This window comes from Candidatus Thiodiazotropha sp. AKAK3, assembly GCF_058244645.1.
In genome coordinates this window covers 1-57,671 of record NZ_JBSYOQ010000053.1, presented here as the reverse complement: position 1 = coordinate 57,671, position 57,671 = coordinate 1, and the positions used below count along the sequence as shown (strand labels likewise).

The 57,671-nt window shown below is 46.0% G+C and carries 56 protein-coding genes (1 of these 56 running past the window's edge); 22 read left to right on the top strand and 34 right to left on the bottom strand.

All coding sequences use genetic code 11. The annotated features are described in order from the left end of the window. From nifN to nifH, 13 genes are all read right to left on the bottom strand, one after another. Positions 1–262: the beginning of a nitrogenase iron-molybdenum cofactor biosynthesis protein NifN gene (gene nifN / locus AC4IE7_RS12630; protein ID WP_490777205.1), read on the bottom strand. It extends 1,160 nt beyond the left edge of the window; only the first 262 of its 1,422 coding nucleotides appear in the window; it begins with the start codon at positions 260–262; its stop codon lies off the left edge, out of view. Next, positions 259–1,671 (bottom strand): nitrogenase iron-molybdenum cofactor biosynthesis protein NifE, encoded by a 1,413-nt coding sequence (nifE, locus tag AC4IE7_RS12625; RefSeq protein ID WP_490777204.1) that lies wholly within the window; start codon positions 1,669–1,671, stop codon positions 259–261. The genes nifN and nifE overlap by 4 nt, the downstream gene beginning before the upstream one ends. Before the next feature lie 229 nt (positions 1,672–1,900). Then, positions 1,901–3,658, bottom strand: coding sequence for a hypothetical protein (locus tag AC4IE7_RS12620; RefSeq protein ID WP_490777203.1), 1,758 nt, complete (start codon positions 3,656–3,658; stop codon positions 1,901–1,903). A gap of 310 nt (positions 3,659–3,968) precedes the next feature. Then, a complete protein-coding gene (locus AC4IE7_RS12615) occupies positions 3,969–4,916 on the bottom strand; it encodes a hypothetical protein (RefSeq protein ID WP_490777202.1) in 948 nt (315 codons plus the stop codon). Then, on the bottom strand, positions 4,916–5,911 hold the full coding sequence (locus AC4IE7_RS12610) for a glycosyl transferase family protein (protein WP_490777201.1): 996 nt from the start codon (positions 5,909–5,911) through the stop codon (positions 4,916–4,918). Before AC4IE7_RS12610 ends, AC4IE7_RS12615 begins: the two co-directional genes overlap by 1 nt. A gap of 5 nt (positions 5,912–5,916) precedes the next feature. Continuing rightward, positions 5,917–6,657, bottom strand: coding sequence for a 4Fe4S-binding leucine-rich repeat protein (locus AC4IE7_RS12605; RefSeq protein ID WP_490777200.1), 741 nt, complete (start codon positions 6,655–6,657; stop codon positions 5,917–5,919). Between the two features lie 11 nt (positions 6,658–6,668). Next, on the bottom strand, positions 6,669–6,935 hold the full coding sequence (locus AC4IE7_RS12600; protein WP_490777199.1) for a DUF6129 family protein: 267 nt from the start codon (positions 6,933–6,935) through the stop codon (positions 6,669–6,671). Next, complete coding sequence (locus AC4IE7_RS12595) at positions 6,932–7,636, bottom strand: dinitrogenase iron-molybdenum cofactor biosynthesis protein (RefSeq protein ID WP_490777198.1); 705 nt, start codon at positions 7,634–7,636, stop codon at positions 6,932–6,934. The genes AC4IE7_RS12600 and AC4IE7_RS12595 overlap by 4 nt, the downstream gene beginning before the upstream one ends. Positions 7,637–7,852: 216 nt before the next feature. Continuing rightward, the gene (locus AC4IE7_RS12590; RefSeq protein WP_069005825.1) at positions 7,853–8,047 is read right to left on the bottom strand and encodes a 4Fe-4S binding protein; all 195 of its coding nucleotides are present in this window, start codon (positions 8,045–8,047) and stop codon (positions 7,853–7,855) included. Positions 8,048–8,066: 19 nt separating this feature from the next. Next, complete coding sequence (nifT, locus tag AC4IE7_RS12585; RefSeq protein WP_490777197.1) at positions 8,067–8,282, bottom strand: putative nitrogen fixation protein NifT; 216 nt, start codon at positions 8,280–8,282, stop codon at positions 8,067–8,069. Positions 8,283–8,409: 127 nt separating this feature from the next. Continuing rightward, complete coding sequence (gene nifK, locus AC4IE7_RS12580) at positions 8,410–9,981, bottom strand: nitrogenase molybdenum-iron protein subunit beta (protein ID WP_490777196.1); 1,572 nt, start codon at positions 9,979–9,981, stop codon at positions 8,410–8,412. A gap of 111 nt (positions 9,982–10,092) precedes the next feature. Then, on the bottom strand, positions 10,093–11,574 hold the full coding sequence (nifD, locus tag AC4IE7_RS12575; protein ID WP_490777195.1) for a nitrogenase molybdenum-iron protein alpha chain: 1,482 nt from the start codon (positions 11,572–11,574) through the stop codon (positions 10,093–10,095). Between the two features lie 102 nt (positions 11,575–11,676). Continuing rightward, positions 11,677–12,552: a nitrogenase iron protein gene (gene nifH, locus AC4IE7_RS12570; protein ID WP_490777194.1), complete on the bottom strand. Its 876-nt coding sequence runs from the start codon at positions 12,550–12,552 to the stop codon at positions 11,677–11,679. 188 nt (positions 12,553–12,740) lie between these two features. On the opposite strand from nifH, the gene AC4IE7_RS12565 reads away from it, so the two are divergent. Continuing rightward, a complete protein-coding gene (locus AC4IE7_RS12565) occupies positions 12,741–13,583 on the top strand; it encodes an NAD(+)--dinitrogen-reductase ADP-D-ribosyltransferase (protein ID WP_490777193.1) in 843 nt (280 codons plus the stop codon). A 123-nt stretch (positions 13,584–13,706) separates the two neighbouring features. Here AC4IE7_RS12565 and AC4IE7_RS12560 read toward each other — a convergent pair whose 3' ends face one another. Both AC4IE7_RS12560 and AC4IE7_RS12555 read right to left on the bottom strand, forming a co-directional pair. Then, entirely contained in the window at positions 13,707–14,069 is a 363-nt protein-coding gene (locus AC4IE7_RS12560) for a hypothetical protein (protein ID WP_490777192.1), read from the bottom strand. 38 nt (positions 14,070–14,107) lie between these two features. Further along, positions 14,108–14,356, bottom strand: coding sequence for a DUF3144 domain-containing protein (locus tag AC4IE7_RS12555; protein ID WP_490777191.1), 249 nt, complete (start codon positions 14,354–14,356; stop codon positions 14,108–14,110). A 433-nt stretch (positions 14,357–14,789) separates the two neighbouring features. Here AC4IE7_RS12555 and AC4IE7_RS12550 point away from each other — a divergent pair, with 433 nt between their 5' ends. The 3 genes from AC4IE7_RS12550 to AC4IE7_RS12540 are packed head-to-tail and all read left to right on the top strand — an operon-like array spanning position 14,790 to position 16,365. Next, positions 14,790–15,689 (top strand): SIR2 family protein, encoded by a 900-nt coding sequence (locus AC4IE7_RS12550; protein ID WP_490777190.1) that lies wholly within the window; start codon positions 14,790–14,792, stop codon positions 15,687–15,689. Positions 15,690–15,725: 36 nt separating this feature from the next. Next, positions 15,726–15,983, top strand: a complete 258-nt coding sequence (locus AC4IE7_RS12545) for a hypothetical protein (RefSeq protein ID WP_490777189.1) — start codon at positions 15,726–15,728, stop codon at positions 15,981–15,983. After that, on the top strand, positions 15,967–16,365 hold the full coding sequence (locus AC4IE7_RS12540; RefSeq protein ID WP_490777188.1) for a bacteriohemerythrin: 399 nt from the start codon (positions 15,967–15,969) through the stop codon (positions 16,363–16,365). The genes AC4IE7_RS12545 and AC4IE7_RS12540 overlap by 17 nt, the downstream gene beginning before the upstream one ends. 24 nt (positions 16,366–16,389) lie before the next feature. Here AC4IE7_RS12540 and aqpZ read toward each other — a convergent pair whose 3' ends face one another. Further along, complete coding sequence (gene aqpZ, locus AC4IE7_RS12535; protein ID WP_490777187.1) at positions 16,390–17,082, bottom strand: aquaporin Z; 693 nt, start codon at positions 17,080–17,082, stop codon at positions 16,390–16,392. A gap of 102 nt (positions 17,083–17,184) precedes the next feature. Then, entirely contained in the window at positions 17,185–17,850 is a 666-nt protein-coding gene (locus AC4IE7_RS12530) for a hypothetical protein (RefSeq protein WP_490777186.1), read from the bottom strand. A 212-nt stretch (positions 17,851–18,062) separates the two neighbouring features. Here AC4IE7_RS12530 and AC4IE7_RS12525 point away from each other — a divergent pair, with 212 nt between their 5' ends. Then, positions 18,063–19,613 carry a YiiX/YebB-like N1pC/P60 family cysteine hydrolase gene (locus AC4IE7_RS12525; protein WP_490777185.1) on the top strand — a complete coding sequence of 517 codons (1,551 nt, stop codon included), beginning with the start codon at positions 18,063–18,065 and terminating at the stop codon, positions 19,611–19,613. 524 nt (positions 19,614–20,137) lie between these two features. On the opposite strand, the gene draG is transcribed toward AC4IE7_RS12525, so the two are convergent. From draG to nifL, 11 genes are all read right to left on the bottom strand, one after another. After that, positions 20,138–21,064, bottom strand: coding sequence for an ADP-ribosyl-[dinitrogen reductase] hydrolase (gene draG, locus AC4IE7_RS12520; protein ID WP_490777184.1), 927 nt, complete (start codon positions 21,062–21,064; stop codon positions 20,138–20,140). 68 nt (positions 21,065–21,132) lie between these two features. After that, positions 21,133–21,714, bottom strand: a complete 582-nt coding sequence (locus tag AC4IE7_RS12515) for a nitrogen fixation protein NifQ (protein WP_490777183.1) — start codon at positions 21,712–21,714, stop codon at positions 21,133–21,135. Next, positions 21,714–22,070: a 2Fe-2S iron-sulfur cluster-binding protein gene (locus AC4IE7_RS12510; protein ID WP_490777182.1), complete on the bottom strand. Its 357-nt coding sequence runs from the start codon at positions 22,068–22,070 to the stop codon at positions 21,714–21,716. Before AC4IE7_RS12510 ends, AC4IE7_RS12515 begins: the two co-directional genes overlap by 1 nt. Before the next feature lie 26 nt (positions 22,071–22,096). Further along, a complete protein-coding gene (locus tag AC4IE7_RS12505) occupies positions 22,097–22,381 on the bottom strand; it encodes a 2Fe-2S iron-sulfur cluster-binding protein (RefSeq protein WP_490777181.1) in 285 nt (94 codons plus the stop codon). Positions 22,382–22,420: 39 nt separating this feature from the next. Further along, the gene (locus tag AC4IE7_RS12500; RefSeq protein WP_490777180.1) at positions 22,421–23,707 is read right to left on the bottom strand and encodes an FprA family A-type flavoprotein; all 1,287 of its coding nucleotides are present in this window, start codon (positions 23,705–23,707) and stop codon (positions 22,421–22,423) included. Then, positions 23,704–24,129 (bottom strand): ArsC/Spx/MgsR family protein, encoded by a 426-nt coding sequence (locus tag AC4IE7_RS12495; RefSeq protein ID WP_490777179.1) that lies wholly within the window; start codon positions 24,127–24,129, stop codon positions 23,704–23,706. The genes AC4IE7_RS12500 and AC4IE7_RS12495 overlap by 4 nt, the downstream gene beginning before the upstream one ends. After that, positions 24,122–24,322, bottom strand: coding sequence for a hypothetical protein (locus AC4IE7_RS12490; protein WP_490777178.1), 201 nt, complete (start codon positions 24,320–24,322; stop codon positions 24,122–24,124). The genes AC4IE7_RS12495 and AC4IE7_RS12490 overlap by 8 nt, the downstream gene beginning before the upstream one ends. A gap of 11 nt (positions 24,323–24,333) precedes the next feature. Beyond that, on the bottom strand, positions 24,334–24,612 hold the full coding sequence (locus AC4IE7_RS12485) for a 4Fe-4S dicluster domain-containing protein (protein ID WP_490777177.1): 279 nt from the start codon (positions 24,610–24,612) through the stop codon (positions 24,334–24,336). Positions 24,613–24,622: 10 nt separating this feature from the next. Then, a complete protein-coding gene (gene nifB, locus AC4IE7_RS12480; RefSeq protein ID WP_490777411.1) occupies positions 24,623–26,131 on the bottom strand; it encodes a nitrogenase cofactor biosynthesis protein NifB in 1,509 nt (502 codons plus the stop codon). A gap of 191 nt (positions 26,132–26,322) precedes the next feature. Beyond that, on the bottom strand, positions 26,323–27,888 hold the full coding sequence (nifA, locus tag AC4IE7_RS12475; protein ID WP_490777176.1) for a nif-specific transcriptional activator NifA: 1,566 nt from the start codon (positions 27,886–27,888) through the stop codon (positions 26,323–26,325). Then, positions 27,888–29,522, bottom strand: a complete 1,635-nt coding sequence (gene nifL / locus AC4IE7_RS12470; RefSeq protein ID WP_490777175.1) for a nitrogen fixation negative regulator NifL — start codon at positions 29,520–29,522, stop codon at positions 27,888–27,890. Before nifL ends, nifA begins: the two co-directional genes overlap by 1 nt. 338 nt (positions 29,523–29,860) lie before the next feature. Here nifL and rsxA point away from each other — a divergent pair, with 338 nt between their 5' ends. The 7 genes from rsxA (at position 29,861) to AC4IE7_RS12435 (ending at position 35,344) form a co-directional block, all read left to right on the top strand. After that, entirely contained in the window at positions 29,861–30,439 is a 579-nt protein-coding gene (rsxA, locus tag AC4IE7_RS12465; RefSeq protein ID WP_490777174.1) for an electron transport complex subunit RsxA, read from the top strand. Positions 30,440–30,570: 131 nt separating this feature from the next. After that, positions 30,571–31,101: an electron transport complex subunit RsxB gene (rsxB, locus tag AC4IE7_RS12460; protein WP_490777410.1), complete on the top strand. Its 531-nt coding sequence runs from the start codon at positions 30,571–30,573 to the stop codon at positions 31,099–31,101. A 2-nt stretch (positions 31,102–31,103) separates the two neighbouring features. Continuing rightward, positions 31,104–32,609 carry an electron transport complex subunit RsxC gene (gene rsxC, locus AC4IE7_RS12455; protein WP_490777173.1) on the top strand — a complete coding sequence of 502 codons (1,506 nt, stop codon included), beginning with the start codon at positions 31,104–31,106 and terminating at the stop codon, positions 32,607–32,609. Next, the gene (locus AC4IE7_RS12450) at positions 32,606–33,694 is read left to right on the top strand and encodes an RnfABCDGE type electron transport complex subunit D (RefSeq protein WP_490777172.1); all 1,089 of its coding nucleotides are present in this window, start codon (positions 32,606–32,608) and stop codon (positions 33,692–33,694) included. Before rsxC ends, AC4IE7_RS12450 begins: the two co-directional genes overlap by 4 nt. Continuing rightward, positions 33,691–34,362 carry an electron transport complex subunit RsxG gene (gene rsxG / locus AC4IE7_RS12445; RefSeq protein ID WP_490777171.1) on the top strand — a complete coding sequence of 224 codons (672 nt, stop codon included), beginning with the start codon at positions 33,691–33,693 and terminating at the stop codon, positions 34,360–34,362. The genes AC4IE7_RS12450 and rsxG overlap by 4 nt, the downstream gene beginning before the upstream one ends. Then, the gene (locus AC4IE7_RS12440; RefSeq protein ID WP_490777170.1) at positions 34,355–35,059 is read left to right on the top strand and encodes an electron transport complex subunit E; all 705 of its coding nucleotides are present in this window, start codon (positions 34,355–34,357) and stop codon (positions 35,057–35,059) included. The genes rsxG and AC4IE7_RS12440 overlap by 8 nt, the downstream gene beginning before the upstream one ends. 24 nt (positions 35,060–35,083) lie before the next feature. Continuing rightward, positions 35,084–35,344, top strand: coding sequence for an RnfH family protein (locus AC4IE7_RS12435; protein WP_490777169.1), 261 nt, complete (start codon positions 35,084–35,086; stop codon positions 35,342–35,344). Between the two features lie 282 nt (positions 35,345–35,626). On the opposite strand, the gene AC4IE7_RS12430 is transcribed toward AC4IE7_RS12435, so the two are convergent. The 3 genes from AC4IE7_RS12430 to AC4IE7_RS12420 all read right to left on the bottom strand — a co-directional run bounded on the left by AC4IE7_RS12430 (position 35,627) and on the right by AC4IE7_RS12420 (position 38,757). Continuing rightward, the gene (locus tag AC4IE7_RS12430; protein ID WP_490777168.1) at positions 35,627–36,838 is read right to left on the bottom strand and encodes an OprD family outer membrane porin; all 1,212 of its coding nucleotides are present in this window, start codon (positions 36,836–36,838) and stop codon (positions 35,627–35,629) included. Positions 36,839–37,109: 271 nt separating this feature from the next. Next, a complete protein-coding gene (gene ilvE, locus AC4IE7_RS12425; RefSeq protein WP_490777167.1) occupies positions 37,110–37,973 on the bottom strand; it encodes a branched-chain-amino-acid transaminase in 864 nt (287 codons plus the stop codon). Further along, the gene (locus tag AC4IE7_RS12420; protein ID WP_490777166.1) at positions 37,966–38,757 is read right to left on the bottom strand and encodes a PhzF family phenazine biosynthesis protein; all 792 of its coding nucleotides are present in this window, start codon (positions 38,755–38,757) and stop codon (positions 37,966–37,968) included. Before AC4IE7_RS12420 ends, ilvE begins: the two co-directional genes overlap by 8 nt. Positions 38,758–39,043: 286 nt before the next feature. Here AC4IE7_RS12420 and AC4IE7_RS12415 point away from each other — a divergent pair, with 286 nt between their 5' ends. The 7 genes from AC4IE7_RS12415 to AC4IE7_RS12385 all read left to right on the top strand — a co-directional run bounded on the left by AC4IE7_RS12415 (position 39,044) and on the right by AC4IE7_RS12385 (position 47,003). After that, entirely contained in the window at positions 39,044–40,450 is a 1,407-nt protein-coding gene (locus AC4IE7_RS12415) for an aminotransferase-like domain-containing protein (RefSeq protein ID WP_490777165.1), read from the top strand. Positions 40,451–40,551: 101 nt separating this feature from the next. Further along, complete coding sequence (gene hemP, locus AC4IE7_RS12410) at positions 40,552–40,725, top strand: hemin uptake protein HemP (protein ID WP_490777164.1); 174 nt, start codon at positions 40,552–40,554, stop codon at positions 40,723–40,725. Positions 40,726–40,979: 254 nt separating this feature from the next. Beyond that, positions 40,980–42,236 carry an imelysin family protein gene (locus AC4IE7_RS12405; RefSeq protein ID WP_490777163.1) on the top strand — a complete coding sequence of 419 codons (1,257 nt, stop codon included), beginning with the start codon at positions 40,980–40,982 and terminating at the stop codon, positions 42,234–42,236. Between the two features lie 82 nt (positions 42,237–42,318). Beyond that, positions 42,319–43,461, top strand: coding sequence for a cytochrome-c peroxidase (locus AC4IE7_RS12400; RefSeq protein ID WP_490777162.1), 1,143 nt, complete (start codon positions 42,319–42,321; stop codon positions 43,459–43,461). 53 nt (positions 43,462–43,514) lie between these two features. Beyond that, on the top strand, positions 43,515–44,855 hold the full coding sequence (locus AC4IE7_RS12395; protein WP_490777161.1) for a di-heme oxidoreductase family protein: 1,341 nt from the start codon (positions 43,515–43,517) through the stop codon (positions 44,853–44,855). 2 nt (positions 44,856–44,857) lie between these two features. Then, complete coding sequence (locus AC4IE7_RS12390) at positions 44,858–45,901, top strand: imelysin family protein (protein WP_490777160.1); 1,044 nt, start codon at positions 44,858–44,860, stop codon at positions 45,899–45,901. A 136-nt stretch (positions 45,902–46,037) separates the two neighbouring features. Continuing rightward, complete coding sequence (locus tag AC4IE7_RS12385; protein ID WP_490777159.1) at positions 46,038–47,003, top strand: DUF1513 domain-containing protein; 966 nt, start codon at positions 46,038–46,040, stop codon at positions 47,001–47,003. A gap of 26 nt (positions 47,004–47,029) precedes the next feature. On the opposite strand, the gene AC4IE7_RS12380 is transcribed toward AC4IE7_RS12385, so the two are convergent. Both AC4IE7_RS12380 and AC4IE7_RS12375 read right to left on the bottom strand, forming a co-directional pair. Next, complete coding sequence (locus AC4IE7_RS12380; protein ID WP_490777158.1) at positions 47,030–47,686, bottom strand: cell wall hydrolase; 657 nt, start codon at positions 47,684–47,686, stop codon at positions 47,030–47,032. Positions 47,687–47,903: 217 nt separating this feature from the next. After that, on the bottom strand, positions 47,904–49,061 hold the full coding sequence (locus tag AC4IE7_RS12375) for an alkaline phosphatase family protein (RefSeq protein ID WP_490777157.1): 1,158 nt from the start codon (positions 49,059–49,061) through the stop codon (positions 47,904–47,906). A 368-nt stretch (positions 49,062–49,429) separates the two neighbouring features. On the opposite strand from AC4IE7_RS12375, the gene AC4IE7_RS12370 reads away from it, so the two are divergent. After that, entirely contained in the window at positions 49,430–50,899 is a 1,470-nt protein-coding gene (locus AC4IE7_RS12370) for a serine/threonine-protein kinase (RefSeq protein WP_490777156.1), read from the top strand. Between the two features lie 30 nt (positions 50,900–50,929). On the opposite strand, the gene AC4IE7_RS12365 is transcribed toward AC4IE7_RS12370, so the two are convergent. Beyond that, positions 50,930–51,679: an alpha/beta fold hydrolase gene (locus AC4IE7_RS12365; protein WP_490777155.1), complete on the bottom strand. Its 750-nt coding sequence runs from the start codon at positions 51,677–51,679 to the stop codon at positions 50,930–50,932. Positions 51,680–51,863: 184 nt separating this feature from the next. Here AC4IE7_RS12365 and AC4IE7_RS12360 point away from each other — a divergent pair, with 184 nt between their 5' ends. Together AC4IE7_RS12360 and AC4IE7_RS12355 are read left to right on the top strand one after the other, a co-directional pair. After that, entirely contained in the window at positions 51,864–54,650 is a 2,787-nt protein-coding gene (locus tag AC4IE7_RS12360) for a caspase family protein (RefSeq protein WP_490777154.1), read from the top strand. A gap of 488 nt (positions 54,651–55,138) precedes the next feature. Next, positions 55,139–57,671 (top strand): autotransporter family protein (locus AC4IE7_RS12355; RefSeq protein ID WP_490777153.1); only part of this gene is annotated, 2,533 nt, incomplete at its 3' end.

The window sequence follows — 57,671 nt, the reverse complement described above, 5'->3', positions numbered from 1 at the left end:
CTATTGTTTTAAGTCCTTCTACAACACTATCTTCTGATCCCATAATGGTTGTGACCTGATCCATTGCCGTAGTCTGAAGCGGGATAGGTTCACGAAAGTGGCGCACAAAAAAGACCTTGCCAAACGCAGTGCAACCCTGAGAACCATGCAGCATGGGTATAGAGCGGCGAAAACCTAGAAAGGCGAGAGCTGCACCCAGGGTCTGGCTAGCTTTCAAAGGACTCACTGAGAGTGCTTTATTACGTTTGATAATCTCGGTCATGACTTGGCCTCCTGACTTTGTGAGGAGGAAGATGATGACAACCAGGGAGCAGGCGTACGCACCTGCGCCCAGATCGGACTTTCAATAGTCAGCACCAGTTGACGCGCCAGCTCAACCATCCCCTGGTAGCCGGCATATCCAAATTCACGTTCCTGGTTGATATCGAGAAAGGGAATGCGTGCTTTTAATGCAGTGTACATATTTCGTCCACCTGCGATCAGCACGTCGACGTTCTTATCATGCACGATATTGATCAATGCACGGGGATTGCCTTCTTCCAACATAACAGCATCCTCGCCCATCAACTCTCTGATACGGGCTTTATCCTCTTCTGTGGACTTCTTGGTACCTGTGGCAACGACGTCCATGCCGAGATCCTGTAGTGCCGCTATTACAGACCAGGACTTGACACCGCCGGTATAGAGCAAGACTCTACGACCACGCAGCTTTTTTCGCCATGGCTCAAGTTGCGCATCGATTTTAGCCTCTTCTCGAGCGATCAATGCTTCTGTTCTCTGGCTGAGATCTTCATCATCAATCAATCGAGCAAAATCCCTTAGTGCTTGAGAGACATCACGCACACCATAGAAACTGCCTTCAAACCAAGGGGTATCAAAGGCATCCTGCAACTTACGAGCTACATTAATCATTGCCTTTGAGCAGACCATCATGTTGGCAGAAGAGCGGTGCATGGTCTGCACCTCACGATAGCGGGCGTCTCCTGATAAGGTGCACAGCACACGCAGCCCGAGTTCATCGAGCAGAGGCAGGACATGCCAGAGTTCTCCAGCGATATTGTATTCACCAATCAATGCAACATCGTGAACCTTGATTCCTTCTCGAATTGCATCTTCCGGCAGTGGATCAGGTTCTCGGGTACCACAAACATACTTGACCATGGATTCGCCAGCGATGCGGTTACCAAGGTTTTTGGTACCGTAGAATCCTGCCGCATCGACCGGCACCACTGGTGTTCCCCAACGGGTCTCAGCAGCTTTGCAAACTGCCTCTATATCATCACCCACCAACGCGGGAACGCAAGTATTGTAGACAAAAACTGCTGATGGTGAATAACTCTCTACAGCTTGTTTGATGGCATGAAAGAGGCGTTTTTCACCACGCCCCATAATCACATCCTGTTCCGTCAGGTCAGTTGTCATACCAATTCGAAAAAGACGTGAACCGCTCGATCTCGTGCCTCGGTTGTCCCATGAACTACCAGCGCAGGCAATTGACCCATGAACAATATGAGCGACGTCAGCTATGGGTAGCAGAGCAATTTGTGCACCGTCAAACGCACATCCACCTGCTGTTGCACCAGGTTTCGGCTTGGCACAACCAGATTTGGACTTCTTGTTGTGGGCGCATGCCGGTTCATCAAGAAGAGCGGCTATCTCTTTCTGTTTCATGTTATGGTCATGACTCCAAAAGGTTTGATAGATAGCCTTATGCAATCGATATGCCACAACGCATCTTATTGTTTATTAATACTTATTTTGAATGCTCTTTTGTAACAAACCCGACAATTTGTACTGTTTGTAGGGACTCTCATACAGTAAGTTGCCTGTAGAGCCTCAGTTTGTCTGACAAATTCTCTTCGAACCGCACCAAAAGAGTGCTTTAAGGCCTGGAAAGCTACTAAATAGGCGTCAACATCGCACAGGTACCAGGATGCAGATGATAGTGATGCTTGGCTGGAGGGGTTGTTTTGATACCTTCGATATCAGTTATTATATGGAAGCCATCTACCAGAACCTTCCACTTACCATTGGGGAGCAGAAAGTTTACCCCGCTGTGACTTCCATTCATTAAGATCAGTAGCCTATGCTGGTCTCTATTTAAATTTATGAATTTGCGAGGCTCCCTTAGAAGATAACCTATTGCATTTACATTATCGTTATGTGGGAAGCCTGTTGGATAGATCCAATCAATATCCCAGCCACTCTTTTTATGGTCATTTGCCTTTAAATGGCCTGTATATCCAAAGTGATTGAACTTCTTTCGCAACGCAACCAACCCGGAGACAGCTTTAACAAGATCACTGTTTTGTTGAGCACTATCCCAATTGAGTCGATTAAGATCGGGGCGATTGTAGCTGTTATCATACCCTTGCTTCGAATAGAGCATTTCACTGCCCTCGCCCAACATCGGTATCCCCTGTGAAGTCAATACTAGAAAGATACCAAGGAAAACTCTATGTTTATCACCCTTGACTATGTCAGCCAGAGTCTTTCCATCGTGACAGGAGAGATAGTTGATACTCTGCTGTGGTCTTAAGGACCAACCACCATCATCAATGTGACTCCCTACTATCCCTCTCATCAAGAGATCTCGATTATGGAAGTCACCTGTGCCATTAATAAATGTTCTACCAGATTCACGAAAATCATCATTCCAAATCGACCAACGGGTTCTAGAAAAAAGAGTGCTCATTTCCTGCTTACCCCATTGCGAGCCAGAAAGCGCCCAGGGCTCAGCAATGAGATAAATTCTATTTGGAAGGCGTCTGTCAATTTCAATCATGGTTTGTATATCATGCAGTGCGCCAAGATCGAACCGGAAGCCATCAAACCGAAAATGTTTCACCAAGTAAAGCAGTGAATCCAGTATCATTTTCCTGATATGTGGGTTCTCTGTTTTAACTGTGGCGCCACACCCAGAACCTTGACAGAAGCTACTATTATCCAGCTTTCTATATACAACATCCTCTCCCCAGGCTTTTACCCAGAGTTCTGCACCATGATTAAAGACAACATCCAGGATCACCGGTATTCTTCGTTCATGTAATCGATCCACCAATTGCATGACTTCATGATTGACACTCTCTTTGACTGATGCAAAATCATACCTGAATGCATGATAGCTGATTGAATAGTAGCCCCAGTCCTGCCCTAGCTGCTCATCATTGAGATGCAGGGGTAGAAATTCAACCGCAACATTAAGTTTCTGAAGATAGTCAACTACATAATCTGATTTAGCACCTGGGTAGGTTCCTCTGTGTTTCTTATTAGAGAGGAGAGTGCTTTTATTTCGTGTCAGGGCTGGTAGATGAGTTTCGTATATAACGATATCTTTAAAAGGGGGTGTACGAAATTTAATATGCCCATTTCGTGGCTTAATTTGTGATAAATATCCCTTGTATTCACCATCGACTTTTTCTATTCGTCTTGCAGATGGGTCAATTACTTTTTTTGTTTTACCATTCTCCACAACCTTAAAATGGTAGGAGATATTTTCCAGGTCAGTGTATGGAAAATAGTGTTTTATCGTCCAGTATCCGTGACCATCACACCTCATCGGTAAAGTAAGGTTTTGACTCTCTATTACCAGAGATACGCCTTCGGATTTTGGACTATAAAAAACAATTCTATATCTAGTTCGGAATAACTTAATCATAGGAATCTTATGTTTGACGCCTGACGAATACGCCATTGTTAGATATGGATTTTCTACCTCGATGGCTCCGAAGCATATCAGAATATTCAGGACAATATGCCGCACAAACCAATCCAGCATATTTATTGAGTGCAGACAAGAGTGTTGATCATTTAAAATTGACTACCCTATGCCAGAGCAGCACAAAGCAAGCCATTGATAATTAAACAATCTTGACTGATTTAAGGAGTGTAATATTCCTTAGCCTGTAATCTTCCCTGGTATCCACCCTCTTTTAAGGGCACCTCGATCACTATTCGAGAGGCAATTTCTATACGCCGTAGGGGTTTGCTTCCCATTCGCGCAATACTTGTAAATCTCTGGGAGGCAGATAGTCAAAGGCCCCCATCTGATCCTTTAAAACAGCTTCGGCTAATGTATAGTTGTCTGATTTACTACTCAACATATTAAAAAACCAGGCAAATGGATATCCGACCTGACGATCATAACCATGAATGGCATTAGCCAATTCTGATCCATGCGGGGAATCGGTCAATCTGGCAATTGTCTGATTACCCTGAAAGGTAGTGTAGGGTTTAGCACTGAGTTGAAATTCACCATCGCTGTCCTGATACTCTCTTAGGGCCAAGATCCAATGCTTACAAAACACATTCTGTGCCCCAGCGCTGCTTACCTGCCAATCTTTAAAGAACCGTTTTAGGTTTTTAATAGAACGATTTTCCTTCGCTTTCTCTGACACTAAACCTTCAATAGGCGTAATGCGCCGGAATTGCAGATAAGCGCTACTGATCGGCTCTGGCTCGAGACGAGGATAATCCAGTGGGTCGAGAAACTCCTCCAGGCTTTCAGGAAACCAGTCTCTCTCAACTAACGGTCTATCCAATACCTCTTGCAGCTCTTCGATTTCCAACTGCACAAACTGTTCAGGAGCATCCCCGTGGGTCGCAGTAAAATAGTGTGTTTTTCCTGCCAAACGGGTAGCAAAGTAGCCGGCATCAATATAGTCGGTGATGAGATTATCGATATCACCTGCAGAGGTTGTCTCTGCCCATTGAGCAATATTCTGTGCTATCGGCTGATAGTCCGAGTCTACAACACCACCCAATCGATACCAGTTACCCCGTGTAATCACATGAGAAAAGTTAAGATCCGGCATCAACTTGTTGATCTCACTATACAGTCCCTCAATACCTTCACTGATATCGTAAGAGAGAACAAGCATGGCAAGCTCTTCAGGTTTAGCAAACGGGGCACTCATTAAACAGCCTCCTGAGCTACAAAACTATGATGCCTATCACGCCACCAGGAGTCTGCCAACTCATGAGCTTTAGTCTCGGTATCGACAAGCCTGAGTGATCTGATGACTAACGCCAGCGTACCAGTTACTGCCAACTTCCCGTAAATATCTTCAGCTTCTCCATCCCATACCGATCTAAAGTGGTTCAGATTGAGACGCTCTTGTTTGACCTGCAGGCCTGGTTTGACACGATAGGGCCATGTCTCCAGCCAATCCTTGCCATCTGTCACTCCATTGAGTTCGACAGCACGGTCGGGAATGCGCTCAAATTCACCGCCCTCCCCTTTGCAAATCAAGCAATTCGGCTGCTCTAGTAATAGTGCTGCCTGTTGGTGAATTGCCGCGAAATTGGGATGGAACACTCCCATCAGACTAAGAGGGGCAGATAGAGGATTTAACATTCTTACTACAGTATGCAGAGGCGGACGCAGACCAAAAAGATCACGTGTTGCTATCAATTGTGTCGCTAGTGGCGATAACTTGCTGATTGGCAGGTACGAAAACCCCTGGTCAGCGAGTTGTTTTTGAGCCTCTGGCATAGAGTTGGCAGCCGTCATATCCAGGGCATCCAGTGCTTCTGGAACATATACTCGATCATCGCTACGACTCATCCCATGCATGAACACTGGATAGCCGCGTCTTGCCACAATCAATGCCGCAAGCAGAAACCAGGGTAGTTGTCTTTTTTTACCCGCATAGGCAGCCCAGTCTACGGCTGGTGCAGGTGATTGATTTGCTATGGGTAAACTATCTTTTAGCGCTTGTGTAAATCCAGCAACCTCTTCTGCCGTCTCTTCCTTGACACGCATCAGCATCATAAATGCACCGATTTGCTCTGGTTCAACATCATAGCAAGCAATCATATTCATCGCCTCGTATGCCTCTTCGCGAGACAGAGGACGCATGCCATTCTTTCCCTTCCCTAGTATCTGAATATATTTTGCAAACGGATGCATTTGACTTAATCCTGTTGTTCCGAAAGGCGCTCTTCCGCGACATGCCTTACATCATCATCTTCATCGTCTAGCATTTGAGGTAACAGTTTGACCGGTACCCGTTGACAGGCTACTAAACGAACTCGCCAATCGCTATCACTCAGTAATGGTTCAAGCCCATCTTTGTCATGACGTTCTGCGACGACCAAACGCACCTCAGGTGCTGAGTCATTCATCATCAATCCAATACTTTCCACAGGTAGGCGTGAAGCAACTGTTTTTCGTACATCCCGATCGGGGTCTAGAATCATTCTAAACAACCTGCCAGGCAGAATTCGCTTGGCTACCATGTGTCTGACCATATAGTCTTCATCCTTGACCATATTTTCCAACAGTTCAATCGGCAGTCTATCTGCAACAGTAATCCTGACCTCTCTGTCAGGATCGTTGATTAAAGGTTGGAGTTGATCAACTGGTATTCGATATGCCAGAACCCTACGAACCACTTCATCGGGATCATCAAGCATCTGCAGCAAACGTTGCTGTGATAAGTAACGAGCAGCAATTGCACGTCTTTCCCAAAATTCATCACCAGCATAAACTTCTGCCAGATCCGGGTTGAATTGGAAGAATCGCGCGATCTGCCTTCCGCTCATTGCGCGTACGCAGACATCGCCGGGGTTACACCTTCCCGACTTTAGTCTGTCCTCCCGGTGAGGACAGGTGCTGCAATCAGCAGTAGGTGTTCCTACATTTTCCTTTGCCATCAATTCTTCTGTCACGCTTCTTCTATCTCAGCAACCACAATACCTGTAGCCGCATCCAAATCTTGAGTAAAACTTAGGCAATGATTGCGACTATCGATCAAATAGAGATTGAATAAATCTGACTCGTGTAGAGGTGATGCAGCAATAACATCATCATCCATACAGTAGGTAAAGTGTATCTCAGGAAACTGTTGACGTAGCTCAATAACAGCTGACTCATCAACTGACCGCTGTGTCAATAAGTTTCCAATATTCTCTACTTGCGCTTGAGTGATCATGCCTCAAGTTCCTGCTCAAAGCGAATACGTTGCTCTGGATCCTGCCCCATCACCTTTGCCAACCAAGGTGATGCATCATCACCGATAACAGTTTGCAGTGATTGTATTTCATCACTGATAGGTCCTGCTTGGGGCTTTTTGATCGGATGCAGACCAGCCCGTACAACTTTGGCTGCTGCTGGCCCACCAATAGAGCCGACAAAGAGTAACTGACAATCGTCGATCAAACTTACACGATACGCATTTTTATCTTCAACATCTGCATTTTGGTCGACTGTTCTGATATCGACTAATCGACTTGAATCTGATGAGATCTGATAGATAAGAAATCGACGACATGATCCAAAATGGCCATCCAGCATTTCAGACTTATTGGAAGCGAAAGCAACCCGAATACTGTTCGGCATATCCCCTTCCTGGTACGCCTCTATCTCGGGCAGAGGCTCGCTGACGATACTATTTTCGCCTTTAAGAGATGCTAGTGCTGATTTGATTGCTGCAGTATCACAATCTGCAAATTCACCATCTGCAGCAGACTTAAGATCTTTCACCTTAAGTGACGATAGTTTTTTAGCGGTCGGAGGAAGACCGACGGCATCAGCGAGAACTCGAAGTAAACGAGCTGGATCAGTATCCGGCAACTCTCTTGCAGCCAAACCGATACGTAATGCAATCTCCTCAGAGATGGGTGAAGCGCTCATATATCACTCCTAAGTTTCTCGTAGATGTTAAATTTGAACATCCACTTGTTTGATTGCTGTCCATCGTCCCTGAAGGACTAAACTAAACTGTAAATGACGCTAATCACCACAAACACCAGCAATATTAATGCATATCAGATCCAATACATCCAATAGTTGTATCTGCGATGATTGGCGTACATTTAGCGTCAATTTGTCTCTGAAAACTATTTCTGCTTACACTGGGATGATGCAGTCATCTTCCATGCAGACATCAAGACATTGAGGAACATCGTGGTCACCATCACACTCAGTACAGGTTTCCTCCTCAATTTTATATACCCCTTTGAATGGCACAATCGACTGAGTCGGACAAACCGGCTCACAATCACCACATGCGGTACAAATATCTCTTACTATTTGAAAAGCCATGACAATCTCCTAATTACTACTATTCGGCACGTTTAAAACGTAAAGTTGTAGGAAAAGATGGAGGTGGGCTGATTGGATCGATGTAATACTTTGTACCATCGGTCAACTCGACCTCTCCGCCCCACTCGGTTTCAGTATCTTTCTCTACTTTCGCAATCTCATCTTCCTGATCTTTTTTCGCGATGTAGAATAAAAGCGCACCATTATCTTTCACACGTATCATTACATTGGGCACGGTGGTTACCTCACTTCATTTATCAAATAGAGTATTTGAATATCAGTTCAGAGTTGAGCGGCGGGTTATCACCCGCCGCCGTTCAACTCAGAAGGTAACACTCAAAACTCGTGCTACCCAAGGGGAATTAACGTACCAGGTCGTAGTTGTAGTCAGTGGTACCCATACCGCGAGTCTCTTCGTCAAGACGCTCAAGTACAGAGTTAACCAACATCTTCAACATATACATAGCACCTTCATAGCCCAGGGTTGTGTCACGATGCATGTGATGGCGATCAAAGATCGGAAAGCCAATGCGAATCAGAGGTACTTCATGCTCTTTACCCTTGTGCAAAGTATCACGTTGGATGAACTTGCCGTAAGAGTTACCGATCATGAAGTCAGGCTTGTTGGTGAACATCAGTGAACGGAAGTGCCACAGATCCTTACCAATGTGAACTTCGCTGTTCTGCCCATAGGGAGAGTCAGCCAAGATTTTTTCCATCGCCTTTTTCCAACGCTTATTGGCATGATTACAGAGAACCTGAGTTGGCTCAGCACCCAATTCGAGTAAGAACTTGGTCATACCCATGACGAAGTCAGCATCACCGTAGAGTCCGAACTTCTTACCGTGTAGCCATGCATGACTATCGGTCATCATGTCAACCAGAACCCCACGCTCACGAGTCAAAGACTCAGAAATCGGTTTGCCAGTGAGCTCAGAGATTTTCATCAAGAAAGCGTCAGTAGCTTCCAATCCCATCGGAATCGCAACATCTGAGGCAGGGTGCTTCCAGGTGTTTTTGGTAAATTTACGACTCTTAACTGACTGCCAAGGCTGCAGGTAGAGTGTATCTATAGCATTCGGTGCATCCTTGACCTCATCGATTGTAGTACCGCCATCATACAGACGGAATTCACCGTCTGCAGGTGTGTCAAGCACGTCTGTAGGATCACACAGCAGGCTATAATCAACATCCATCTCTTCCATCATGCGTTTCATGACACGATAGTTTCCGAGATAGGTCTCGAAGCCAGGTACAATATTGATTTTACCATTGCTACCAACTTCTTTGTCTTCCATGTAGTTCAGCGTGAAGTAACGCTGAATACCTTCAAACATGTTGTCCCAACCCGTTGTATGGGAGCCAACAAAACTTGGAGTATGTGCAAATGGTGTTGGAAACTCTTCCTCAATATGCCCCTCTTTCTTGGCATTACCAATGAAAGCATTCAGGTCATCACCGATAACCTCAGCCATACAAGTGGTAGAGACAGCAATCATCTCTGGCTTGTAGAGTGCTTTAGCATTTTCCAGGCCAGCGAACATATTTTTCTGTCCACCAAATACTGCCGCGTCTTCAGTCATTGAGTCAGAAACACAAGCTACTGGCTCTTTGAAATGACGATTAAAGTAAGTACGGAAATAGGCTACACAACCCTGTGAACCATGCACATAAGGCAGAGTCTTTTCGAAACCCAGAGCGCAAAGTACTGCGCCAAGAGGTTGGCAGGCTTTGGCCGGGTTAACAGTCAGGGCAGAACGGCTGAAGTTCAGCTCTTTATACTCTTCAGTGGTTGTCCACTGGAAAACCTCCTGAATTTTTTCATCAGGGTGTTTCTCTTCGAAATTTTCCTGTTTGTTTTTCAGTGTCTCAATGTATTCGTCAGTACGAAACAAGGGATAACTGGGTTTGATGTCATCGACAACTTGGCTCATGATATTTCTCCTACCGCGCCACTAATCTGTGGACAAGCGGTTGGTTAAGTTTGAATCTGGTTGTTCATTTCCGGTGATCGATTTAATCAACCGACCACCGAAAGTCTTCCGTTAAGCACCAGCCGCAGCGGCTTCGGCCTCATCTTCACCCTTCAACCAGGGTGCCTGGATTTTATTCCAGCATGGATTATTCAAAGTCATGTCCATGTCACGTGCGAAAATGGCGAAACCATCATAGCCGTGGTAAGGACCTGAATAATCCCATGAGTGCATCTGACGGAAAGGGATACCCATCTTCTGGAATATATATTTTTCCTTGATGCCAGAACCAATCAGGTCAGGTTTGACCTTCTTGACAAATTCTTCAAACTCGTAACCGGTAACATCATCATAAATCAGGGTAGCATTGCCCATCTCTTTGATTGTGCGGTCGTAGTCGTCGTTATGAGCAAACTCATAACCTGTACCGACAACTTCCATACCCAGGTCCTCATAAGCACCGATAATGTGACGAGGACGCAGACCACCAACGTAGAGCATGACTCTCTTACCTTCGAGACGTGGGCGATACTTAGCGATTACCGCTTCATATTCAGCCTTGTACTTCTCAATGACTTTCTCAGTATTGGCCTGGATAGTCTCATCGAAGAAACCAGCAATCTTACGCAGGGACTCCTCGATCTTAGTAGGACCGAAGAAGTTGTATTCCATCCAAGGAATACCATATTTCTCTTCCATGTGGCGAGAGATATAGTTCATGGAACGATAGCAGTGAAGCAGATTCAGCTTAGCCTTTGGAGTATTCTCCATCTCAGCCAGGGTGCCGTCTCCAGACCACTGTGCGATAACACGCAGACCCATCTCTTCCAACAGAGTACGCGAAGACCAGGCATCACCACCGATGTTGTAGTCACCAATAATGGTTACATCGTAGTCTGTACCTTCAAAGCTGTTATCTCCGTCACGATTATGAAGCACCCAATCACGAACGGCATCGTTAGCAATGTGATGACCTAAAGATTGGGAAACACCACGAAAACCTTCACAACGAACAGGAACAACTGGCTTCTCGATCTCAGCCGTGGTTTTCTTAGCTACGGCTTCGATGTCATCACCAATCAGACCGATTGGACACTCAGACTGAACAGTAATGCCTTTGTTCAGTGGGAACAGCTGTTCAATCTCAGTCATGATCGTGGACAACTTCTTGTCGCCGCCGAAGACGATATCCTTTTCCTGGAAATCAGAGGTGAAGTTCATGGTACCGAAAGTATTGATACCAGTTGTACCTACATAGTAGTTACGACGTCCAGCACGTGAGTACTGTCCACAACCAACAGGTCCATGAGAAATATGGATCATGTCCTTGATTGGTCCCCAAACCACACCTTTAGAACCAGCGTAGGCACAACCACGAATGGTCATCACACCTGGTAGTGATTTACGGTTAGAGGTTATGCACTTTTTAGACTGCTCTACATCTTGGTCATTGACCGCAAGATGCTTCGCACGGTCCTTTTTGGCGTTTTCTGGATAGACTTCAAGCACCTCTTGAATGAGGGCCTCTGTCTCTTCGCGTGTCAAATCTGACATAAAATTCTCCTTCACCTGCCACCACTAATCTGTGAATACACAGGCTATGAAAAAATGATCGATTGATACCGACCCCAAAGGGTCGGCGCAAAACCCTATGGCTTATGATTCTGCAGAAGCAGTCTGGCCGACGATACTCTCGTCCTCTTCGTCCATCAGACCAAAGTCCATCAACAGATCTTCCAGGGCATCCATGGTGATTGGGGTTGGGATAACCATAAACTTGTTGTCGATGATCTTCTGAGCAAGATCGCGGTACTCCTGGGCCTGCTTGGCGGCAGGATCGTACTCGATAACGGTCATACGACGAATCTCAGCACGCTGCACCACGTTGTCACGAGGAACGAAGTGAATCATCTGAGTACCGAGCTGACGAGCCAGTTCCATGATCAGTTCGTCTTCACGAGCTGTGTTACGGCTGTTACAGATCAGGCCTGCCAGACGTACGCCACCAGAGTTAGCGTATTTCACGATACCTTTAGAGATGTTGTTGGCAGCGTACATAGCCATCATCTCACCAGAGCATACGATGTAGATTTCCTGAGCCTTGTTCTCACGAATAGGCATAGCGAAACCACCACATACCACGTCGCCGAGTACGTCGTAGAATACGAAATCGAGGTCTTCTTCGTAGGCGCCTTCCTCTTCGAGGAAGTTGATAGCGGTGATTACACCACGACCAGCACAACCAACACCTGGCTCAGGGCCACCAGACTCAACACACTTGATGTCGCCATAACCGGTTTTCAGTACATCTTCCAGCTCCAGGTCCTCAACTGTACCTGCTTCCGCTGCCATCTCCATGATGGTGTTCTGCGCTTTAGAGTGCAGAATCAGGCGGGTGGAATCCGCTTTGGGATCGCAACCGACGATCATGACTTTCTTACCTAGCTCAGCTAAACCTGCGACCAGATTCTGGGTCGTGGTAGACTTGCCGATGCCGCCTTTACCGTAGATTGCACATTGACGCAGTGCCATGTTGGATCTCCTTACTATTGTTGAATCAGTAGTGACTAATGTCGTTTGTGGTCACGTGGACGACTAGAGATTTGCAATCGGCGTGCCAAAAAATCTAAATATGCATAACATATTGATTTTTATATTATTATTAGTATTATACCGCTCTACAATTGAGGTCAGGTTCACGACAAACACCCAGCAAATGTATGGATGAAAACAAACAATCGGTGTCACAGCGTACATCTCTACCCGCTTTTGCACGTCTACCAATCAATAGATGCAGCCTTCCCGCTGTAATCCTTGGTAGCCTTACCTTCCAGGAGCATCCTGTGAAGATCATGCTTGATGGAGTTACCGAACTTCATGCTGATCTTTTTAATCATCTTGATCATGTTCACGCCGATCAGCGTGCAATCCACTTCATGGAGTACATGCGTTGCTGTTTTCTGCTCGACAATTTGGATGAAGCTGGTTTTGATGCGCAACGCGCTCGCCACAAACGAGAGAAAGCCGATTACCTGCGCATCCTGCGTGGCTGGATGTTTGATCCTGATGGTAAGGAGGCTGCTGTTTTGAAAAGTTGGGTAGAGTCCCGTTTCGGGTTGCTGCCAATAAACCACCGGGGGCCACTTGGGGATTACTCCTCAGAACACTATCATCGATATCTTAGTGATCGTGCTCAAGGCCTATATAACACCAATGGTCTGGAAGCTCAGCTTGATCTGCTCTATACCTATTGCCAATATGAAATCGAACAGATTCATTCGACCACATCTCACCTGAAACTCTATAGAGGTATCAATCACATCAAGGAGCATGAAATCCTGCATCAGATAAGCAAACAGGAATGCATACTATTACTGAACAATCTCAACTCATTTACTAATGATCGAGAGCGTGCCGATGAATTTGGTGATTACATACTGCAAGCACAAATTCCCTTTGTGAAATTGCTTTACTTTCCCGGTTTACTTCCCGATAGCTTGAGAGGTGAAAATGAATATCTGGTTATTGGTGGCGTATCTAGAGTAAAAATCAGTATTTTATAGTGCATTTCGAAAATGAACCGCTAAAAGCAATGGATTCATAGACTGTACAGCTCGCACACAATGGTTCTTTATATATAGAACTGTATCTGTTTACTCTCTATCAATAAACCGATGCTCTTAGCTTCAGACACCGTAAAGAGAGTCACGCAAGTAGCTTTTGAAGTGTTTCATAACCGGCTTGGGTATTGTCTTCTCTGCAAAAAGCCTTAATTCATGGATCTGTTCCTGTGAGATCAATGAATCAGCATGCAATGCTGAATCGATCTCCTGGTGTATGGATGGATCAAACAACAATCCCTTCCGTTCCTTAATTACAGTATAAATAGCTACCACAGCCATTTGTTCTTCGGGACCCATTTTACATTTATTGTCGAGTATCTTAAGCATGACTGCCGTGACACAATCGATTTGCAATGGGTCAAGTGGTGCGGTTTCCGCCCATAAGGCAGCGGGATGCGGGGCTTCGATGGCTGTCTGAAGTTTCATATCTTCTACCCGGTCAAACAATGCGAATTAACAATCGGTTACTCACCAGGTGTGGAAAAATCGTGCATACACTCCATCAACATCTTCCTGTATTGATCGCAATAGTAATCTACTGCTGCTTGCTGATTTTCCGAGGCACCGTCAGACTCAAAAAAGAAGTTAGTATTATACCATGCTGCGGCATACATAAATGCAGCGCTGAGGAACGGCATCGCCCACTCCTCGCTTAAATCGTTAGCAAGGTGGATGAATTCATCTGCAACTTCGCGAAAATCTGATTCCTGCATTGAAATGACACTCTCATTTGATTAATTACATTTCAATCAACTACACATTTCGTGCCAAGTCTATTTTTTCATGGAATCAGCGATCTAAATGGGTTTAATCACGATTTCTCAGACATAGCCTCTGATTGATGTTCTGAAATTTGTAGCAAAACCTACAACTGCTATCGAAAGTGATTTTCTGATTGTAATGGAAACAGCTTATAAGAGATTCTTATAAATAGTTTTCGAATCTACTTTCAGATTTTTCAAATCTAAAATATCAAATACATTTATCTTTACTATTAATGACTTAATGATTTGTCTTAAGTAATTACTTATCATCTGTTTTCATATAGATTCCTCACGCATTTTCAACAATATGTACTTTTCAATAATGTTTGGCCTGCGTCTTGCAGAATGTCTATGGATACTTAATATTATTTGGGGGAACAGCATGGTCGAGAAGAAAATCACGGAACTAAAAGCTGGCATATCATCAGGCCAGATAGTGCCCTACCTTGGTGCGGGTGCGCTCAATGGATCGGTCAATGTTGAAACAGGGGATGCCATTCCTGCAGACAGCGACAGCCTCATATTGGCAATGAATAACGGTCGCCCCATGTCTCCAAGACTCATGTACGAGTTTGCACGAGCTGCCATGGACGTTGAATTAAAGCGGGGCCGCTCTGCTGTCAACCGTTTTCTGGATGAGACCTACGGAAAGCAATCATGGACTCAATCACCTTTGCATGCCTGGCTGGAATCAGTGAAACCTCACTATGTAGTTGATATCAATCGCGACACTCAGCTGCAGCAGACCTACAGCAATATGCCACACACATTGATTCGCGGAATTTCCAGGGTTGGTGGAACTGACTACCGATTTCGTATCCATCATTATGATGGTGAGAAATACTCTGAGAAAGAGATTGATCAATCTGAAGCGGATCCCTCTCTGCCAATTCTATTCAAGCCCATGGGTAGCCCACTTCCAGATGCAACCTATATCGCCTCAGATGCTGACTATGTCGACTACATTACTGAATTGATGGGTGGATTCGCCTTACCAAACTATCTGAAAACATATCGAAAAGGTAAACAGTATCTCTTTCTTGGCTTGAGAATGACCCGGGATACTGAGCGCATGGTCCTCTCTGATATAATTTATGCTGCTGATCAACCTGCAGGTTGGGCTTTAATCCCAGAGCCGAATGATAAAGAGCGACGCTTCTGTAACAAAATGAATATTGAAATAGTAGAAGCCGATATCGACACCTTTATAGGTGAAGAGTTTGCTGTTCAACTAAATCAAGACAAGAATGATTCAGCCCTTGAAAGTAAAGTGGTCTGTTGATTCAACCTTTACTACTGAGGAGTATTGAGTAGAAAGATGTCCCGTTTCACACCCTGCCAAGGAAAAAACGCCTGCCGTGACAATGGCACAATCTGCCTTACATGTGGCCGAGAATTGACAGAAATTGTAAAACTGCGCGAACTGATGAAAGAGATTACATCACTTGCAGTCGAGTATGACTATGAGAATGTAGATGATTTCACTCAATACGTTGCACGTAAAATTACAAAAATGATCGACTATCAAAGAGCAAATCCAGACACATCGATAGAGATCAATGCAGATGCTAATTGATGGCTTCGATCAGCGTTTTAAACTCGATTTACCACAGATGGACGATACTCACTCAGAGTTCGTTGATCTGGTAAATCGACTGGCGGATGCAAACAGGGAGGAGTTCGCATCTCTTTTTAAAAACCTGGCTGAACATACCCAATCTCATTTTGATAGTGAACAGCAGATGATGGAGGAGTCCCATTTTCCTGCTATTGCAGAACACATTTCTGATCACCAGCGGATACTGGGTGAGCTGGCACGTTTTGGCAAGCGTGTTGCAGCCGGCTCAACCACTATGGCCCGTGCTTATGTCAGTGAACAATTACCCAATTGGTTTGAGTTGCACATTCAAACAATGGATAGTGCGCTCGCTGCTCATCTCAAAAATAACCAGGTTTAGTCTTATTCAGCTGCTCTTTAGTTGTTACTCATTCTCAGCTGCCCCAATAAACCGGTAGATCATTGCACCAATCACGCCACCAATTATTGGTGCAACCCAAAACAGCCAAAGTTGTGCAACGGCCCAATCCCCTACAAATAGAGCAACACCAGTACTACGAGCGGGATTGACTGAGGTATTTGTGACCGGAATGCTGATCAAATGAATGAGAGTCAGACATAAGCCGATTGCTATTGGTGCGAAGCCCTGTGGTGCCCGTTTATCTGTAGCTCCGAGGATAACCACAAGAAACATCATGGTCATAACAACTTCAGTTATGAGAGCAGCCTGTAAGCCATAACCTCCAGGAGAGTGTTCAGCGTAACCATTTGAGGCAAAACCGTCAGCTAATTCAAAACCGGCCTTGCCACTGGCAATGAGATACAACACGCCACCCGCAACAATCCCCCCTAAGACCTGGGCAATGATATAAGGTAGAAGCTCTTTAGCCGGAAAACGTCTACCGGCCCATAGACCAATGGAAACTGCTGGATTGAGGTGGCATCCGGAGATATGACCAATGGCATATGCCATTGTCAGGACAGTTAAACCAAAGGCTAACGAGACGCCCAACAGACCAATACCCAATTCCGGAAACGCAGCTGCTAATACTGCACTGCCACATCCCCCTAGAACCAACCAAAATGTACCAAAGAATTCAGCACCATATTTATTCATAATATTTCCATATTTCAGATTGATGTTGCCATCAACCGAGAATAGATGAATTGTGCACAAGCGTTAAGTGGTCTACTGTAGAAACTTACAATCTTTCACAAATTACGGAACCTCTAAATCACTCTGCTTGCGCTCCCGTGCTGCAGTAAAGAAAATCATTGCCATAGCATAACTGGAGACCAATCCAGCTGGTAGTGCTAATAAAAACAGCACGACGGAAGCTAACAAGCCCCCCATAATTATGTTACTCCAGGAGAAGAGCTTCAAATAATTGTAGTTAGACTTCAGCTTCAATAAACGCAGTCCAAACAGAATAGATACGATACCCATTGGGATCAGTAACACAAAAAAGCTGATGGAGATCAGATTAAACTCTTCCGCATCTGCAGGCATAAATATATTTAACACTGCCATAATGAGAGAGAGTGCTACTAAAATAGTGATATATCGATCTGCAGTGTGAGTTTCCAATCTAATATTGAGTAACTGCTTAAACATAATCAGCAGATAGATGTAAATCGCGCTATCAACAATATTAAAGAGATTACCAAAGGTGGTATAGAACTCATTCTCAGGCTCAACGCCACTCATGAATGAAATAGCAATCGCTGGAATTGTTGCAATCAGATAGAAAATCGTAAGCCAGGCAAGGAATAGGAGCTTTCCAGTGGTTAAACTGCCCCTGACAAAGGATTGAGGAACTATCTCTTCCTTTAAGAGCTCTGATTCAGGTGTTTTATAGACAGAATCACTATTTGATATAGTCATTAGGAATCACTTTCCGTAATTTCAGCTGTTATTTCTGGTTTAGTAACATGCTGATGCATAATAGCATCTGCATTAGTTTTTATATTTTCCGTTAGTTCGTGCATTAATAGGGAATTAGTATAGCAATACCAGGATTTTGTGGTTATTTTTCCTTTAAATTCAATACTTAATGATATTCACATTTCGGAACGAGATTTTCTCTTAATATTAATATGATCAGATTTCCTATCGTTTTCGCCAAATGGCGAAGTTTCACAACCCGTTTGGTATTGTGCCTTTGCCTGGTCCTTGCACATAGTATTAGCAACCTTGCTGTAGCCAATCCTTTTACCCAGCCAATCTGTGACACTGAGGATAAGGTACGCTATTCAGCTGAATCCATAAAACAAAAAATAACCGCATTCCAGGTACTCACTGAAGAAGCGCTCAGTTTACGCTCCGAATCGATCATCTTCCTATCTCAAGTCAAGGAGAAGCAGCGGTTAAAACAGCCACTTCTTGGGGCAGATATGCGTCTGCTGAGTGCTGGTGCTGCAGAACTGATCAATCAACGCAAACTGCTGTGGTATGTTGCAACCCTGCATGAATGCTGGCTAGATGAACCCATTCCAGACGATCCCCTACTAGCCAGAAACCAGGCAATTGGCATCACCATGTCCCTGTCGGCAGCATTAATTCTCTATGACAACTATCTCACAGCTGTTGCGCTTTATCAGGACGACCTTTTTTTGCGGAATCATATCAACGAAGGCGACTCCGCATATCTTGTGCCCAAGGGTGAGCTTAGAAAGGTTGCTACTTCATTTACCTCGGCAGTTAATCGAGCACGTGTCAGGCGTGGCTTGATATGGTACGAGAAACATGCTGCATATTTATCAGAATCTGACCATGATAGTGAACGCTATCTGGCCACCCTGATTGAACAGAGTCCATCCTACACAATGGTAAGAAAAATCAGGCCATTAAATTATGCTGGAAACCTGATTGAGCTCATTGGAACCACATCAGTAGATACCTTGTATACCATACAGAATGAAGGGATCAGTTTGTCGAGTATGATCTTCGGAAATGTAATCGGCTTAGTAGAGTCCCGTCGTGGCAAACTTGATAAACGACCTGAGATTCATAATCGACTAACCAAAGAGCTGCGGGCTGGGGATGTTCTTCTGGAAAAGACCCCTTTTCGCCTAACCGACTCATTCATACCAGGCCACTGGGGGCATGCTGCCGTCTGGATCGGCACCGAATCTGAACTGCGTGATTTGGAAATCTGGAATCATCCAGTGGTAAAACCTTATCATCAGCAGATACGTGATGAGCGTGGGGTAGTCGAAGCACTGCGCTCAGGTGTGGAGATGAACACGCTTCAACACTTTATGAATGTAGATGATCTGGCTGTACTGCGCCAGAGCAATCTTAATCAAAAGCAGCGTCGCAGAGTGATCCTTCAGGCTCTGCGTCAAGTGGGAAAAGCATATGATTTCAGCTTTGATACCCAGAGCACTAATAAGATAGTCTGCTCGGAGCTGGTATATCATGCTTATGGTGAGGTAGATTGGCCAACAGAACGTAAGTTAGGCCGAGTCGTGGTCAGCCCTGATAATATTGCACAAAAAGCAGTTGATGGTGACCTGTTCAGTGTTGTTGTTCTCTATCACGATGGCAATGAAATAATGAACCATCCTCAAAAGCAACTGAACAATTTGATCAAACCTAAAGTGGTAGCCCTTGCCTATAGCGGTTTAAATGATATTTCACCTTAAAGATTTTAAACCTATGACGAGGTACACTAGCAATAGTTGTTGCTTGATGAGATTGCATTAGCTTGCCGCTGTGTAAAATGCAGAGTTGTTGTTGGACTAATTAAGGTGAAAGGCAGTTTAAATCTGCCTACAACCAGATCAAATGCCTACCCGCTCCCAATTTATTGGGAAGCATGCAAACTTTAAAACGATCTATGGTGGTAGTGTTGAATCTGCTAAAGATATCTCTTGGTATAGAGTTGTATAGTTGATCAACAGTATGGCTGCTATCTAAACAGCCAGCATTAGAACTGATTTGATGCCCATTATTCTTTATTAAGAGGTCGTTCACTTACTTCTACTCCACAATAGTGACCTATTCAGTATGAATAATTACTACTATTGCCATAGCTACTGAAATCTCAACACAGCAACCAGTGTGCCAAGATGGGGTTACTGCTTGAATACCCTACTTATTTTTTATGGAGTACTATCTAATAGAACGGACTGTGTAAGAAATATCGACAGTTTTTTACGGGATTAATCTATATTATGCCTGTCACGCCAGGATGATCAGCTGCTAATTTCAATAACTCATTTGTCTGCTTTTCACAATATTTTTTTATCTTTTTATCTATGCTTTTAAGCCATCTTTCCGGTATCTGACTCGGACCATAGAAAGCACCAGCAATCATGCCAACAATGGCACCCGTTGTATCAGCATCACCACCACGATTGACTACGTCGACTAGTATTGCCTCAAAGTCATCACTCTCAAACAGGGCCTGAAAAACAACCTGCAATGTATCGACGATATATCCGCTGGGATTTTCAACTCTCTTCTTATCGAAACGAAATTCACGGTGTTGTTCGACCAAACGGTCAGCTATCTGCCTTAGTGTAGCTTTGTCTTCGCCCTTCATGGCTGCGACACACATTTCCAGGACAGCTTCAGTTCCGGCATCAGAGAGGGGGTTATTGTGGGTGGTATGAGCTTGAGTACGGGATGCAACAACCAAGGTGTCAATGGGACTATTACAGTAAAGAATAGCGATGGGTAGGCAGCGCATGCAGGCACCATTTCCTGCATCATATTCATTCTCTTCTACCCAGGGGTTGCCTGTATTGCGGAATTGAATTACCCCACGCCTTACCGTATTACCAATATCTATTGGTTTTCCTCGCATCCATTCGCTGAAAGCCTGGGCAACAGCTTTGGCACTGACACCACCACTTTTCACCAGGGCTTCTCCCAAGGCCAGGCTCATCTCTGTATCATCCGTAACCTGTCCCGGCTTCAGGTGTAGCCATCCGCCACCTTTAATGGTGTCATGAACACCATATTGGGTCTTTATTTCATTGGGGGTAAGGAATTCTGTCGTGGCACCCAAAGCATCACCAATAGCCAACCCCAGATATGCTGAGAGCGCCCGTTGAGCAAGGTTCCTGTCTATATTATTTTGCTCTTGCATCTATTGGTGCTATCTCTGTGCCAGCCTTAGCAGGAGTGCCAAATAACAGAGGCTGAAATAGTGGTTCGTTAATCTTCTGGAGCAAAGCAGTTGATATAGTCTGCACATGCTTCGCAGCTGGGAGCACGACAAGTATATATGCCTTCTGTTTCACATAAACGTTTATAGAGAAATTTTTTCCACTTCATATTCTTTGTGTTCAAATCTGCCAAAGGGGTAAAGTGGTCACTCATTAGTTTAGACAGATCGGCTCTGCTCCAAAGTCCTAAATCCTGCCATAGATGATCGCTGCCCAAACAGCCAAACACCAATATTTCAGCCAGCCACCGTTCAGATTGGCTCTGATGGGTGCTATTGCCGAGGATCAGTTTGCGCAAATCATCCATCTCCTCGTCATTATCACACATTGGTGGATGGTCGTAACCTAGCAGGGAATGTGGTTGTATTCTTGGGAAATGGGTTTGTATAAGACGTCTGAATTCCAACTCCCCCAGACCTAACCATTGAGGCAAAGCACTCTGACCGTACGACCAGGATGATAGAATGCGCGCCAGGATATCCTCAACAGAGCTCTCCTGGCGCGCAGCCGCTCCGATCAGTTTAGCGTAACATTGCGCTACACCATCACTATCCGGAACTGGATGAGACATCACAGCGCCTCATATTCGACAACGACATCCTCGTCCCTGGGAATAAATTGGCAGGCCAACCGCCACTCACTCGGCAAGTCATCAACAATCATCTTTTCCATATCATCCTTGCTGAGTTTACCCAATTCTCTAAGAACCTTTTTCTCTTTTTCTTCGAGGTGGTAACCCATAGGTTGTTTGTCACCGATATACTGGACACGGATAACACAACTCCCACAATCACCGTCTCCGCAATCGAATTTGATTGGGATCTTATTGGTTTTGGCAATCTTTAACACAGTTTCTGTAAAACTGCCCGCAACCGCATAGACGGTTTTGTCTTTGTATTCAGGATTGCTAAATGTAATCAGAGGCATATCTTGAACTCCTAAGAAGTATTTGATCAGGCAGGCTTAACAGAGCAATCACCCAGAATCTGCGCCTGACATGCAAGGCGGTCATGACGTCCAGCCATGTTCTCCTTAAGCACTTTCTCCTCTAAAACTGAAGGCTCAGTCAGGTTATTCCAGCCATCTTCAACATGCATCATGCAAGTTCCACAATCCCCTTCACGGCAGCCATAGATAATACCGGCACCAATTTTCTCAGAGACTTCAATAACTCTTGTACCAGCTGGCACATTGACTGTCTGTTCAATGTCTTCAAATGTGATTTTCGCTTTTGCCATTTCAATTCACCTGTTGCTTAAAGTTAAATATTTGTCGGATTAAGCCAAATCGGCTAAATCAATCACGCCTTTGTTCTGTTTTTTTCCTACCATTTCCTCTGCAATGGCTTTGCCAAATGCTCGGCATTCCACTAACTCTTCTTCGGTGGGAATCAATTTTATTCTTAAACCCTGCTGGGGGATGCGCATTTTCAAACCGCGCATTCTGTCCTCGATCATTGGAACCGCTTCACCACTCCAACCAAAAGAGCCAAATGCACCACCCAGTTTGCCCTTGAGATTGACCACTACCAGTGATGAGAGAAGATCCCAAACAGGCTTAACCGCATCACCATTGATGGTGGGAGAGCCAAATAACAGTGCATCTGCCTCTTCTATCAAATCTACAAAGGGGCCTATCTCCCCTCCTTCAAGGTCATACAGAGAGACTCTGACCCCTTTAATGGATGCCGCACCTTCATTGATCTCTTCTGCCATCCTGGCTGTGTTTCCATAGGAACTCATGTAGAAGATAACCAGGGACTGTCGATCTACACCGATCTCCCTTGAGAGACTGGAAGTTGAAAGTTCACGGTAATGTGTAACATAACGTCGCGGACGCTCTCTTAGAATCGGGCCATGAGTAGGCGCAATCTGCTTAATCTTAAGGGGCTCAATCAATTTCAGCGCATCCATTACATGATTCTTGAATGGTCTCATGATGTGCGCATAGTAATAATCAAAAGAGAAACGAAAATCACCAACCAGGTCATTGAACAATCGTTTATCACAGTAGTGGCAGCCGAACACATCGCCCGAAAACAATATGCCCTCCTCTTCGAGGTAAGTACATTGCGTGTCTGGCCAATGCAAAAAAGGTGTGTGAAGAAATCGTAGTGTCCGATCACCAAGAGAGATGCGATCGTCTGTTGTTACCGTGGTGTACTCGAAAGCGTCATCACTTGTAGGTTTAAGTAATGCTTTAAGCATCGAGGTGGCTCTTTGTGAAATATAGAGTTTTGCCTGAGGAGCGCGACGCATCAACTCAGGTAGAGCTCCAGTATGATCGGGTTCAAGATGGTTAAGGATAATCGCTTTGATCTCCTTATAATCAACCTCAGACTCAAGTCGGGCAAAGAACTCATCACTAAAGTTCTCTTTGACTGTATCAATGATAGCGACACCATCATCACCCTTTACAAGATAGGAGTTGTAGCTGGTTCCGTTAGCCGTACTGAGGATGATATCGAATGTTCTCAAGGAGGGATCGAGTGCGCCAATCCAATACACATCATCTGCGAATTCGACAGCTTCTCTATGGCGGGATACATCGACTTCGTTACTCACGGTGGTGCCTCACAGACTTGTTGTTCCGTCGTCTCCATGGGGCAGCTTTGTAGATCTTTTTTTCCCTCAATAGTGACTCCAAGCTTATCGAGTACAGTACCCGGAGTGAAGCCGGATTGTCTCAGAGATTGGCAAATCATCAGGGGTCGCTTAATCAATATTGGGTTACCAATCATCAACTCAAGAGCTGCAATTTCATCAAGCTGATCTATCTTAATCTCACCACTTTTAACTTGAGGCGCACTGTCATTAAACCAGCTGGATACAGGTTTGTTTTCAAAAAAAGGGCGCAGACTTTCGTGTGTCCAGGGTTCACTGAGAATATCCCGGACTTCTAAAGTAATCCCCAATTTACGCAGGATAGCTTTCTGTTGTTGATTACCCACACAGCCTGGTTTTTCATAAAAAACCAGTTCAGTCATCTTTTCTTGTCTCTTGCATGCTCATAATCAACGCAGATTGACGCTGCCAGAGACGTTCTGGAAGGCAAAAGCCTTTGGGCTGCAGAGAATCAGCTGGACGGATGAAATGTGTGCGCACAAATCTCATCACATGACTATACGACTTGGCTGAATCGGTGATTACTGGCTGTAAAGCTGTTTGTTTGTCAAACATGTTTAATCTCCTCAGCGTGACTGTATCTCGGCCATGACTTCTGTCATCCGCTCTGGTGGAATACCGGTAAGTGACCCAGGCGGATTGGCTGGTTGAGAAAAGGGATCAAGAATTGCACCTTCAATTGGACAGATACTGACGCACTGCGGATCAGAAAAATCTCCTTCACACTCGGTACACTTCTTAGCATCAATCTTAAAGTGAGGTCTCGCCTCAAATATCGCTTTGCTTGGGCAGAGCGGTTCACAGGCCCAGCAGTTAACGCAGCTTTCTATAATTTCGAATGACATAGCTTGCTCCTTAGGCTCCGACCTGTAGTTTTCCGACCTGACTGGGTTTATCAAGCTGGCCGTTTTCAACCATCTCTGCATAGACCTTGGCTACAGCATCTTCTATCGGTTCCATGGCATGTTCACCATTGGGTTGGATACCGGATTCTTCCAGCATCTCCCATGGCTCATAACCAATTTTTGAACAGAGCACTGCTTCGCACCCTTCCAGAACACGTATTATCTTCTGCAAGGTAGTTTCAGCATCACCACAGGTATCTCCACCTGAGCAATAGAGATCTACTTTTCTGTGTCCGATGAAACGAACATCAGTGGTTGAGGCTTCGTAGACAAGAAACTCTTTGGCATGACCAAAATGCTGATTAATGACACCACCACCACTGCTAGCTACAGCCATCAGTACCGGACGGGTCTCTTTTTTGCGTTTCGTTAAGGCAGTCAATGGAATAAAAGTCTCATTGGAACTTTGCTTCTGAGCTTCACGCTTGGCTTCGACCTCAGCCTGATAATCGACACGTTTTTTCATTGCTTCTTCATAATCAACATCCATCAGTTCAACCTTATCCATGGTGAACTCATCGCCTCGATCTTCTCCCAGCATGCCTACAGCATCAGCTCGGCATTGGCGACAGTGGCGCATCATATTCATGTCGCCGGCACACTTGTCCTGTAGTACCTGAAGTTCGTCGTGGGTAGGGCCACGCTGGCCCATAACACCATAAAACGTACCGTGCTCAGCTTCTGCAATCAGCGGCATAACGTTATGCAGAAAAGCGCCCTTCTCCTTGACTACCTTACTCACCTCTTCCAGGTGTTCATCATTGACACCAGGAATCATCACTGAGTTGACCTTAACCAGAATGCCACGATCAGTAAGCATCTGTAGTCCTTTCTGTTGCTGCTCGATAAGGATTTTTGCGCCTTTGCGACCTTTGATGCGGCGATTGTTCCAGAAGATCCAGGGATAGATCTTCGCCCCGACATCAGGATCTACGCAGTTGATGGTAATGGTTACATGGTCAATATTGTGTTTGCACAGCTCTTCGACTTGATCAGGAAGAGTCAGTCCATTGGTAGAGACACAGAGCTTGATATCGGGAGCCTTTTCGGTCAATTGACGAAAGGTATCAAATGTACGCTCAGGATTGGCCAAAGGGTCACCAGGACCGGCAATACCCAAAACTGTCATTTGTGGGATATTGGCCGCGACAGCCATAACCTTTTTTACAGCCTGATCCGAAGTCAACAGCTCAGATACAACACCGGGTCGTGATTCATTGGCACAATCATATTTTCGGTTACAGTAGTGACACTGAATATTACAGGCTGGAGCAACTGCCACATGCATACGGGCGAAATGGTGATGCGCCTCTTCAGAATAACAGGGGTGGTTGTGTACCTTCTCCCTGATATTATCAGGTAGATGCGACAGTTGATCGTTACTCCCGCCGCAACCGGATGCACTGCACCCACTTTCAGCTGAGGTATCTGCTGTTTGACCAATCACTTTCAATTCCATCATCCGGCCTCCCAATAGCGACGCAATGAGGTGGTTTTTTACGTTTGGTAGGGATAATGCAATCTGCGTGCCTAGTTTTTAATTCCGGCTATCTTATTGTTATTATTATAATTTTTTTGTTGTTTTAAGGATTCTGTCGCATTGCATACAGGGCATTCAATGGTCCCTGTATGACAAGCGACAGAACCAGCTTACATCTGACGCACTTTAATATTCAGGGTCTGAATTCGATAGCCAATCTGCCTTGGGGTCATACCGAGCAGTCTCGCAGCCTTGGCCTGAACCCAACCCGCTTGCTCCAATGCGGCAATAACCCGTTCACGCTCATCAAGATCCGGGTCATCTATGTCAATCTTGTTGTTATCGGGAACTGGTGTGTAACCCTGCTCTGATAGCGGTTTCAAGCCACTGAGGTTGACTGCTTTTTCGTCAATCTGTCCTTCTCCGCTCATGACAGCTGCCCGTTCCAGACAGTTTTCCAGTTCACGAACATTTCCCGGCCAGTCATGGTGCATCAGCAACCGCACGGCACCATCATTGATAGACAATTCGCGCCCCTGATTCTTGGAGATCTTAGTAACCAGAAATCGGGCCAGATCGTTAATATCTTCTTTACGATCACGTAGCGCCGGCATTTGTATAGGCATAACATTCAGTCGATAGTAGAGATCCTCTCTGAAGCTGCCCTCTTGTACTTCAGATTCCAAGTCTTTGTTTGTAGCCGCAACGACTCGAACATCAACAACATGAGTTTTAGCACCACCAACCCGCTCAAATTCACCTTCCTGTAGTACACGAAGCAGTTTTGCCTGAAACGCAGGGCTGATTTCTCCGATTTCATCAAGAAATATGGTACCGCCATGAGCCTGTTCGAAGCGCCCTTTTCGTTGATTGACTGCGCCAGTAAATGCCCCTTTCTCGTGCCCAAACAGTTCTGACTCCAATAGGGTATCGGGTAGTGCAGCACAATTGAGTTTGATAAATGGCCCGTTGCTTCTGGGTGAGTTGTAGTGAATGGCATTGGCAATCAGCTCTTTTCCGGTTCCGGATTCACCACGAACCAATACAGTGGTATTCCATTTAGCAACCTGGCGAACCTGCTCAAAAATCACTCGCATACTTGGTGTATGACCGACCATATTTGAAAAACCATGTTCGCCACGAACTTTACGCCGCAGCGAGTCCCGCTCATTTTTAAGGGCCAACTGTTCGTCTTCCACTTTTTTGGCAAGTCGAACACTCTGACCAATCAGATTCCCGACCATCTTCAAAAAGCGTTCATGTATTTTCAGCAGGCCGATGCTGCCTAGTGGTTGTGCAGCCAGTACACCTGCTGTTCGCTCCCCTATGAGGATAGGAACACCAACAAATGGCAATTCGGGATCGTAGACACCTAATCGATCAAGAAAACGATCTTCATCTGATATTCGCCGTACAACCAGCGGTTCACCACTAGCCATGATCGCACCTACAACACCTTCACCAGGCTTGTAGCGAACCGTGTTGAAAGGTGCAGGGTTTTCATGCAAAGCAGTAACAAACAGCTCGCCACTGGTATCATCCAGTAGACAGATCATTCCATGCCTCAGTTTTGCGGTATCACTGAGCCGACTGAGAACTTCAGTCAATGTCTCTCTGAAATCGAGAGATCGACTTAACACCTGACTAACCTGATACAGGCTCTCCAGCTCTGATTCCAGTACAGCACTGTTATTTGCTGCAACTGAAGTATCGATCTGTGTATCTGTCGAAGTCATTAAGACTTTTCCTCCATACCACTAACTGGAAGTCTGACAAAGACGCGACATCCGCCGTAAAAGTCAGGATCGATTTCCATACTGCCTCCATGCCCGATAACGATCTCCTGAGACATTGTCAGTCCCATGCCTGCATGTTCTTTTGGCTGTTCCCATCCACAAAAGAAAGGTTCAAACACTTTCAAACGTTGTGTCTTGGGTACACCTAATCCGTTATCCATAATTTCTATTACCAGTTCCTGATTTTCAACACTTGTCTGGATACGTATTTCGCGGTAATCCTGCTTCGCTTCTATAACGGCTTTAATCGCGTTATCAATGAGATATTTGAATAGACCACGCAGTGAATTGATACGACCCGACACCGCAGGTAATACATTCGCAGGCCTCCAGTCCACAACAATGCTCGCAGACAGAAGACTTTCAGTGGATAGTTTCAACACCTCATGCAGTAGCTCATTGATGTTTACCAAGCTCTCATCTTCCATCACAGGACTGGGTAAAGCTTCGTGTAGACTGTCCATCGCCTCATCGCCACTTTTCAAAGCTTGCTGCAATACTATGCGCATCCCCATATCCTCCTGGCTTGCAGCAGGCATGGCCAATGCAGCCTTGATGACATTCAATGGGGCTTGAATCTTGAATATGGCGCCGGAGATCGCTTCGCGCATGGTTTGTACCATCTGCTGCTCCGCCATATTGGCACGGATCATATTCAGTCGTGCTTCTTGAATACGATTGCGACTGCTAGTAACTTCATTGGCAATCAACAGCAGACAGCACCGAGTCTCCTCCTGTTGTTTGAAATAGTGTTGGGCTGCTTCGTCCAACTCAGGCAGATGTACACCTGAACAGGCGAACCATCTTGGACTAACCCCTCCAGGCGGATCCAGTCTTACATCCACATTTGTAAAGCCATTGCCGACTTGGCAGACCTTACCCAGATCAAAGCCTATCTGTTGCTCTAGAGCTTCTAAAAAAACTGTTGTGGGTTCTACACCTCTAAAATCCCCCATCAAGGCTTTGTAAGCATGATTATCCAGTAACACTTTCCCATCCGCAGCCACTACAGCCACCACCATAGGTGCTGCATTCAGTGCTGCTTCGGTAAGATTTTTTTGGAACTTTAAACGCTGCTCCAGCTGGTGCACCTCAGTAACATCACGGTGCATACCAAGAAAAAACGCAGTTTTACCTTTACTGTTGTTCACCGGAGAGATGATCAGTTCAGCGAGATACTCCTCACTGGATTTACGGTGGTTGACAAGAGTACCGTGCCAAACCTCGTTTTTCTGAATAGTCTCCCAAAGCTCTCTGTAGATCGATTCTGGAGTCGATTTACTTGAGAGTACCGACTCATTCTTACCTATCACCTCTTCCCTGGAATAGCCGGTTAGCATCTCAAACGCGCTATTAACATAGAGGATTCGTGCTGTAGGATCGGTGATTGATATCGCGATGGGTGCTTGTTCAACTGATTCGAAAAAGAGCTTTGGTGGTAAAAACTGATTACTGTCCAGATTCCCGAATGCCTCGAGGATTTCATCCGGCGTTCCTTCAGGAGGAGAGGCAAGAAAGTCATTAATCCTGTCGACAACATCGCTGTTAGTAGATTTTATTTTTCGTTGGATCATAACTGCGATCATCCTAATGCGAATGTAGAAAAACTGAACATAGCTAAGGTTATAGCAAAACCCATACCATCGCTGATTACAGAGGTGAGAACCATTAGATAGCCCCCGTTGTCGCTAACTCTACAAAGTAACCGCCGCAATCTGTTGCGAAACCTACAAAGCAATGGATGATCCTTTTCGGTGCATTTCCGCACTAAAACAGTGCTTATTCAAATTAACCCATGAATACAGCGCTCTAAGCCACTGATCATGACATACATGATCTAATTATCTGATTATTTAGATGATTGGCATATTTTTTGTTGGGTAATAATCATCACAGTAAAGCGATGCTATTCATGGACTATATACTGATCATTCTTTCTACGGCTTTGGTCAACAACGTTGTGTTGGTCAAGTTTCTCGGTTTGTGTCCCTTAATGGGAGTATCCAACAAGCTCGATTCTGCCCTGGGTATGGGGTTGGCCACAACTTTTGTGCTTACCCTTGCAGCCTTTGCAAGCTGGTTGTTGGAACACTTTGTACTACAACCCCTGGATCTGGGATTTCTGCGAATACTGACCTTCATCCTGGTTATCGCTGTGGTGGTTCAGTTCACAGAGATGGTAGTGCGTAAAACTTCGCCAGCGCTCTACCAGGTACTTGGCATCTTCCTTCCATTGATCACCACAAACTGCGCCGTATTAGGTGTTGCCTTACTGAATGTGCAACAGGAAAACAGCTTTCTGGCCAGTCTACTCTATGGTTTCGGTTCTGCACTCGGTTTTACATTGGTACTGGTGATGTTCGCCGGTTTGCGTGAGCGTCTGGCGTTGGCGAATGTTCCCCAAGTTTTCAGCGGTGCCCCAATTGCTTATGTCGTCGCTGGCCTGATGTCTCTAGCCTTCATGGGATTTGCTGGTTTAACCAGCAATTGACCTGAACATACCGGAGAGGCCCTTAAATGGAGAACTCAATGAATGAAAAGCACATTGATCTATATCGATCGACAATCTCAGTGAATCAAACCATTCACTGTGAGCGTAACCGATAGCAAGGAGAATCGATGATGGTTTCTGCAATCCTTATTCTGACTGCACTAGGCGTCACTATGGGCGCGATGCTGGGGATAGCATCAAAATATCTGGCTGTAGAGGGAAATCCACTTCAGCAAGAGATTGAAGAACTGCTCCCCGGATCTCAATGTGGCCAATGCGGTTATCCCGGCTGTACACCTGCTGCAGAGGCAGTAACCCAGGGTGAAGCCCCAGTAACCATGTGCCCCCCAGGTGGCAAGGCACTGGCAGAAGCCCTGGCAGAAAAAATGGGAGTCAGCATAGACCTCTCCTCAGTTGAGGAGAAAGAGCCGATGATCGCCTTTGTTCATGAAAACCTTTGTGTCGGCTGCACCAAGTGTTTCAAACGTTGCCCTACCGATGCCATTTTAGGTGGCCCTAAACAGATACATGCTGTATTTGCTGATGCCTGTACAGGTTGTGAGAAATGTTATGACGTCTGTCCAACAGAGTGTATCGAGATGCGTCCGATCAAGAAGACTCTGCAGACATGGTATTGGCCAGAACCAGCCAAGGTGGCCTAATCATGACAACAGCCAACATATTTAAACTGTTCAAGATTCGTGGCGGTGTTCATCCTGATGATAAGAAAAGACTGAGTGCAGATCAGGCGATAGAAAAACTGCCAATGCCATCACTTTTGCATATTCCTCTGCAGCAGCACATTGGTGCTCCAGCTGAACCTCTGGTCAGGCGTGGTGAGGAAGTTAAAAAGGGTCAACTGCTAGCACGCAATCAGGGCGCCATTTCCGCGCCAGTTCACGCCCCAACCTCCGGACGGATAATGGGTGTAGGTGGATATCCAGCACATCATGCTTCTGGACTATCGGTCAGAACCATTACCTTGAAGCCGGACGGTAAAGATGAGTGGATCGACACTCTCGATCCATCTGATGACCCATTTTCTCTTGCCCCGGAAGAGATCGCTGATCGAGTAGCTCGTGCTGGTATTGTCGGGATGGGCGGCGCGACCTTTCCATCTGCGGTAAAGCTGAATCTTCGCAAGCGCTATCAGCTACACACCCTGGTTATCAACGGTGCTGAGTGTGAGCCCTATCTAACCTGTGATGATCGCTTGATGCGTGAACAACCAAAACAGGTTCTTGATGGCGTAAAACTGATGGCCAAAGCGCTGGATGTTGACCACGTACTATTCGCCATTGAAAACAACAAACCTGAAGCACTGGCTGCGATACGCGAAGCAGCCAGTGATAGCGACATGATCTCTGTAGTAGGACTTCCAACCCGTTACCCAATGGGTTCAGAGAAGCATCTGGTACAGACCTTGGTTGGTAAGGAGACACCTGCTCGCGGACTCACAGCAGATATCGGAGTGGTCGTACATAACGTTGCTACCGCACGGGCTGTGCATGACGCAATATTTTCAGGTCATCCACTTCTCTCCAGAATCATGACAGTAACCGGTGGTGCCGTTCAACAGCCAAAGAATGTCGACGTACTGATTGGTACCCCGCTCTCAAATCTAGTCGATTTCTGCGGGGGTTTCACTCAAACCCCTGAGCGCCTGGTGAGTGGAGGCCCAATGATGGGACAACCTCTACCCAGTACCAGGGTTCCAGCAGTTAAAGGCAGTAACGGCCTGCTTGCCCTCTCTACTGAAGAGGTCAAAGCCTCTGATGAGATGCCCTGTATTAGATGCGCAAGCTGTGTCAATGCCTGTCCTTGTGGACTTGTCCCTCTCGAGATGGCAAACCATATAAGGGGTGGAAGTCTCGACACCTCGGTCAAACTGGGATTACTGGACTGCATCGCTTGTGGCTCTTGTGCCTATGTCTGCCCTTCCCATATTCCACTTGTTCAATACTTCAACTATGCCAAGGGTGAACTGGCAGCCAGACAGCGCTCTCAACACAAACAGATAGAGACCAAACGCCTTACGGAATTAAGAAGCGAGCGCATGGAGCGAATCAAAAAAGCGAAACGCGAAGCGATGATGAAGCGTAAAAAGGAGATGGAAGCAAAGAAGAAAAGAGAGGCTGAGAAGTCTGCAGTTGAAGGGGCAGAATCATGATCGAAGAGAAACCAGTTTTCGGCCCTTACGTCCATGCTAAAAACAGTATTAGTCGTACTATGGGCCTGGTGATGATCAGTCTGCTCCCCGCGACTCTGTTTGGCCTCTATCAATTTGGCTGGCCAGCAATATTTCTTTTTGCTGTCACCCTGGGGGGGTGTCTGTTTGCTGAAGCCATGGCCCTGCGAATCGCAGGTAAACCGATCAAACCTTTTTTAATGGATGGCTCTGCCCTATTAACCGGTTGGTTACTGGCTATGACGCTGCCACCATGGGCGCCTTGGTGGATCGGCCTGGTCGGTGCTCTGCTGGCGATTATCGTCGCAAAGCAGGTGTTTGGTGGCATTGGTCAAAACCTGTTCAATCCAGCTATGGTAGCTCGTGTTGCATTGTTGATCTCATTTCCCTTGGAGATGACCCTGTTCAATCAACCAGTACCACTCTTTTCATCACAGGCACCAGGCTTTCTGGATAGCCTGGCAATTACCTTTGGCTCTTCCGATGCGATTGATGCGGTCAGCAGTGCCACCACGCTTGGTCATTTGAAAACAGAGATTGGCCGAGGCATTGCATTTCAGGATGCTGCAGCAGAAGGTGCTGGTTTATGGCAACTCTTTTGGGGACAGGCTGCTGGCAGCATGGGTGAAACATCAGCACTCCTGTTGCTTTTAGGTGGTCTCTTTCTGATCTACAAAAAAGTCATAACCTGGCATATACCACTCTCCATGCTGGGCACACTGGCACTACTTGCCACAATCCTTCACCTGCTTGATCCACAAAACTATGTTGAACCATTGACTCATCTATTCAGTGGTGCAGCGATACTTTGTGCTTTCTTCATCGCAACCGATCTTGTTACCTCACCTGTATCCACTCGTGGTCAGATTCTGTTTGGCGCTGGCTGTGGACTGCTGGTCTATGCAATACGTACCTGGGCAGGATACCCTGAGGGTGTTGCATTTGCTGTGATGTTGATGAACGCCTGTACACCTTTGATAGACCACTATATCAAACCCCGAATTTACGGTCGTGACAGGAAAGGCGAGCCGTTAAATTATGTAGATGAGGGAGCAGATATCAGATGAGTACCCCCCAAGAACCCTCATATCGCAAGCGAGTCGGTTATCAGGCTGTACTACTGGGCGGTTTCTCTACACTGGCCACAGCACTTCTTGTAGCTGGCAACATTGCCACCAAAGATGACATTCTGGCCCGTCAAAAAGAGGATCTTTTAAATTCATTGAATCAGGTCGTACCTGCTGCACACTATGACAGTGATCTTCTGCATCAACCATTGAGTATGAGTGATGACAAAGGCCATGAGCTGACCGTCTATCGGGGTTTGCATGGTATGCAGGTCAACGCATTGGCATGGGAAGTTGTAGGGCAAGGTTACGCAGGTGATATACGACTGATCATGGGCGTAAGTGCAAAGGGTGAGATCCTCGGTGTTCGAGTGCTCTCCCACGCCGAAACCCCTGGTCTGGGCGATAAAATCGAGACAGCCAAGGATGATTGGATTTTGGGCTTTAACGACCTCTCTCTGAAAACCACATCCACAAAGGATTGGCATGTAAAGAAGGATGGCGGACAATTTGATCAATTCAGTGGTGCCACGATAACACCACGTGCAGTTGTATCTGCAGTTCATGGGGGCTTAACATTTTTTGATGCACATAAGGATGAGTTGTTGAAACCACCGGTTATCAACACAGAAGATCCCTCTTTGAAACGTGCCTCTGTTGATGAGTGAATCGAAAATGAGTAACGAATATAGACGTATCACCAAAGATGGGCTCTGGGACAACAACATAGTCTTTGCCCAGGCACTGGGTCTTTGCCCGCTTCTAGCCGTCACTGGAACAGCAACAAATGGTCTTGGAATGGGATTAGCTACCACTGTAGTGATGGTTGCATCAGGCCTGCTGATATCGATGCTTCGCGGTATTATCACTCCCCAGGTTCGTATCCCGGTATTCGTTTTGATAATAGCCGTTTTAGTTACTCTGGTTGATATGTCAATGAATGCCTGGGTACATGACCTGCATAAAGTACTTGGCTTGTTTATCCCTTTGATTGTAACCAACTGCGCTATTCTTGGTCGTGCAGAATCCTTTGCATCACGAAATACCGTGATGAAATCTATGTACGATGGCTTAATGATGGGCGCAGGTTTTACCTTTGCGCTGGTATTGCTGGGCGCTACCAGGGAGATACTTGGAAGTGGCACTTTGTTTGACAATGCAGCTCAATTGCTGGGTGGTTGGGCACATTTCATCGAGCTGACACTCATTGAAGACTACAAAGGCTTTCTTCTAATCATACTACCACCAGGTGGTTTTCTGGTACTGGGATTTATCCTCGCATTGAAGCGCTTGCTGGATCGCAGTCTGGCAGAGAGAAAAGCTGCTTTGCAAGCATCATCCGAAATGCCATTAGAGTCATCTTAATCAATTTAGAGGAGTGTAAGCACTATGAATGTTGGTGTCGCTTACGCAGACAAATTCAAACAGCTTTGGTTAAAGCTTGAAGTTCCGGATGGATCCACTGTTCGTGAAGCCATCAACCACTCCGGTCTGTTGGATCAGTTTCCAGAGATCGACCTTGAGCGCCAAAAGGTGGGCATCTTCGGAAAGATTACAAAACTCGATTCTGTAGTGGAAGAAGGCTCAAGAATTGAAGTTTACCGAGAGATCACGGCTGACCCTGAATTGGTGGAAAGACGGGATGAGTGATGTAGGATAAAACACCAAATGTGCTGTTTTATAGACCCCTGCCATCTGACGCTGAGGAAAATGAGTAGAGTAGCTTTATGAGTAATCCTCCGCCTTATGGTAAAGCCCCTCTCCCTTTACGGGAGAGGGGTTGGGGAGAGGGTGTACGCGAAGCGTTTCATGTGATTGAAAGATAAAACCACACTGATCGTTCATATGTATCTTGCTGATTGTTGGGGAAAATAGCTTCGATGGTAATGGTCACCTATTGGGTGAATCACGCTGCCCAACGATCTTTTTAGGCTAAAAACCATAGTTAGCCATCAGCCGCACAAACTCCCCATCCTCATGCATATCGGTATAGATCAGTTCCAACGACATCTCTTCAGTTACATCATAGAGGGCATAGTAGTCAGTTTCGTTTGCACCCTCTTCAAAATCAACATGTAATGCACCAAGCGTTAATGCCTCTACTCCACCATATTCAACACCAATAGCGGCAGCTTTCTGATCTTCGACACCATCAATGGTATGGTCATCTGCAGAGGTAAAATAGGGTCCACCGCCATAACCATTGGTAACTATTCCGGAAACACCATTATAGGCCGCTGAAAGTGTAATCTCAGCCAGGGTGTAACTTGCGGTTACTCCCCAAGCGTCCCCATCCGGACCCGATTCATCATTGCTATCATCTGATTGTGAACTGAACTGCACACCAACACTAAAACATTCGCTTTCATAGATTGCCTCTAAGTAGAGGAGTTTTGCAAAATCATTGCCATGATAGTACCAACTTTGTAGCGCCAGATTTTTAACCCCCTCGTATACTGCACCTGCAGCTGTAACACCATCATCACTGTTTAGTTCCTGAAAACGCTCTGGTAAATCCGCATCCACACCAGCCCATTTATCAAGATGTGTCAGGTATAAGGTAGTATCATCAATATCACTATTGCTCAGCAATAATCCTTGAAAGGTATTGGGTATCATGCGGATATCGTCTGTATCGGCATGTGGTGTATCAAGCTCAAAGCGCCCCAGTCGCAGCATGGTATTGCCATAATCAGCTTGTATATAGGCTTCGCCAAGGATAGCGTAGCTGCCACTCTCTGAAGAGAAGAAATCTCCATTTTCATCATCAAACAGTTCACTGGTAGCGTAGAAAGTCGCACCACCACTCAAGCCGTTCCATGCTGGGCTGATGTAACCCAGTTTGCCACCAAAGGCTGATCCATCAGTTTTGTCTCCAATATCATCTTCTGCATGTATGGCACCCATTCTTAGGTTGCCAAATAGACCCTCATCTGCCTCGACTACGCCCATACCCAAGAGGCTGTAGAGCGATCCAATCAATAGCAGAACAAAGGAAGCACTGTTCTGCTTATATTTTGATTTTCCCCCATATCTACCTAGTGATCTCTTGTTGTTAACGACATCAGATAAAACAAAGCAATTCGAGATCGATAATGGTGTACTACTCTCAGCACTAGCTACACTTAAACGTTTTGGTTGCATTTCACGCTTCCCCAGTCAGTAAAAAAACCGGACTGGCTGGCGTAAGCTGGCTTGCCGTCTAGATAGATCAAAAAGAACAACAATTAAGTTGTCCAATTAAATCAGAATATCTTGGAATTAAGGTTATTACGAATGGTTATCATTTGCAATACCTAACTGATCCTTGTTTTCTCTTTTTCTCTGCCACTCTCTGGAAGGGTGACAGCTCACAGCGTTGAGTGGGAGTACCTCCCCCACCATTTTTAATCTTACGAAAAGCAGCTTCTAACCTCTATTCACCATTTATCTGCATACGATAGCCTCCTTCCAATTCAGCAAATATTGGTCCTGGACATGAGTTGATGCGTCTTCCATCCACCTCTGATACAGGAATCAGTTCTGCACCTGTACCTGTCAGAAAACACTCATCAGCGTTATAAAGGTCATAGGGAGCTAATGGACTCTCAGTAACTTTTACCCCTGCCTCTATCGCCAATGCTATGACCAGATTTCGGGTTACCCCTTCTAACGCGCCTTCAATAACAGGGGGAGTCAGCAACTTCCCTCCAACTACAATGAATAGATTGTCTGCTGTCCCTTCAGCTACCCTGCCCGCTTGATTAAGAAGAATCGCTTCATCAACACCTGCGTGATTGGCCTCTATGCGGGCCAGCACTTGATTCAGATAATTGAGACTTTTAATTCGAGGATCGAGACCATCTATCGGTAGCCGACGTGTTGATGCGATGATCAATCTGGCTCCTACCGATCTGGTGGCATTACTGACCATCTCCAAACGATCTGCCATGATAAACAGACCAGGCTCCTGGCACCCCTTTGGATCTAACCCCAAGGGTCCAATACCTCGTGTGGCAACCAACCTCAGATATCCTGAATCTTCAGGAAATTTGGAGATGACCTCATCAATAGCCCGAGTAATCTCCTCTGAACTGTATTGCAACTTAAGAGCAAGTGCTTGAGCTGAATAGCGTAAGCGTTGGAGGTGTTCTTGTAACCTGAATGGACGTCGATTAAAAAACCTGATCCCCTCAAAAATCCCGTCTCCATAGAGAAAACCATGGTCATAGATTGAGACTTTGGCTTCACTCTTTGGCACCAGCTCTCCATTTATCCAACAACTGCTTTGACTAGACATAGAGTGCTCCTGCCATAGTCGTTACCGCCTGACCCAGGATAGTGACACGGTTTCCATTCAGACGAATTCCAATGTCTCCGCCTCGGGCAGAGGCTTGATAAGCTTGTAGCTCACTCTTATCCAGCCGCTCCCCCCAGTACGGTGCCAGGGTGCAGTGCGCAGACCCTGTAACAGGATCTTCAGGGATGCCAAGCGCAGGTGCAAAGAATCGTGAGATAAAATCAATACCCGACTGGTCTCCAGGTGCAGTTGCTATCAAACCACGACAATCTATTTTACTTAATCCAGCTTGATCGGGAGTCAGTCCCCGCACCTGATCTGCGGTTTGGAATACAACCAAAAGATCTTCCCGTCCACGAAATATATTTTGTGGTTTTTCCCCTATTGCCTTTACTAAAAGCGGATCAGAGTTTAGTTCACTCAAATGGTCAATAGGAAAATCGAGCAGAATCCTGTTTTCCTGCCGAGTGGCAGTCAATAAACCACTGGCACTATGAAAATGTAGTGATTCACTTTCCATACCCAGCTCATGCCAGAGTATATGGGCCGAAGCGAGTGTCGCATGACCGCATAATGTCACCTCAATTTTTGGAGTAAACCAACGCAGATCCCACTCCCCATCCTCTCTTAGCAACAAAAATGCGGTATCCGATAGATTTATTTCTGTAGCAACTGATTGCATCCATGCACTATCTGCGGGCTGCTCCAATATACATACTGCAGCGGGGTTCCCTTGAAAAGGATGGCAAGTAAAGGCATCCACTATATAGACCGACCGGTTCATGTTGTTCTCCCTGATATTGACATCCAAGACTTTAGACTATTGCTTATATGCAATACAGAGTCATAATATTATTTTTGTAGCGGTACAGTTTGCACAATTAATTCAACTGTACCTATACTCGAAACAGACAACTGTAGTGGTTAAGCCTGAAATAATCAGTTGACCGCTCCATACTAGGGCCTGTTAACACTAATGGCAGGTTACTGATTTTGTTAAAAATAGCTTCGATGGTCATGGTCACCTGTTGGGTGAATCACGCTGCCAACTAATCTTTTTAGGTTAAAAGATGCTCTATCTGTACCAACAACTCGCCTCGCAACTCGCAGAACAGATCACAATGGGTCTCTACCAAACCGGAGACCGCCTCCCCGGAGTGAGAAAGTTCAGCCAACAACATAGTGTCAGCACCGCAACCAGTGTGGCGGTATATCGAAAGCTGGAGGATGATGGGTTGATTGAAGCCCGGCCACGTTCCGGTTTTTATGTTCGCACCCAAGCAGCCCCAAATAGCGATGAACCGGAAATCTCCTCCCCAAAAAGCCGGCCTACTCCAGTTACAGGACAAGCTTTAGCCCTACAGTTAGTCAAGGCATCCAATGAGCCCGGTATGATCCAGCTTGGTGCTGCCGTACCAGCACCCGCTTTTCTTCCAACCCGGCAAGTCGAAAAAGCGATGGCCAAGGCTAACCGTCAACAACGGCAACGCAACGCCGGATATGAGTTTCCACCGGGTGTACCCGAATTACGCCGTCAAATTTCACGACGTATGGCTGAAATTGGGTGCAAAGTACATGCAGATGAAATCGTCATTACAAATGGTTGTCAGGAGGCACTTACCCTAGCCCTGCGAGCCACCACTTCACCTGGAGATATTGTCGCTATTGAATCTCCTACCTTCTATGGCCTTCTACAAGTCATAGACTCGCTGGGGTTGAAGGCGCTGGAGATTCCTACCCATCCCCGTGAAGGCATCTCTGTACCAGCCTTGCAGCTGGCAATAGAGCAATGGCCCGTAAAAGCCTGCATTTTGGTAGCTAATTACAGCAACCCCTTGGGCTATCGTATGAGTGATTCACAAAAAAACAGATTAGTGGAGCTACTTAAATCATTTAAAATCCCACTGATTGAAGACGATGTATATGGTGACCTTGGTTTTAGCCAAAGAAGACCCAGTGTCTGTAAAAGCTACGATAACCACGGAGAGGTTCTACACTGCTCTTCCATTTCTAAAACCCTCTCTCCTGGTCTCAGAGTGGGTTGGATTGCACCAGGAAAACATCAGCAACAGGTTGAGTACTTGAAATTTGTCACCAATCTGGCAACACCGACACTACCTCAACTTGCTGTAGCAGAATTGATGGAAAATGGGCAGTACGAACGACATCTGCGTAAAATTCGTAGTGAATATGCCCGGGCTGTTGAACGTATGACCAAAGCAGTTGAACGGCTATTTCCTGAGGGTACACGAATAACCCGCCCCCAAGGTGGATTCGTTATTTGGCTGGAGTTACCAGGTAAAAACGACAGCTTTCAAATGGCGCAGAAACTCTTATCAAAAGGCATCAGCATCGCACCGGGAGCAATTTTTTCTGCTACCGGTAAATACCAGAATTTCCTACGCCTCTCTTGTGCCTGTGAATGGGATGACCGTATTGAACGGGCACTCGCTACCATCGCGCAACACTGCAATTAATAGTATCGAACATCAACAAATTAGATGTTGCTAATGATAATGATTATCATTATGATAAATGCACAACTTAATTTTTAGACTCTATTTGGCAGTTTTTGACTATGCACGATGAACCTCACCAGAACTGGGAAAAAGATCAATTGAAGGATGAAGCCCGTTCAAGAATTCAAAGTAGTGAGCTCTTTCGTGATCAGCAACGAATAGAGATAGTACATAGGGGTGAGGTCTATCGATTACAGATCACCCGACAAGGAAAACTAATCCTGACTAAATAACCAACGCGGGTCAGCCAGCTCTTGCAAGCCACACCCTTGATCATCCAACAACCTGGGTAATGCTATGAAAAAAAGAGCAATCACGCTGTCTTCTTGTACAGTTTATAGTTCCATCAACAATGTGCAAACTGTAGTTTCAGCTCAAATCCAACGTTGCGCTGTTGCCTTTGTTTCAACAAATATCGACCATCAAACCGATGGATCCCCTTCCACTGATACGACCCAATCGTTTTCAGTCTAAGGAGATTTTTGCAATGAAACATACAATTTACCTCATCATTGGTTTAGCCCTCAATAGCAGCCTCTCTGCCGCCACTACAGAGCAGCAGGTCTTAAATCACTATGCAGTTCTCGCACATTCGATGTATAGCGATTCATTGATTACAGCAACATCACTCAGCGAGGCGATTGACAAATTAATCACAAACCCAACTGAAGCCAATCTAGGAGCAGCCAAAGAAGCATGGATAAGCGCGCGTCACCCTTACCAACAAACGGAGGTGTATCGTTTTGGTAACGCCATCGTTGATGAATGGGAAGGTAAAGTTAATGCCTGGCCGCTGGATGAAGGACTGATTGATTACGTCGATGCGAGTTATGGAGATGAATCAGATGAAAATCCTTACTACACCGCAAATATCATAGCCAATCCTATATTAAAACTCTCTGGTAGGGTAATAGATACTACTAACATCACTAAAGAGATTCTCTCCGCACAACTACATGAAATAGATGAGGTGGAAGCGAATGTCGCTACTGGTTACCACGCTATCGAGTTTCTGCTTTGGGGACAGGATCTGAATGGAACAGGGCCAGGTGCCGGGAACCGCCCCGTCACTGATTATGATGTCAAAAACTGCACCATGGGTAACTGTGACCGTAGAGCCGCCTATCTTAAAGCTGTAACTGAGCTACTGGTAGATGATCTCTCCTGGATGGTGGAACAATGGTCAACTAGTGGCACTGCCAGAAAAGCAATTACTGAAGGCGTATTGAAGGAAAATCTTGCAACAATTTTTACCGGCATGGGTAGCCTCTCCTATGGTGAGTTAGCGGGTGAACGGATGAAACTTGGTTTAATTCTTCATGATCCTGAAGAGGAACACGACTGCTTCAGTGACAATACCCATTGGTCACACTTTAATGATGTCAAAGGCATACTCAACGTCTATACCGGACACTATACCCGCATAGATGGCACTATTATCAAAGGCCCAAGTCTCTCTGACCTGGTTACAGAGAAATCCCCGGCAACCGATAGTGCATTACGCGCCCATCTATTAAAAACTCTGGGGAAAATGAAGCTACTGGTAGAGAGTGCTAATCAAGGCATTGCCTATGATCAGCTTATCGGCGAAAACAATCCAAAAGGAAATGCATCCGTGCAAGCAGCAATAGATGCCCTGATTGCACAAACTCATCTCATCGAAAAGGCAGTCACTGTTTTGGACCTTGGATCCATTGCCTTTGAAGGTTCGGAGAGTCTGGACGAGCCCCATAAAGTGAAATGAGATAAATCCCATTCGACCTCAGCTGTTGCTGCCCTTCAGCAGCTGAGGCTCAGTCAAACAACTCAACGACTCAGGCTATTCCATGAACCTCCGTACATTTCTCATAGTTCTTCCCATAGTGTTTGGGAGCAATTTAAGCCAGGCAGCAGAGGCATCCTATAGCAGCATCGAAGCTCTGGGAAGAGCACTCTATTTTGATGTCAACCTTTCTTACAAGCGGAGTCAAGCCTGTTCAACATGTCACGCCCCAGAAAGCGGTTTTTCAGACCCGCGACAAAATCGTAGTGGCAAAGCTTTCTCACTCGGCGATGATGGTAGATCACTGGGCGACAGAAATGCGCCAACAGCAGCTTATGCAGCATTTTCACCCGATTTTCACAAAAATGGGCAAGGTAAATATATTGGAGGGCAATTTCTCGATGGTAGGGAAAAAGATCTACAAGGACAAGCTGGAGGCCCCCCACTCAATCCAATTGAGATGGGTATGCCTGACAAGGCCAGTGTTGTCTCTAGATTGATGGAGAATAGCGACTATGTCACGGCTTTTAGAAACTTATTTGGTGATCAGATTTTTAACAATGCAGAGCGTGCTTATGATGCCATGACAAAGTCTATTGCCACATTTGAAAAGACCGATTATTTCTCACCATTCGACAGTAAGTATGACCGCTATCTCCGTGGTGAATATAAAATGACCAAACAGGAGGAGTTGGGGATGACCCTGTTCTTCTCTCAGCAATTCACCAACTGTAATCTTTGCCACCAGTTACAGAAAATTCCTGAAAGTAAAGGAGAGACTTTCACCAATTATGAATACCATAACATTGGTGTACCGAGCAATATTGCTGGGCGCAAAGCCAATGGATTGCCACTCGATCAAAAAGATGAAGGACTGTTTGCCAACCCTGTTGTCCATGACAAGGCTCAGTCAGGTAAATTTAAAGTACCTACCCTACGCAACGTAGCTGTAACAGGGCCATACATGCACAATGGTGTTTTTAAAGATTTAAAAACCATCATTCTTTTTTATAACAAATACAACACAAGAAGCAGTTTAAGGCAGATTAACCCTGAAACAGGCGCGCCATGGAGAAAAGCAGAAATCGAGGAGAATATCTCATTAAAAGAACTTGAAACCGGCCCAGCTCTGAACAACAAACGTATCGATGCGTTGGTTGCCTTCTTGATGACACTCACTGACAAGCGATTTGAGCATCTATTATGACTGGTTACACAACACTAATTGAATACTCTATCTGTATATTATGCGGCTTGTTTTTGTTCCATTCACCAGTCAGCGCCAAAGAGAAAGAGATCGATACAAGTCTTCATGCATTCAGTCATCCAATCAGTGGACTGAATAGTGAACAAAACGTCGAATTCTCCCTGGGTAGGGCACTTTTTAAGCGGATTTGGGTTTCAGCACCCGCCTCTACTCAAGCAACAGATGGTCTTGGGCCACTTTATAATGCCCGCTCCTGCTTAGCTTGCCACCCGAACAAAGGTAGAGGAAAGCCCTTTGAGCAGTCAGATGTCCCATCTAAATCTTTGGTTATTAAGGTTGATATACCCGCCAAGAGTGAGAACCAAAAGCAACTGCTGGCTGAAAACAGAATCAATAACATTCCTGAACCTGTTTACGGAACTCAACTACAGAACTTTGCCATCGCTACCCATGACAGTGAGTTCAAACTCCATATTACTTATCAGGATATTCCAGTAACCCTCTCTGATGGTGAGGTGGTATTGCTTCGTAAGCCTCTTTATCAACTGAATAATCTCAATTATGGTGCACTCGATTCAAACACTCGTATTTCACCTCGAGTAGCACCGCAACTAGTCGGACTCGGGTTACTAGAGGCTATTGATACAGAGTTGCTAGTGGCTATGTCAGACGAAGATGATGAGAATAGTGATGGTATTTCAGGTAAAGTCAATTGGGTATGGAGTCGGGAGCTCAACAAAGTAGTAGCAGGAAAATTTGGTCTGAAATCGGGTTCCCCTAGCATTAATGAGCAATCCCAATCTGCTTTTTCCACCGATATTGGAATATCTACACACCTCTATCCCGAGGGTTATGGTGATTGCACGAATAAGCAGGATGACTGCCGTCATGCGATAGATGGAAATAGTCAGCAGTACAATAATCTGGAAGCTCCCTTAGCTATCACCCAACGCGTAAACTACTATCTGCAACAGCTTGCTCCTCCCCGAAGAAGAAACTGGGACAACCCTGATGTGCAAGCTGGAAGATCCCTATTCAACCAGATTGGTTGTTCAGCATGTCATATCACTTCACTCGAAGTTGAATTCAATAATCAACAGCTGAAGATCCACCCCTACACTGACCTGTTACTGCATGATATGGGCAAGGGCTTAGCTGACCATCGACCGGAAGCTCTGGCGAGCGGACAAGAGTGGCGTACACCACCATTGTGGGGAATTGGACTAACCCCCCAGGTTAGTGGTCATAGTCGATACCTACATGACGGGCGTGCAACGACTCTTTTACAAGCCCTGCTTTGGCATGGTGGTGAGGCTCAAGATGCACGAAATAAACTTATTGCCATGAACAAAAAGCAGCGAAAACAATTGTTAATGTTTCTTGAGAGTATTTAGAAGTGAATCGATTTAAAGCCGGATTAAAACACAATCTATTGATACTAATTGGATTGATTCTATCACTGCCACTGCATGGTTATGAATTCAAATCACTCGCTAATGAACATATTCTTGCGGGTTACCAACGATTGCTGGAAACAACCAATAAGCTCAATTACTCAGTCAATGAGTTCTGCACAAAAACCAGTAAAAACAGCTTGAAGGAGAGCCGATTCCACTACAAAGAGGCATTTAACGCGTGGCAATCGATACAGCATATTCGCTTTGGACCGGTTCAATACCTTTCCCGTGAATATCGGTTTGAACTATGGCCGGACAAACGAGGTACCGTATCCAAACATCTAGCACGCCTTCTGAAAGAAGACTGGGCTAACAAGGATAAATTTAAACTGTCAGAAAAGAGTGTTGCGGTGCAGGGATTCCCTGCCCTGGAGCGGATATTATTCGATCAAAATCTGATCACTGAAAAACAGTGCCAGGTTATCCATGCAATCACTGAGAACTTGAGCACCATGTCGGCTGGGATAATCGCCGACTGGTCTGAAGGCGATACACCCTATATCAATTTTGTCGCTGATCCTGGCTCTCATAATGTAATTTTTGAATCTGATCAAGCACTGGCTAATCAGCTTCTTAACAGCCTCTATACACAACTGGAAATCATGGCCACCCAAAAACTCGATAGACCTCTGGGTAAATCCATTGACAATACCAAGGGTAAACAAGCGGAAGGCTGGCGCAGTCAAACAGCCATCTCAGCTTTGTACCACAACCTACAAGCTACCAGGCAGTTATATGTATTAGTTTTCGCGGATAATCTGACTCCAGTGCTGGAGTATAGGATAAATCATACCTATCAACAGTTAGAAAAGAGCCTTTCACGGGTCACAATGCCTCTAAAGTCAGCTGTTGCAGATGTCACGCAACGCAAACACATTCAACAGTTTCGTCGACAGCTCTCCAATTTAAAACGTTTAGTCGCAACTGAATTAGCAACAGAACTTGGATTATCACTGGGATTTAATAGTCTAGATGGGGATTAACAGAAGAGCTTTTCTCGCAATTACAGCTGGTCTGCTTGTAACAGGCCCTCTCTACTGCCGCACCACAGAAAGAGGTATCTGTTTTCTCAGCTGTGAGCAAGATAGATCCGGCCAACACTGTGCATATCTATGCAATATGAGAGGAGAAACTATATTTAGATGGCAACTCCCTGCCCGAGGCCACAGCATCTGTGTCGATTCCAAAGGTGAAATAGCTGCAATCTTTTCACGACGCCCTGGATCTTATGTCTGGGTCGTTGATCTGAATTCAGGCAAAATTCTGCGGAAAATCGATGCTGCCGCTGGTTATCACTTTTATGGCCACGGCCTTTTTACCGCTGATGGTGAATATCTACTCTGCACTGAAAATTATTTTGAGTCAGGAAATGGTGTTATCGGAGTCTATCAGACAAAACAAAAATACCAGCGGGTCTCAGAGATCCAAACCCAGGGTATTGGTCCCCATGAGATAAAACTTTTAAATGACCAGACAACCATTGCAGTTGCTAATGGAGGTATCCATACTCACCCTGATCTTCCCCGAATAAAACTGAACCTTGATGTGATGCGTCCCAATCTATCCTATCTTGACATCAACAGTGGCCGCCTGATCGAGAAGGTCGAACCACCTGAAAATTGGCACCAGCTCAGCATTCGCCATATCGATGTTGCAACAGACAATACTGTTGCCATTGCTATGCAGTACCAAGGCCGGAGGGATCACCTGCCACCGCTGATAGCGCTGCATCAACGTAACAACAAGCTTCAACTGCTGCGTGCTCCCAACGAGATACAACAGCGTTTACGTAACTATTGTGGCAGTGTCGTTTTTAATCGGGATGGCCAGTGGTTTGCTGTCTCCTCTCCCCGTGGGGGGCTGGTCACCTACTGGTCTAAACAGGGCGATTATCTTGGCTTTCATGATCAGCCGGATGCCTGCGGTGTGGGACAATCTGGCAATGGTTTCCTGGTCAGTGATGGTACAGGTCGATTGATTAAAATTGATAAAAAACTTGCCCAGTCTGACTCCATCAAGTTAACAGATAGAAGCTGGGATAATCATTTAATCGTGATCAACAAACCAGATAGGATCTCATCATGATGATTGTCGATATTGAACAGGATTAATTATAACTTCTTATTTTTATCTGCAGCTGAATGCAAAGTCGTTGAGAGGTTCATAGCATAGGTAGGTTGTTTTCTGCTTTGATAGAAAATATGCTGACCAATCTTAGTCACCATAGTTAACGCTTTGCTCCACTTTGGAGATACATAATCAGCGTGATACCAGAGTGCACCGCGAGTGGGATCACTAACTCGTCCCAAATAGATGTCATAAGCCAAATCCAGGGATTTCAACCAGGCTTTGCGATTTGCCGGTTCATCGGAACGACCATCGCACCACCATGAAAACTGACATCTGTTGCGACGCACTTCCCCACCCTGCTTAACCACATCGCAGATAGTGTTTGGAAAACCTCGGTGTGCAACCCGGTTCATTACCACATGCCCCACGGCATGTTGTCCTTTAACCGATTCGCTACGTGCTTCAAAATAGATATTCAGAGCCAGACATTGAAGCTCATTGGTTAACTTTAATGTTTGATTTGTGGCATCCAGAGAGAGCCACTGCCAAAGATTGGTGTGGTCTTCTTCAAAGAGATCTACAGCTTTATCATCTTCGGCAGATTGAGCATAAATCCCGTTTGATAAAGTGTACAAAGTGAAGAAAATGAGCTTTGCCATAAAGGCAATATGTTTACGGTTCGTTTTTTTGCAGTTCATTCTCAAGTCATCCTTAACAAAATCTGGCGAATAACACTATTCAAACAGTGTTTATTTTACTGATACCGCCACCTGCAAAACTTAAAGCACAACTTGAGCCACTTTTTTTCTTTTTTTAGTTTTTAAGAAAGTTATGAACTATTGTTGAAGTAAAATATGACATGAACTGTAAAGTAATCCGACAGTTATTATGTTAAATACACACCGATAACAGTGTTCAACATTTAGCAGTAACCAAAGGAACCAGCAGTTCATCTTCACTCAACCCACCATGAACACCAATCAGTTGATAGGGTTTTTCCTGTGCTAACCAATCATTCAGCGTATATCCCTCATTCATCAACAATACCCGATCACCGATTCGATTGTTAAGCTGAGGATGGGGTTCACCTAAACCGAACCACCCCTGCTCTATCAACTCACGGGATGGATATGAGTTCATCTCATTCGATAGATTATCAATTACATATTGATCGAAGCGTGTTGTCATATCTGGTCTGAGATAACAGTATGCTGATCTTGGTTCACCGCACAATGGAATTGAAAGTGCGTCTATCATAAGTGGATGATCATCCAACGTCAGCCGATTTTCAGGTTGACTGTCTATCTGTCCATGATCTGCACAGACGATTATCAGTGTCTCTGTGTCACGACACTGTCGTAGAATCTCGCCAAAACATCGGTCAAGTTCGAGTAAATGGCCTGTTGCAGATTCACTCCAGATACCCTCACGATGTCCGATGGTATCTAGCTCGGGCCAGTAGGCAAATAGATATTGATGCTCCCCTTCTTGCAGCAGGCGGACTATATTTCCTTGTAGTTCCGAAAGATCTTTATGGATTACCATCCGGGATTTGCCGAGATGGCATCGGTTAAAATCAGAACCTGCAATTATCGACGGTACAAATAGAGCGGTTGAACCTGGAATACGATCAGTGAATGGAGTAGTACCAAGAAGCTGCTGCAGATCCACACCTGCTTGACCCAGTGAAACCCCACCATATCTGGGCTTGCCTGGAAGTATGGCAAGAACAGCACCTAACTCCCTGAAGTAGACATGCCAGCCTGTCAGACCGTGTTGCTGTGGTGCTTCGCCAGTAAGAAAGGTGGTTATCGCGGATGCCGTAGTCGGTGGGTAGACAGAAGTCATACCCCCTAAAAGATTGGCGTTGAGATTTACAGCCTCAGCGTGTGCTTGCAGATAATTCAAACCCAAACCATCAATGACCCAAAGCAGTACCTGACGATATGGCGTTATCTCTGCTGAAGGCAGTAGACGATGTTGCACATAGGGATGGGGCTGCCCCCCCAATCCTTGTTGGATGGAGGCCATCAGATTGACAATACTGCCGCCATAATAATCGGGTAGTCGCATACCAACATTTTAACCCTTGAATCCACAATCTTACAGATTTAATCGATTATTCATCAATTACAAGGGAGACGCTGATTTTCCTTGAGATCACTGACCATGGCGTCTATTTAAAGGCTGATTAGCTTAATTCCTGAGGTTACGTGCTTCATGCAACTTTTTTCGGTACTCTTAGGGCCTATTCGATTAGTGTTAACAGGCCCTAGCAGGCTTGAAACCTCAGAATTACATGAGGTCATGGGTGTAGAGAGATTCCTGTCAGCAGAGGTCGAAATCAGCACCATTTTCCTGGCATCAGGACGACTTGATCACCTCTGGCCAATCTATGAATGAATTTGTGTCTCTTGAGCCTGACAAAACCTTGGTGGATTATGGATACTGAAGAAAACCGTCCTCTAACCCCTGACGAAGCAACCCGGCTGGCAGAGACCACTTCGCCTGAATCTCGCCAGCGGAACGACTCCACCAGCCCTATTACAGATCCCGCACGTACTGCTACCCAAACCTATACCGCAATTACCGAAGAGCTAAGCAGTGGCACTTCAGAGGTATTACAGGTTGGATCGGTATTGAAAAACCGTTTTGTCCTCGAAGAGATGCTCGGTCGTGGCGGTATGGGCGTGGTCTACAAGGCACAGGATATGCGTAAGGTCGAAGCCATGGACAGAGACCCGTATATCGCTGTCAAGGTGCTTTCCAAGGATTTCCAGGCCAATCCAGACTCTTTTATTGCACTTCAACGAGAGACTAAAAAGGCTCAACTACTGGCTCACCCCAACATTGTCACTGTTTATGACTTCGATCGGGATGGCCCAAATGTCTTTATGACGATGGAACTGCTGGAAGGTGAGCCGCTGGATCAGCTAATCAGACGTCTGCGTCCAGGAACGCTACCGGCCAGTGAGGCACTCTCAATCATAGAACAGATGAGCCGAGCATTGGCCTATGCCCACTCTGAAAATATTGTCCATTCCGATTTCAAACCGGGTAATGTTTTTCTGACCTCGAAAAACGTGGTCAAAGTGGTGGACTTCGGAATCGCACGTGCCGCAAAGGGATCAGATCGAGTGGTGGAGGATGCTACCATCTTTGATCCAGGATCTTTGGGTGCGCTTACACCAACCTATGCCAGTTGTGAGATGCTGGAGTATGGTATGCCCGATCCACGGGATGACGTTTACGGTCTTGCTGTCGTAGCCTATGAACTATTGGCAGGCAGCCACCCTTTTAAACGTAAACCAGCGACCTATGCCAGAGATCTTAATTTAAAAGCGGATCGCCCCAAAGAGCTCTCCAAAGAAGTCTGGCAGGCCATATCCCATGGCCTCGAATTTGAACGAGAAAAGCGCACCATCAATGCCACTCAATTTCTGCGGGAGATGTCTGGTCCACGAAAGGGCCGTGATAGTGCCCGCTCCAAATGGACCCTCCCCCTTATTGCAGCAGGTCTGTTAATCCCACTTATCATTGTATCATCGCTCTTCTTTAACCAAGGGGAGATTCAACCAGAAATTATTCTTGAGGATACCTCGACCCTTGAGGGTGAACGCCGGGAACATATCGAAAACCTTCTTGAAGTTGCCGAAGTCCATGAACTTGTGGGGCGTAGTTTCGAGCCATCGGGCAGCAGTGCATATGATGCCTACAAACAGATTCTCACACTGCATGCGAACAATAAACAGGCCAGAGAGGGGCTGCAAAATCTGGGTATTGAATTGGTGACAGAGATTCAACAACAGATAGAGTCCGGAAATCAGCAAGGTGCTGAGGTGTTGCTTGCCAAAGGGCTGGAAAAATTGCCTGATCACCGGGGACTGCTTGATCTACAGGACTCATTATAAAAAATTACTGCCAAGAACTGCTCGCGAGCCTCAATCCTCAATAGCAATGATCCTGCCCTGCTTGTTCCATTCACAGGCATCATGCAGACAATTCAACATACGCTTCCAAATCTTTTCCCAGCAGCAACCATGGGTAAATTCCTCAACAGTGATAAATTGACTGTTGCTCTGAGCTTGAACTGCAGCTTCGATCATCCAGGGTGGGATATTCTCATCCTTTCCACCAGCCAGATGGTATTGCTGAATCTCCTCCGGTAATGGTGGCATACTCTTTGGATTCTCAGATCCAATCAACTTGTCATAGTCATGCAGATGGGTCCAGGCCTCAATGTCCAGATTACCAGCTAAAGTAACAACCTGCCTTGTCTGGGGAAATTCTGCAGCGAGAAACATTGCTATACCCCCTCCCCCACTGAACCCAATCAATACCAGGTCACGATACTTCCCTTGCTCCACTATCTTTTGTAAGACTGATGCCATACTTTCTGTCACCGTTCTCGAGTATCGTTCGTATGTCCAGAGTATCGGTGAGCAGGCAGAACTGCCTGAGCTTCCATGATAACAGGGCCGCCCCAGATAGATGCTGGGCGTATCATCCAGTGCCATCAGGCGTAGACCCACAGGGTTTCTGGGGGTGGGATCCCAAGCGATGACCTTTCCGTCAATCCAGGGGGTACCATCACCACCGAAATAGACATGTAACTCAGATGAGTCATCAGCTGGGCTATTTTTGTAGATGGTGTGGGTAAAACCATCCCCCTCAAGCTTTTGTTTATGCATGCCTAGCGTCGAAGCCTGCTGATCAAATCGCTCACTGGGAGATGAACATGCAGTCGCAAACAGCAATGCTGCGACGCACAAATTTAGTGAATATGTCATAGTCGGTGCATTATGCCATTTTCAGTATCATACAATTTGTCTATCCTTAGGTGAGAATGTATGAAACCGTTGTATGGAAAATAACATGTTACAGCTTCCCACCTTGAATCTAACCCCTCGATTTAGCCCCTTGACCGTGGTTGTCACCGCCGTGATTACCACATGGCTTGGCCTTTCCGGCTGCCAGTCCCAAGCAACAAAGGCAGAGACAGCCCAAAATCTGTCCAAAATCGGAGGCGATCCGGACAAATTACTTATCGTAGACTGCCTGCTGCCGGGACAAGTTCGCAAGTTAGGCTCAAATATGACCTATGTCTCCCCCAGAAGACCAATTAAAACCAGCGCCTCTGAGTGTGAGATACGTGGTGGTGAATATGTGGCCTTTGATAGAGCTGACTACCGAACCTCCTTACGGGTGTGGCTACCTCAGGCTCAAGAGGGTGACGCTGAAGCACAAAACTATGTCGGTGAGATATATGAGAAAGGGTTGGGTATAGAACCTGATTACAAAACAGCTGCTGCCTGGTATCAAAAGGCTGCTGCCCAAGGCAACTCTCGTGCACGTATAAATCTGGGATTCCTATACGAGAAAGGCTATGGGGTAGATAAGGATCTGGCACAAGCTCTGAATTGGTACCGAAAAGCCTCTGGCCTGGAAAATGACAACCTGCAATTCTCCTCCTCAGTCGAGATCTCCGAAGCAGAACGAAGTGAACTGCGACTATTGAAGCAGGAGCGACAGCAACAGATGGCTGAAACCGATCGGTTACGTAAGCAGTTGAAAAGTACCAAGGGGCAGTTACAGTCTCAGCGCACTAAACTGACACAAGCTGAGAATCGAATGCTCAGCCTGAGGAACGAAATCGGCTCCCGCACAGTTCTCACTACCAGGCCCTCGACCAACCCAGACAACAGTCAGGAACTCGATCAACTCCTGAACAAGCTGGCAGATCAGGAACAAGCTGTAAAAGCTCAACAGCTCGCCATACAGGAATTGGAATCCAGCCTCAGCTCTCAACGTCAGGAGATGAATAGTGCCCTGCAACTCTCAGCTCAGGAGAAAAAGCTCTTACAGCAGGAGCTGAGTACACAGACCAGTCAGGCAGCTGCATTAAAACAGAAATATGACCGCGCTCAAGATGAGCTTCTGAAAGCCAATCAGAATATCGATCAAAATCAGCCTAAACTCCAGGCACAGCGCAATCAGCTACAAGAGACACAAAAGTCGCTTCTGCAAGCAACCAACAGAACCATCAATCTTGAAAAAGAGGTAGCACGTCTGCTACGTGATACCGAAATCAAAGAGAGTGCAATGGGGGAACAAGGGGTTGCAGTAACTAAACTGAGACAGGAGTTGAATCAGTACCAGCAACGCCTGCAGAACCTTGAGCAGCAGAAAATCTCAGAAAGTTCTGCACTTAAGGGAAACATCGCCGCTCGTGAGCAAGAGATTGCCGAGTTAAACCAGAAACTTCAGGCTTCCCAGCAGCAACTTGACCTTAACCAGGAACAGTTGAGCCAACTCAATCCAGGCTTGGCCCGGCAACAGAAACTACTGTCTCAGACGCAGAAGGAACTCGTTGCCAGTAAAACCTCTGCTGCGCGAAAGGAGCTGGAGTTAAAAAGACTTAGAGATTCTGAGCAGGCCTATCTGAGTGAGATTCAGGAGCAGCAGGTAAAAATTGATCGCTACCAGGCTGAAGCACTTCGCTATAGAACTCAACTGGCGGATATCCGTACTCAGCGCCAAACTGCCTCGATTACAGGCCCAACGATTGAAATCATCGACCCACCCATTGCATTGACCAGAGGTGTGCCCAGTGTTCGCCTACGTTCCGCCTCTAAGGAGCGCCTGGTTACCGGTAAGGTGTCGGCGCCGGCTGGACTGTTGTCTTTTACGGTCAACGACCAAACACAGTCACCTGATCCACTCGGAATTTTTTCAACACGAGTCAAGGTTGAGGATGATCAGACTCCGGTAAAGATGGTTGCGGTTGATAAAAAAGGGCAACATACCAGCTTGGAGTTTCTGCTGATTCCGAAGATGCGTAATGTTACACAACCTGAAATTGTACCTGACAAGCCATTTGATCCACTCGCTGCAACCAAGCGACTCGTTGGTCAGGTAGACTTTGGTCAATATCATGCTTTAGTGATTGGTAACAACCAGTACGGACATTTCCCTAATTTGCTCAGTGCCAGTAATGATGCCCGCCAGACTGCAGATTTGCTACGTGATAAATATGGTTTCAAAACCACAGTACTAATGGACGCGACCCGTTACGATATGCTGTCAGCACTGAATAAGTTAAGGGAGGAATTAACTGAAAACGATAATCTCCTGATCTACTATGCCGGTCATGGTGAACTCGATCGCGTCAATCTCCGTGGTTATTGGCTACCGGTAGATGCTGAGCCGAACAGCACTGCTAACTGGATTTCCAATATCGCCATTACCGACATTCTCAACGCAATGTCAGCCAAACATATTCTGGTTGTGGCGGACTCCTGTTATTCAGGATCTCTGACCAGGTCATCCATGGCAAGACTCGATTCCGGTATGTCAGAGACGGTTAAAACAAAATGGTTGAAAGTCATGGCCAAAACACGTTCCCGCACTGTACTCACGTCAGGTGGACTGAAGCCGGTACTTGATCAGGGCGGTGGCAAACACTCTGTATTTGCCAAATCCTTCCTTAAAACCTTGTCTGACAACAATTCCGTATTGGAAGCGTATAAACTATTTCGAGGCCTGGCCAAAGAGGTTCAGCAGACAGCATCGAAATTCGGTATCGATCAGATACCTGAATACGCGCCAATTAAACATGGGGGGCATGAAGCTGGGGAATTTTTCTTCATACCTCAGGGATAGTCAGACAACCATTGAGGCGATTGGCCTGGCAACAATACTAACCAGGCCAATTACCGCTGCTTTGTTGCTAACTTCATCATAAGTGCTATAAACAATTGTCTGAGTTGACTGAAATAGCCAAGCGGCTTGTAAAATGTAGAAATTGAAACCGGGGTTCTCTTCTCCCTCAAGAGGGCGTTACAAAACCAGACCGCGAAGATTCGCAAATAAATTTTGAGCACAAAACAACGCAATCTCTTAAATTTTTCAGCCCTTAATGGTGCGGCACGGCCTCAACCTAAGACTTTTGCGGCTTCTCAGGGAGAAGAATATGTTGAGGGGAATAGAAAAAGCAGCAATTTTTTTCAATCAACTTATTCCCAGCTATTTCTCTGCAGAGAATGGAGCTGACTGGATTTAGTTAGGACAAATAGATTAAATAATTATACAAACCGGGGAGATTCTTAATGTTTTACTTTGGTAAAGCTGTAATATCGCGCAGGATTTTTATGATGTGGCTGAGATATCTCTCAGCCCCTCTACTGCTGTTCTATTCCATTGGCGCTTCTGCCGTCTATTCGATAGCGCCAGCTTCTCTCGACTTTGGAGATGTTGGGGTTGGCGTCAGCAGCACCCCAATGAGCGTCACCTTCAATAATGATAACACCACCTCCGCTATTGAGTTTACCTCTATCACCGCAACGGGTGACTACAGCATCACCCATAACTGCCCAATATCGCCTGCATTACTTGCTGAAACATTCAGCTGCACAATCACGGCCATATTCACACCCACTACTACAGGTAGTCGGACAGGCAGTATCAATATCGTTGGATTTGACCGGTCGATAGTACTAGGCGCCAGTTATCTTCCAATCAACCCTACTGTTGCACTGAGCGGCAATGGCATTCGAGGTGATCTGGTCCTGGGCAGTAATAATCTGGATCTTGGATCGGTAAATATCGGAACAACAAGCACTTCTGTCCCTGTATCATTAACCAATTCGGGTAATGCTCCTGTCACCATTGAGGCTATCGATGCGTCAGCTCCTTTTGCTCAAACCAACGACTGCCCAACTTCACTGGCGGCCAGCGGCAGCTGCACAATTATGGTCAATGTCTCCCCCACCTCAGTTGGAGACCTAGCTGGAACACTGACAGCCAGCGGAACAGGACCTCAGGGTGGAACCACTGCGAGCACTCCACTCGCAGCCGTCGGTCTGGCAGCTATTGTCACTCAAATCGATGTAAACCCTACCAGCTTGGATTTTTCTGAAATTCCAGTTGGCAGCAGCAGTGCTGACCAAATAGTGACCCTTACCAATCAGGGCACGACTACTCTGAGTAATTTAGTCGTTGCTGTGACTGGAGACTTCACTGAATCTAATGACTGTCCAACCACTCTGAGTCCAGGCAGCAGCTGTGCTATTTCTGTTTCAGCTGCGCCAACAGCAACCGGAGAGCTCAATGGATCAGTCGAGATCAATGGATTCGATGGTACACATGACCTGTTAGAGACAGTCCCTCTGATTGTGATTGGTACAGTAGCTGATCTGGTTACCTCTGAGACTGAAGTAACCTTTCCCGATTCATCTGTTGATGCGAGCAGTGATCCTCAAGTCGTTACCCTTACCAATCAGGGCAATGCACCATTGACAATCAACGACATTTCAGCAGAAGGCGATTTCTCACAGACCAATGACTGCGGTGCAGAACTTGCGGCTGGGAGTAGTTGTGACATCCAGGTGGTTTTTACACCGCAATCAACAGGAACCTCTTCCGGGGCATTGGTTATAGATACCAATGAGGGTATTTCCAGGATTGTACTTTCAGGTACTGCTGATGATCCTACACCTACACCGGCACCCACCGATAATCCTGTTGCTGACCTTCTGAGTCCCTACACCGGTGACAACCCAAATATTATTTCCGCCAGTATGGTCATCGGTGAAGCCTGTCCCAGTGGTCGTATCAGTGATCGCATGCAGGAGGACTGTAACGATGTAGTCGGTGCGGCTATCGGCGGCGATGCCAATACTGCCTCTGCCCTGAGCCAGGTCACCCCTGAGTCCGCTACCAAGGCCAACAGATCATCCCGTCAGGGTGGTGAAGCTCAGATTCGCAACCTGGGCTCCCGTATTGCTGCACTGCGAGCCGGTGCAAGAGGCCTCTCCTTCCGTGGACTCGATCTGCTGATCGACGACCAGAGCTTCTCTATCGATACCATCGCCCAGGCCTATAAAGGCCAACGTGGCGCAGGGGCCAGTGGCGACAATCCCCTCATGGAGAGCCGTCTTGGGGTCTTCATCACCGGTGATATCTCCACCGGTAGCAGGGATGAGACCGATCTTGAGGCTGGTCTCGACTTCGATACCTATGGTATTACCATGGGCGTCGACTACCGTATTACCAACAACTTCATCCTTGGTGGTGCCTTCGGTTATGTTGATACCAATACCGAACTGGAGAAAAATGTCGCTGAGATCGATACCCAGGGCTATAGCCTCAACCTCTACGGTACCTACTATGCTGAGCAGAACTATTTTCTCGATTTCTCCCTAGGTTATGGCGCCAACAACTTCGACCAGAGCCGAAACATCGTCTATCAGCTCGATGGTCTGGCCGATGTCAACCAGAACCTCTCTGCCGACTACGATGGTGACATGTTCAGTCTCTTCATCGGCTCCGGCTATGACTTCAATCGTGGTGGCTGGACCTTCGGTCCCCGAGCCGATCTGGAGTACATCAAGTCCGATGTGGATGGCTTCACTGAAGAGGCCTCCGATCCCATGGCTGATGGCGGCGGCTGGGCAACCCGGATCGATGATACGGATCAGACCTGGTTGACGCTGAAACTGGGTGGCAGGGTCTCCTATACCCAGAGCACAGATTGGGGCGTCATGATCCCCTATGCCCGCCTCGACTGGCTGCACGAATTCGAGGATGACTCGCAGGTCATCAGCGCCCATTTCGTCGGCGATCCAAATGGTCAGGCGATCCAGATCGAGACTGACGATCCTGATCGGGACTATCTACGCTTGA

Coding starts and splice junctions, on each gene's coding strand:
- nifE (WP_490777204.1), bottom strand. CDS start 1,671: ATGAAACAGAAAGAGATAGCCGCTCTTCTTGATGAACCGGCATGCGCC.
- AC4IE7_RS12620 (WP_490777203.1), bottom strand. CDS start 3,658: ATGATTAAGTTATTCCGAACTAGATATAGAATTGTTTTTTATAGTCCA.
- AC4IE7_RS12615 (WP_490777202.1), bottom strand. CDS start 4,916: ATGAGTGCCCCGTTTGCTAAACCTGAAGAGCTTGCCATGCTTGTTCTC.
- AC4IE7_RS12610 (WP_490777201.1), bottom strand. CDS start 5,911: ATGCATCCGTTTGCAAAATATATTCAGATACTAGGGAAGGGAAAGAAT.
- AC4IE7_RS12605 (WP_490777200.1), bottom strand. CDS start 6,657: ATGGCAAAGGAAAATGTAGGAACACCTACTGCTGATTGCAGCACCTGT.
- AC4IE7_RS12600 (WP_490777199.1), bottom strand. CDS start 6,935: ATGATCACTCAAGCGCAAGTAGAGAATATTGGAAACTTATTGACACAG.
- AC4IE7_RS12595 (WP_490777198.1), bottom strand. CDS start 7,636: ATGAGCGCTTCACCCATCTCTGAGGAGATTGCATTACGTATCGGTTTG.
- AC4IE7_RS12590 (WP_069005825.1), bottom strand. CDS start 8,047: ATGGCTTTTCAAATAGTAAGAGATATTTGTACCGCATGTGGTGATTGT.
- nifK (WP_490777196.1), bottom strand. CDS start 9,981: ATGAGCCAAGTTGTCGATGACATCAAACCCAGTTATCCCTTGTTTCGT.
- nifD (WP_490777195.1), bottom strand. CDS start 11,574: ATGTCAGATTTGACACGCGAAGAGACAGAGGCCCTCATTCAAGAGGTG.
- nifH (WP_490777194.1), bottom strand. CDS start 12,552: ATGGCACTGCGTCAATGTGCAATCTACGGTAAAGGCGGCATCGGCAAG.
- AC4IE7_RS12565 (WP_490777193.1), top strand. CDS start 12,741: ATGGATGAAAACAAACAATCGGTGTCACAGCGTACATCTCTACCCGCT.
- AC4IE7_RS12560 (WP_490777192.1), bottom strand. CDS start 14,069: ATGAAACTTCAGACAGCCATCGAAGCCCCGCATCCCGCTGCCTTATGG.
- AC4IE7_RS12555 (WP_490777191.1), bottom strand. CDS start 14,356: ATGCAGGAATCAGATTTTCGCGAAGTTGCAGATGAATTCATCCACCTT.
- AC4IE7_RS12550 (WP_490777190.1), top strand. CDS start 14,790: ATGGTCGAGAAGAAAATCACGGAACTAAAAGCTGGCATATCATCAGGC.
- AC4IE7_RS12545 (WP_490777189.1), top strand. CDS start 15,726: ATGTCCCGTTTCACACCCTGCCAAGGAAAAAACGCCTGCCGTGACAAT.
- AC4IE7_RS12540 (WP_490777188.1), top strand. CDS start 15,967: ATGCAGATGCTAATTGATGGCTTCGATCAGCGTTTTAAACTCGATTTA.
- aqpZ (WP_490777187.1), bottom strand. CDS start 17,082: ATGAATAAATATGGTGCTGAATTCTTTGGTACATTTTGGTTGGTTCTA.
- AC4IE7_RS12530 (WP_490777186.1), bottom strand. CDS start 17,850: ATGACTATATCAAATAGTGATTCTGTCTATAAAACACCTGAATCAGAG.
- AC4IE7_RS12525 (WP_490777185.1), top strand. CDS start 18,063: ATGATCAGATTTCCTATCGTTTTCGCCAAATGGCGAAGTTTCACAACC.
- draG (WP_490777184.1), bottom strand. CDS start 21,064: ATGCAAGAGCAAAATAATATAGACAGGAACCTTGCTCAACGGGCGCTC.
- AC4IE7_RS12515 (WP_490777183.1), bottom strand. CDS start 21,714: ATGTCTCATCCAGTTCCGGATAGTGATGGTGTAGCGCAATGTTACGCT.
- AC4IE7_RS12510 (WP_490777182.1), bottom strand. CDS start 22,070: ATGCCTCTGATTACATTTAGCAATCCTGAATACAAAGACAAAACCGTC.
- AC4IE7_RS12505 (WP_490777181.1), bottom strand. CDS start 22,381: ATGGCAAAAGCGAAAATCACATTTGAAGACATTGAACAGACAGTCAAT.
- AC4IE7_RS12495 (WP_490777179.1), bottom strand. CDS start 24,129: ATGACTGAACTGGTTTTTTATGAAAAACCAGGCTGTGTGGGTAATCAA.
- AC4IE7_RS12490 (WP_490777178.1), bottom strand. CDS start 24,322: ATGTTTGACAAACAAACAGCTTTACAGCCAGTAATCACCGATTCAGCC.
- AC4IE7_RS12485 (WP_490777177.1), bottom strand. CDS start 24,612: ATGTCATTCGAAATTATAGAAAGCTGCGTTAACTGCTGGGCCTGTGAA.
- nifB (WP_490777411.1), bottom strand. CDS start 26,131: ATGGAATTGAAAGTGATTGGTCAAACAGCAGATACCTCAGCTGAAAGT.
- nifA (WP_490777176.1), bottom strand. CDS start 27,888: ATGACTTCGACAGATACACAGATCGATACTTCAGTTGCAGCAAATAAC.
- nifL (WP_490777175.1), bottom strand. CDS start 29,522: ATGATCCAACGAAAAATAAAATCTACTAACAGCGATGTTGTCGACAGG.
- rsxA (WP_490777174.1), top strand. CDS start 29,861: ATGGACTATATACTGATCATTCTTTCTACGGCTTTGGTCAACAACGTT.
- rsxB (WP_490777410.1), top strand. CDS start 30,571: ATGGTTTCTGCAATCCTTATTCTGACTGCACTAGGCGTCACTATGGGC.
- rsxC (WP_490777173.1), top strand. CDS start 31,104: ATGACAACAGCCAACATATTTAAACTGTTCAAGATTCGTGGCGGTGTT.
- AC4IE7_RS12450 (WP_490777172.1), top strand. CDS start 32,606: ATGATCGAAGAGAAACCAGTTTTCGGCCCTTACGTCCATGCTAAAAAC.
- rsxG (WP_490777171.1), top strand. CDS start 33,691: ATGAGTACCCCCCAAGAACCCTCATATCGCAAGCGAGTCGGTTATCAG.
- AC4IE7_RS12440 (WP_490777170.1), top strand. CDS start 34,355: ATGAGTGAATCGAAAATGAGTAACGAATATAGACGTATCACCAAAGAT.
- AC4IE7_RS12435 (WP_490777169.1), top strand. CDS start 35,084: ATGAATGTTGGTGTCGCTTACGCAGACAAATTCAAACAGCTTTGGTTA.
- AC4IE7_RS12430 (WP_490777168.1), bottom strand. CDS start 36,838: ATGCAACCAAAACGTTTAAGTGTAGCTAGTGCTGAGAGTAGTACACCA.
- ilvE (WP_490777167.1), bottom strand. CDS start 37,973: ATGTCTAGTCAAAGCAGTTGTTGGATAAATGGAGAGCTGGTGCCAAAG.
- AC4IE7_RS12420 (WP_490777166.1), bottom strand. CDS start 38,757: ATGAACCGGTCGGTCTATATAGTGGATGCCTTTACTTGCCATCCTTTT.
- AC4IE7_RS12415 (WP_490777165.1), top strand. CDS start 39,044: ATGCTCTATCTGTACCAACAACTCGCCTCGCAACTCGCAGAACAGATC.
- hemP (WP_490777164.1), top strand. CDS start 40,552: ATGCACGATGAACCTCACCAGAACTGGGAAAAAGATCAATTGAAGGAT.
- AC4IE7_RS12405 (WP_490777163.1), top strand. CDS start 40,980: ATGAAACATACAATTTACCTCATCATTGGTTTAGCCCTCAATAGCAGC.
- AC4IE7_RS12400 (WP_490777162.1), top strand. CDS start 42,319: ATGAACCTCCGTACATTTCTCATAGTTCTTCCCATAGTGTTTGGGAGC.
- AC4IE7_RS12385 (WP_490777159.1), top strand. CDS start 46,038: ATGAGAGGAGAAACTATATTTAGATGGCAACTCCCTGCCCGAGGCCAC.
- AC4IE7_RS12380 (WP_490777158.1), bottom strand. CDS start 47,686: ATGAACTGCAAAAAAACGAACCGTAAACATATTGCCTTTATGGCAAAG.
- AC4IE7_RS12375 (WP_490777157.1), bottom strand. CDS start 49,061: ATGCGACTACCCGATTATTATGGCGGCAGTATTGTCAATCTGATGGCC.
- AC4IE7_RS12370 (WP_490777156.1), top strand. CDS start 49,430: ATGGATACTGAAGAAAACCGTCCTCTAACCCCTGACGAAGCAACCCGG.
- AC4IE7_RS12365 (WP_490777155.1), bottom strand. CDS start 51,679: ATGCATAAACAAAAGCTTGAGGGGGATGGTTTTACCCACACCATCTAC.
- AC4IE7_RS12360 (WP_490777154.1), top strand. CDS start 51,864: ATGTTACAGCTTCCCACCTTGAATCTAACCCCTCGATTTAGCCCCTTG.